The 57,671-nt window shown below is 57.7% G+C and carries 47 protein-coding genes, 1 tRNA gene and 2 pseudogenes (1 of these 50 running past the window's edge); 30 read left to right on the top strand and 20 right to left on the bottom strand.

Annotated elements, in window-relative coordinates; all coding sequences use genetic code 11:
* The 3 genes from QYH43_RS05385 to QYH43_RS05375 all read right to left on the bottom strand — a co-directional run.
* A protein-coding gene (locus QYH43_RS05385; protein ID WP_301156581.1) for a winged helix-turn-helix domain-containing protein crosses the window boundary here: on the bottom strand, window positions 1-187 show its 5' end (the start). 635 nt of this gene lie to the left of the window's left edge; 187 of the gene's 822 nt are visible here — the first part of the coding sequence; its start codon is at window positions 185-187; the stop codon falls past the left edge of the window.
* A gap of 615 nt (window positions 188-802) precedes the next feature.
* Window positions 803-1,264 carry a hypothetical protein gene (locus tag QYH43_RS05380; RefSeq protein ID WP_301156580.1) on the bottom strand — a complete coding sequence of 154 codons (462 nt, stop codon included), beginning with the start codon at window positions 1,262-1,264 and terminating at the stop codon, window positions 803-805.
* 152 nt (window positions 1,265-1,416) lie between these two features.
* A complete protein-coding gene (locus QYH43_RS05375; protein ID WP_095057746.1) occupies window positions 1,417-2,097 on the bottom strand; it encodes a DUF3313 domain-containing protein in 681 nt (226 codons plus the stop codon).
* A 209-nt stretch (window positions 2,098-2,306) separates the two neighbouring features.
* Here QYH43_RS05375 and QYH43_RS05370 point away from each other — a divergent pair, with 209 nt between their 5' ends.
* The 8 genes from QYH43_RS05370 (at window position 2,307) to QYH43_RS05335 (ending at window position 15,106) form a co-directional block, all read left to right on the top strand.
* A complete protein-coding gene (locus tag QYH43_RS05370; protein WP_095057747.1) occupies window positions 2,307-2,477 on the top strand; it encodes a DUF2986 domain-containing protein in 171 nt (56 codons plus the stop codon).
* Window positions 2,478-2,682: 205 nt separating this feature from the next.
* Entirely contained in the window at window positions 2,683-4,584 is a 1,902-nt protein-coding gene (locus QYH43_RS05365; RefSeq protein ID WP_095057834.1) for a potassium transporter Kup, read from the top strand.
* 444 nt (window positions 4,585-5,028) lie between these two features.
* The gene (locus QYH43_RS05360) at window positions 5,029-6,594 is read left to right on the top strand and encodes a PAS domain-containing methyl-accepting chemotaxis protein (protein WP_095057748.1); all 1,566 of its coding nucleotides are present in this window, start codon (window positions 5,029-5,031) and stop codon (window positions 6,592-6,594) included.
* A gap of 210 nt (window positions 6,595-6,804) precedes the next feature.
* On the top strand, window positions 6,805-10,563 hold the full coding sequence (locus QYH43_RS05355; RefSeq protein WP_301156579.1) for an ATP-binding protein: 3,759 nt from the start codon (window positions 6,805-6,807) through the stop codon (window positions 10,561-10,563).
* Between the two features lie 245 nt (window positions 10,564-10,808).
* A complete protein-coding gene (locus tag QYH43_RS05350; protein ID WP_256580317.1) occupies window positions 10,809-11,930 on the top strand; it encodes a two-component system response regulator in 1,122 nt (373 codons plus the stop codon).
* Between the two features lie 121 nt (window positions 11,931-12,051).
* A complete protein-coding gene (locus tag QYH43_RS05345; RefSeq protein ID WP_301156578.1) occupies window positions 12,052-13,692 on the top strand; it encodes a methyl-accepting chemotaxis protein in 1,641 nt (546 codons plus the stop codon).
* A 78-nt stretch (window positions 13,693-13,770) separates the two neighbouring features.
* Window positions 13,771-14,613, top strand: a complete 843-nt coding sequence (locus QYH43_RS05340; protein WP_095151319.1) for a transcriptional regulator — start codon at window positions 13,771-13,773, stop codon at window positions 14,611-14,613.
* A gap of 49 nt (window positions 14,614-14,662) precedes the next feature.
* On the top strand, window positions 14,663-15,106 hold the full coding sequence (locus QYH43_RS05335; protein WP_301156577.1) for a hypothetical protein: 444 nt from the start codon (window positions 14,663-14,665) through the stop codon (window positions 15,104-15,106).
* A 72-nt stretch (window positions 15,107-15,178) separates the two neighbouring features.
* On the opposite strand, the gene QYH43_RS05330 is transcribed toward QYH43_RS05335, so the two are convergent.
* The gene (locus QYH43_RS05330; protein WP_301156576.1) at window positions 15,179-15,628 is read right to left on the bottom strand and encodes a response regulator; all 450 of its coding nucleotides are present in this window, start codon (window positions 15,626-15,628) and stop codon (window positions 15,179-15,181) included.
* 412 nt (window positions 15,629-16,040) lie between these two features.
* Here QYH43_RS05330 and QYH43_RS05325 point away from each other — a divergent pair, with 412 nt between their 5' ends.
* Together QYH43_RS05325 and QYH43_RS05320 are read left to right on the top strand one after the other, a co-directional pair.
* Complete coding sequence (locus QYH43_RS05325) at window positions 16,041-20,552, top strand: DUF5801 repeats-in-toxin domain-containing protein (protein ID WP_301156575.1); 4,512 nt, start codon at window positions 16,041-16,043, stop codon at window positions 20,550-20,552.
* A 211-nt stretch (window positions 20,553-20,763) separates the two neighbouring features.
* A pseudogene (locus QYH43_RS05320) lies at window positions 20,764-20,850 on the top strand (DNA adenine methylase); the annotation flags it as partial.
* Between the two features lie 2 nt (window positions 20,851-20,852).
* On the opposite strand, the gene QYH43_RS05315 reads toward QYH43_RS05320, so the two are convergent.
* From QYH43_RS05315 to QYH43_RS05305, 3 genes are read right to left on the bottom strand one after another with little or no spacing between them, the layout of a single operon-like run.
* Window positions 20,853-21,215: a hypothetical protein gene (locus tag QYH43_RS05315; protein ID WP_095151315.1), complete on the bottom strand. Its 363-nt coding sequence runs from the start codon at window positions 21,213-21,215 to the stop codon at window positions 20,853-20,855.
* Entirely contained in the window at window positions 21,212-21,574 is a 363-nt protein-coding gene (locus QYH43_RS05310; RefSeq protein ID WP_095057754.1) for a P-II family nitrogen regulator, read from the bottom strand. Before QYH43_RS05310 ends, QYH43_RS05315 begins: the two co-directional genes overlap by 4 nt.
* Window positions 21,571-23,355 (bottom strand): DUF1538 domain-containing protein, encoded by a 1,785-nt coding sequence (locus QYH43_RS05305; RefSeq protein WP_301156574.1) that lies wholly within the window; start codon window positions 23,353-23,355, stop codon window positions 21,571-21,573. Before QYH43_RS05305 ends, QYH43_RS05310 begins: the two co-directional genes overlap by 4 nt.
* A gap of 368 nt (window positions 23,356-23,723) precedes the next feature.
* Here QYH43_RS05305 and QYH43_RS05300 point away from each other — a divergent pair, with 368 nt between their 5' ends.
* On the top strand, window positions 23,724-24,422 hold the full coding sequence (locus QYH43_RS05300; protein ID WP_095057756.1) for a potassium channel family protein: 699 nt from the start codon (window positions 23,724-23,726) through the stop codon (window positions 24,420-24,422).
* 168 nt (window positions 24,423-24,590) lie between these two features.
* Window positions 24,591-26,045, top strand: a complete 1,455-nt coding sequence (locus QYH43_RS05295) for a TrkH family potassium uptake protein (protein WP_301156573.1) — start codon at window positions 24,591-24,593, stop codon at window positions 26,043-26,045.
* A 434-nt stretch (window positions 26,046-26,479) separates the two neighbouring features.
* Here QYH43_RS05295 and QYH43_RS05290 read toward each other — a convergent pair whose 3' ends face one another.
* A complete protein-coding gene (locus QYH43_RS05290) occupies window positions 26,480-27,355 on the bottom strand; it encodes a LysR family transcriptional regulator (RefSeq protein WP_301156572.1) in 876 nt (291 codons plus the stop codon).
* Window positions 27,356-27,454: 99 nt separating this feature from the next.
* On the opposite strand from QYH43_RS05290, the gene QYH43_RS05285 reads away from it, so the two are divergent.
* The 4 genes and pseudogenes from QYH43_RS05285 to QYH43_RS05270 all read left to right on the top strand — a co-directional run bounded on the left by QYH43_RS05285 (window position 27,455) and on the right by QYH43_RS05270 (window position 31,587).
* Window positions 27,455-28,624, top strand: a complete 1,170-nt coding sequence (locus QYH43_RS05285) for a mandelate racemase/muconate lactonizing enzyme family protein (protein WP_095057763.1) — start codon at window positions 27,455-27,457, stop codon at window positions 28,622-28,624.
* Window positions 28,625-28,726: 102 nt separating this feature from the next.
* Window positions 28,727-30,034, top strand: coding sequence for a C4-dicarboxylate transporter DctA (gene dctA / locus QYH43_RS05280; protein ID WP_095057764.1), 1,308 nt, complete (start codon window positions 28,727-28,729; stop codon window positions 30,032-30,034).
* 121 nt (window positions 30,035-30,155) lie between these two features.
* Window positions 30,156-30,524: pseudogene (locus QYH43_RS05275) on the top strand (isocitrate lyase/phosphoenolpyruvate mutase family protein); the annotation flags it as partial.
* A gap of 88 nt (window positions 30,525-30,612) precedes the next feature.
* Window positions 30,613-31,587 (top strand): D-glycerate dehydrogenase, encoded by a 975-nt coding sequence (locus QYH43_RS05270; protein ID WP_095151313.1) that lies wholly within the window; start codon window positions 30,613-30,615, stop codon window positions 31,585-31,587.
* A gap of 192 nt (window positions 31,588-31,779) precedes the next feature.
* On the opposite strand, the gene QYH43_RS05265 is transcribed toward QYH43_RS05270, so the two are convergent.
* The 4 genes from QYH43_RS05265 to QYH43_RS05250 all read right to left on the bottom strand — a co-directional run bounded on the left by QYH43_RS05265 (window position 31,780) and on the right by QYH43_RS05250 (window position 34,228).
* The gene (locus tag QYH43_RS05265) at window positions 31,780-32,349 is read right to left on the bottom strand and encodes a YSC84-related protein (protein ID WP_095057766.1); all 570 of its coding nucleotides are present in this window, start codon (window positions 32,347-32,349) and stop codon (window positions 31,780-31,782) included.
* A 509-nt stretch (window positions 32,350-32,858) separates the two neighbouring features.
* Window positions 32,859-33,086, bottom strand: a complete 228-nt coding sequence (locus tag QYH43_RS05260; protein WP_095057767.1) for a hypothetical protein — start codon at window positions 33,084-33,086, stop codon at window positions 32,859-32,861.
* Between the two features lie 176 nt (window positions 33,087-33,262).
* A complete protein-coding gene (locus QYH43_RS05255) occupies window positions 33,263-33,457 on the bottom strand; it encodes a hypothetical protein (RefSeq protein WP_301156596.1) in 195 nt (64 codons plus the stop codon).
* A 561-nt stretch (window positions 33,458-34,018) separates the two neighbouring features.
* A complete protein-coding gene (locus tag QYH43_RS05250; protein ID WP_095057769.1) occupies window positions 34,019-34,228 on the bottom strand; it encodes a hypothetical protein in 210 nt (69 codons plus the stop codon).
* Window positions 34,229-34,732: 504 nt separating this feature from the next.
* On the opposite strand from QYH43_RS05250, the gene QYH43_RS05245 reads away from it, so the two are divergent.
* Complete coding sequence (locus QYH43_RS05245) at window positions 34,733-36,109, top strand: GGDEF domain-containing protein (RefSeq protein WP_095057770.1); 1,377 nt, start codon at window positions 34,733-34,735, stop codon at window positions 36,107-36,109.
* Window positions 36,110-36,273: 164 nt separating this feature from the next.
* Here the strand turns inward: QYH43_RS05245 and QYH43_RS05240 are convergent.
* A tRNA-Ser gene (locus tag QYH43_RS05240) sits at window positions 36,274-36,361 on the bottom strand.
* Window positions 36,362-36,484: 123 nt separating this feature from the next.
* On the opposite strand from QYH43_RS05240, the gene QYH43_RS05235 reads away from it, so the two are divergent.
* Entirely contained in the window at window positions 36,485-37,156 is a 672-nt protein-coding gene (locus QYH43_RS05235) for a Bax inhibitor-1/YccA family protein (RefSeq protein ID WP_095057771.1), read from the top strand.
* Window positions 37,157-37,216: 60 nt separating this feature from the next.
* On the opposite strand, the gene QYH43_RS05230 is transcribed toward QYH43_RS05235, so the two are convergent.
* The gene (locus QYH43_RS05230; RefSeq protein WP_095057772.1) at window positions 37,217-37,546 is read right to left on the bottom strand and encodes a YceK/YidQ family lipoprotein; all 330 of its coding nucleotides are present in this window, start codon (window positions 37,544-37,546) and stop codon (window positions 37,217-37,219) included.
* A 58-nt stretch (window positions 37,547-37,604) separates the two neighbouring features.
* Window positions 37,605-38,042 carry an Lrp/AsnC family transcriptional regulator gene (locus QYH43_RS05225; protein WP_095057773.1) on the bottom strand — a complete coding sequence of 146 codons (438 nt, stop codon included), beginning with the start codon at window positions 38,040-38,042 and terminating at the stop codon, window positions 37,605-37,607.
* Window positions 38,043-38,178: 136 nt separating this feature from the next.
* On the opposite strand from QYH43_RS05225, the gene QYH43_RS05220 reads away from it, so the two are divergent.
* Window positions 38,179-39,075 (top strand): DMT family transporter, encoded by an 897-nt coding sequence (locus QYH43_RS05220; protein WP_095057774.1) that lies wholly within the window; start codon window positions 38,179-38,181, stop codon window positions 39,073-39,075.
* On the opposite strand, the gene QYH43_RS05215 is transcribed toward QYH43_RS05220, so the two are convergent.
* Window positions 39,063-40,688, bottom strand: a complete 1,626-nt coding sequence (locus QYH43_RS05215; protein WP_301156571.1) for an NADP-dependent glyceraldehyde-3-phosphate dehydrogenase — start codon at window positions 40,686-40,688, stop codon at window positions 39,063-39,065. The genes QYH43_RS05220 and QYH43_RS05215 overlap by 13 nt on opposite strands.
* Before the next feature lie 257 nt (window positions 40,689-40,945).
* Here QYH43_RS05215 and QYH43_RS05210 point away from each other — a divergent pair, with 257 nt between their 5' ends.
* The 10 genes from QYH43_RS05210 to QYH43_RS05165 all read left to right on the top strand — a co-directional run bounded on the left by QYH43_RS05210 (window position 40,946) and on the right by QYH43_RS05165 (window position 49,959).
* Window positions 40,946-41,833 carry a Dyp-type peroxidase gene (locus QYH43_RS05210; RefSeq protein ID WP_301156570.1) on the top strand — a complete coding sequence of 296 codons (888 nt, stop codon included), beginning with the start codon at window positions 40,946-40,948 and terminating at the stop codon, window positions 41,831-41,833.
* Window positions 41,834-42,066: 233 nt separating this feature from the next.
* Window positions 42,067-42,819, top strand: a complete 753-nt coding sequence (locus QYH43_RS05205; RefSeq protein WP_095057777.1) for a GntR family transcriptional regulator — start codon at window positions 42,067-42,069, stop codon at window positions 42,817-42,819.
* Window positions 42,816-44,546 (top strand): fumarate reductase/succinate dehydrogenase flavoprotein subunit, encoded by a 1,731-nt coding sequence (locus tag QYH43_RS05200; protein ID WP_301156569.1) that lies wholly within the window; start codon window positions 42,816-42,818, stop codon window positions 44,544-44,546. Before QYH43_RS05205 ends, QYH43_RS05200 begins: the two co-directional genes overlap by 4 nt.
* 26 nt (window positions 44,547-44,572) lie before the next feature.
* Window positions 44,573-44,818 (top strand): ferredoxin family protein, encoded by a 246-nt coding sequence (locus QYH43_RS05195; RefSeq protein ID WP_008050632.1) that lies wholly within the window; start codon window positions 44,573-44,575, stop codon window positions 44,816-44,818.
* Window positions 44,819-45,035: 217 nt separating this feature from the next.
* On the top strand, window positions 45,036-46,460 hold the full coding sequence (locus QYH43_RS05190; RefSeq protein WP_301156568.1) for an ABC transporter substrate-binding protein: 1,425 nt from the start codon (window positions 45,036-45,038) through the stop codon (window positions 46,458-46,460).
* A gap of 118 nt (window positions 46,461-46,578) precedes the next feature.
* Window positions 46,579-47,361, top strand: coding sequence for an ABC transporter permease (locus QYH43_RS05185; protein ID WP_301156567.1), 783 nt, complete (start codon window positions 46,579-46,581; stop codon window positions 47,359-47,361).
* Window positions 47,361-48,209 carry an ABC transporter ATP-binding protein gene (locus QYH43_RS05180; RefSeq protein WP_301156566.1) on the top strand — a complete coding sequence of 283 codons (849 nt, stop codon included), beginning with the start codon at window positions 47,361-47,363 and terminating at the stop codon, window positions 48,207-48,209. The genes QYH43_RS05185 and QYH43_RS05180 overlap by 1 nt, the downstream gene beginning before the upstream one ends.
* Window positions 48,206-49,168 carry a HEAT repeat domain-containing protein gene (locus QYH43_RS05175; RefSeq protein ID WP_301156565.1) on the top strand — a complete coding sequence of 321 codons (963 nt, stop codon included), beginning with the start codon at window positions 48,206-48,208 and terminating at the stop codon, window positions 49,166-49,168. The genes QYH43_RS05180 and QYH43_RS05175 overlap by 4 nt, the downstream gene beginning before the upstream one ends.
* Complete coding sequence (locus QYH43_RS05170; RefSeq protein WP_301156564.1) at window positions 49,165-49,443, top strand: gamma-butyrobetaine hydroxylase-like domain-containing protein; 279 nt, start codon at window positions 49,165-49,167, stop codon at window positions 49,441-49,443. Before QYH43_RS05175 ends, QYH43_RS05170 begins: the two co-directional genes overlap by 4 nt.
* 147 nt (window positions 49,444-49,590) lie before the next feature.
* Window positions 49,591-49,959, top strand: coding sequence for a DUF427 domain-containing protein (locus QYH43_RS05165; RefSeq protein WP_095151270.1), 369 nt, complete (start codon window positions 49,591-49,593; stop codon window positions 49,957-49,959).
* Between the two features lie 143 nt (window positions 49,960-50,102).
* Here QYH43_RS05165 and QYH43_RS05160 read toward each other — a convergent pair whose 3' ends face one another.
* Both QYH43_RS05160 and QYH43_RS05155 read right to left on the bottom strand, forming a co-directional pair.
* Window positions 50,103-51,725 (bottom strand): MFS transporter, encoded by a 1,623-nt coding sequence (locus tag QYH43_RS05160; protein ID WP_095057785.1) that lies wholly within the window; start codon window positions 51,723-51,725, stop codon window positions 50,103-50,105.
* A gap of 195 nt (window positions 51,726-51,920) precedes the next feature.
* Window positions 51,921-53,567, bottom strand: a complete 1,647-nt coding sequence (locus QYH43_RS05155; protein ID WP_301156563.1) for a GMC family oxidoreductase — start codon at window positions 53,565-53,567, stop codon at window positions 51,921-51,923.
* Between the two features lie 131 nt (window positions 53,568-53,698).
* Between QYH43_RS05155 and QYH43_RS05150 the strand changes: the two genes are divergently transcribed.
* Complete coding sequence (locus QYH43_RS05150; protein ID WP_095057787.1) at window positions 53,699-54,595, top strand: LysR family transcriptional regulator; 897 nt, start codon at window positions 53,699-53,701, stop codon at window positions 54,593-54,595.
* Between the two features lie 103 nt (window positions 54,596-54,698).
* On the opposite strand, the gene QYH43_RS05145 is transcribed toward QYH43_RS05150, so the two are convergent.
* On the bottom strand, window positions 54,699-55,799 hold the full coding sequence (locus tag QYH43_RS05145) for a DNA alkylation repair protein (protein ID WP_301156562.1): 1,101 nt from the start codon (window positions 55,797-55,799) through the stop codon (window positions 54,699-54,701).
* Window positions 55,796-57,619 carry a monovalent cation:proton antiporter-2 (CPA2) family protein gene (locus tag QYH43_RS05140; RefSeq protein WP_301156561.1) on the bottom strand — a complete coding sequence of 608 codons (1,824 nt, stop codon included), beginning with the start codon at window positions 57,617-57,619 and terminating at the stop codon, window positions 55,796-55,798. Before QYH43_RS05140 ends, QYH43_RS05145 begins: the two co-directional genes overlap by 4 nt.
* Window positions 57,620-57,671 lie beyond the last annotated feature (52 nt).

The raw sequence follows: 57,671 nt of genomic DNA, 5'->3' as shown, positions 1-57,671 counted from the left end.
AGTCGATGATCTCTTCACGGTTTTTGGTCTGACCAGGTTCCATCAACAGCAGGTCCAGCAGACGCGACTCAGCTCTACCCAACGTGGAGTTTTGAACATCTCCATGGGGAGTGGTGATGGAAAGCAGGGCGGTGTCCGGGTCGAAAAGGGCCTTGGCACCATTTTTCAACTTGAAGGCGTAACGCATGGGAGTCCTCCGTTCAGTTGGTTCTGGCTGAGTATACAGATGGTTTTGATAGGCTGGATTTGACGCAATCCGCTCTTGTGGAGAGAGGAACAGCTATCCACGTGCAAGCGCAGCCGGTGCGCAGAGCGTCACGATACAAGGCTGAAATAGCCCATCAAAAATTTCACTGGAATCAAGCAAGAGCAAATCCACGGGTTTCAATCGAAGCCAATAATGATGCTGGCTGCGAGTAATTTGCGCTATCCGAAAAGTGCGAGGCGGGGTTTGGGCGGGGCAGCAATCTCAAGTCAGGCGGGCGTCTTTGCTCAACTGATTCGCATTTGCGCAGGGGTATTCAATCGTCGATTTAATGCTGAACAGTGATTGCAATGTTCATTAGCAATCAATAGTCGGTGCATCTGGATGGCCACTAATCATTATTGATCCGTATTAACTTTGCGTCCGGATCAATGCAGTTTTAAATGGATGTCGGGGATTGTGGACGCTGTCGTGGCATAAGCAATCCTCATCTCTCGTTTCAAATCCTTTGCCCCACGTCCTTCCATGGTGGACGTGGGGTTTTTTTATGCCTTGTTTATGGCCAATCGCAACGAAGAGTCCGTCTCCACCCCGGGATCAAGGCAAGACGTTGTAGCCACGCTGTTGCAGGCAACTGGTGTACACGGAGTTGTTGGCGGTGATGTTTTGTTCGGTGGTGCCAGCGTTTTGTCGGCGTTCCTGGCGTTGCCTCGATCCCCCGACCACAACACCTGCCGCCGCAGCGCTGCGCGCATTGTTCTGGCGATAGTCTTGCTGAATGTCGTCGTCAATCTGGTCGTAGACATTGTCATGTTGCTGACCCCGGACCTCCGCCGCAGCAGCTCCGGCGACCGCAGCGGTGGTGGCGCCTTTTACCCGGCCACCGGATGGCACCGTGGTTTCTATGGGGAATTGAGCATTGGCTTGTGATTGGCAAGCGCCGGTGTCTTGCTGGATGGTCTGGGAGGTTTGGCCTTTTAGTGGCACCACCGTCACCGCCAACGCACTGGAGCTGGCGAGCAATACCAAGGTCGATAGGGTAAACGTTAATTTTTTCATCAAGTCGGACTCTCGTTAAACATCGTTAAGCCGTCTAACGGTTTGCTTAGGGAGACTGGCGACTGAAACCCCATGCCCGTCAAATGCGCAGTGCAACCCAAGGTCATGGATGGCAGGCAATTGAGCGTTTGCAATGGGGTATCGCGGGGTTGTTACTGCTTGTTAAGCAGAGCCTGCATGTCGCTGGTCATGCCTTTGAGTGCAACTTTGAAGTCATTGGCGACAACTGGCTGGCTTTCGTTTTCCAGGGTCTCGCCAAATACCTTGCGCACCATCTTGGCAACCGGCATACCGGTTTTTGCGTCGATCAAGTCGGCTTCGATAAACATCTCGGCTGTCTGATCACGGTGGCCGGTGACCGCTTGTGTCGTCGCGACAATGGCAGCGATCGGCACAACCTCATACCAATGCATGCCTTCGTTGTTGGCGCTGACGTGGGTGATCGCTGCTTGCAAGATCAGGGTCCGCGAATCGGCCGGCACTTGCTGTGTGTCCGATACGACGGTGTAAGAGGGGGCGAACGCATTTCGGATGCTGTCGCTGGCCATGGCCTGAACGTCTTCCAGGGTCTGCAGGTTGACGCGCTGGGTCGGTTTCGGCGATGGGTACAGCTCTACTTGCTTGAACACGACTGTGGAGTAGGCTTTCGGATCAAACCCTGGCGCTACCCAGCGCATGACCTTCTGTTCACTCGACGTGGTCTGCTCTTCCAGCCCCTGATAATTGGGCAGGAAGCCCGAGTATTGCTCCGGCTGCGCGACCTGCGAGACACAGCCGACCTGAAATACGCAGCTCGCAGCAATACCCACAATCCATCTATTCGACATGCTCATTGGTTCTGTTCTCAGTGGTGGAAGTTTTCATACAGATTTTGATGCGGGGGCGGATGCTGCCCGCAGTGGCGGGATAATCCGAATCAAAAACCCTCAAACACGATTAAACTTCACCACCGGCGTGTTTTTGGCCGTATGTCGGGGTAGGGGGCACAGGCCCGAAGTTTTAAGCTGATATCATTCGAACACTGACAAACCGAGCAAAAAATATGAACCGTCGTAAAAAAATAAAACAGTTGTTACAGGCCCACGCCAAGAAGGCGAGTGCCAAACTGGCACCGGTCAACAAATCTAAATACATCAGCAAGGCTGACCGCTTGAAGCTGGCCGCTGAAGCCACTCCCGACACAGTCATCTCCCCGGAAAACGGATCCATCTAGCTCAAGCACCGATCCGCTGTTTCGAAGGGACAGTCTTCGTCTCGTCGATTTTTTACGCTTTCTTTACGACTGCTGTTTTCGCCCTCAAAGATACTGGCCGCGTTTTCTAGACCGTCCATGCGCCTCGTGGCTCCAGTGGCCCAGGCAAGTCGTTGTGCCCAACGACGGCATGTACGTCCTGCCCGCCATTCGAGAGACGCGAACCTTGAGCCAGACAGCAATCGGCGCACATGAAAACCTGCCATCCAAAACCTCGGGACTGGGCTTGCTCGTCGCGGCGGTCGGCGTGGTTTACGGGGACATCGGCACCAGCCCCCTCTACACGCTCAAAGAAGTGTTTTCCGGGCATTACGGCGTTCAGGCCAACCACGACGGCGTGCTGGGTATTCTGTCGTTGATTTTCTGGTCACTGATTTGGGTCGTCTCGATCAAGTACGTGCTGTTCATCCTGCGTGCCAACAACCAGGGCGAAGGCGGCATCATGGCGTTGACCGCGTTGGCCCGCCGCGCGGCCGCCCCTTATCCGCGCATGAGTAAAATACTCGTTCTGCTTGGCCTCTTCGGTGCGGCACTTTTTTACGGCGACAGCATGATCACCCCGGCTATTTCGGTGCTCTCCGCGGTTGAAGGGCTGCAGCTGGCGTTTGACGGAATCGAACACTGGGTGGTGCCTTTATCCGTGATCGTGCTGGTGGCGCTGTTCCTGATACAGAAACACGGCACGGCCCGCATCGGCATCCTGTTCGGCCCGGTGATGGTGCTGTGGTTTGTCGTGTTGGGTGCGCTGGGTGTCTATGGGATTGTCCAGCGACCGGAAGTGCTGCAAGCGCTGAACCCTTACTGGGGCGCGTATTTTTTTATCGCACATCCGGGAATCGGCGTGGCCATCCTGGGGGCCGTGGTACTCGCGCTGACCGGTGCTGAAGCACTGTATGCCGATATGGGGCACTTTGGTCGCAAGCCCATTGCCCGGGCGTGGTTCATCTTGGTGTTGCCAGGATTGGTACTCAATTATTTCGGCCAGGGTGCCTTGATCCTGGAAAACCCTGAGGCGGTGCGCAATCCATTTTATTTGCTCGCGCCGGGCTGGGCGCTGCTGCCGATGGTCGCGCTCTCCACACTGGCGACGGTCATCGCGTCTCAAGCGGTAATCTCCGGTGCTTTCTCCCTGACTAGCCAGGCTATCCAGCTGGGGTATGTCCCTCGCATGTTTATCCAGCACACCTCCAGTCAGGAGCAGGGACAGATTTACATCGGTACCGTTAACTGGGCGCTGATGGTCGGTGTTGTGTTGCTGGTACTGGGTTTCGAGTCGTCCAGTGCATTGGCCGCGGCTTATGGGGTTGCGGTGACGGGCACGATGTTGATCACCACGATCCTGTCTTCGGCGGTCGTCCTGCTGCTCTGGAAAACCCCGCGCTGGCTGGCCATCCCGATTTTGCTCGGTTTTCTGCTGGTGGACAGCCTGTACTTCGCGGCCAATGCACCAAAGATTTTTCAGGGTGGTGCATTCCCGGTGATTGCCGGCATTGCTTTGTTCATTTTGATGACCACCTGGAAGCGTGGTCGCAAGATCATTGTTGAGCGATTGGACGAAACCGCATTACCGCTACCGTTGTTCATCAGCAGCATCCGGGCGCAGCCGCCTCATCGCGTACAAGGTACGGCGGTCTTTCTGACGGCGAGGGCCGACGCCGTTCCGCATGCCCTGTTGCATAACCTGCTGCACAACCAGGTCTTGCATGAGCAAGTGGTGCTACTCACCGTCGTGTCTGAAGACAGCCCTCGTGTGAGTACTGATCGACGGTTCGAGGTTGAAGCGTACGGCGAAGGATTTTTCCGGGTGAACTTGCACTTTGGCTTTATCGAGGAGCCTGATGTCCCGTTGGCGTTGAGTCACTGTCATTTGGCTGAACTGGATTTCAGTCCGATGCGCACCACCTATTTCCTGAGCCGCGAAACAGTGATCCCGACCAAGCGCATCGGCATGGCCCGGTGGCGAGAAAGCCTGTTCGCCTTTTTGCTCAAGAACGCCAACAGCAACCTGAAGTACTTCAAGTTGCCGTTGAATCGGGTGATAGAGCTGGGCACGCAGGTTGAGATGTAAGGATCCGGTCAGGCGTCGCATGGGTGGCCGTTGATCCCGGCCGTCAAGCACAATGTTGGCTCCGATCATCCAGGCCCAGCCCCCGCGCTGGGCTTTTTTCTGCCTGGCGTCTGGTCCTGAATAAGGTCTGCAGCTTCTGGCTTCTTATCAGGAAGGCGCAATGGATACGGGCGCAAACGGGTGAGCCTCATGACTTTTCAGCGTTTTTCAGCGTTTTTCAACCGCTGGCGGGCAGGCCACTGCTCATTTCAGAGCGTTTCTTTGGATGGCATGTACTAATTGCAAAAAAACCATCCGTTCGTGACCGTTGCGCAGAAGCAGAAAATATCGAACCGGTACTTGAGGTGCACTCGCACACTTCGAGCCGTTTAAATTTAAAGTGGGCTGCGCACTATTATTCACAGGGATGGCCTCATCCAAACATGGACCTGCCAGAGATGCCTTATGCGCGTTAATTTACCTGTCACTGATTGCGAAAGAGTTTTTTCAGCTGAGCAAAAGTTAATCTCTACCACGGATTTGGATAGCCGAATCACCTATTGCAATGATGCATTTATTGCAATCAGCGGTTTCGAATCCGAAGAAATTATCGGACAGACGCATAACCTGGTGCGTCATCCCGATATGCCGCCTTCAGTGTTCGGTCACATGTGGGAAACCATCAGGCAAGGCAAACCCTGGATGGGGATCGTCAAGAACCGTTCGAAGAATGGTGATTTCTACTGGGTCAACGCCTATGTCACCGCCATCTATGAAAATGGTCGAATCAGTGGTTATGAGTCGGTGCGTTCACTGCCGACCAGTGCCCAGATCCAACGTGCAACCGCGCTCTACGCCCGACTGCGTGCCGGAAAAAGCCCCGTCGCATTAAGTGCACGCATTTGCCGTCCGGTTCAACGCGGCTGGCCATTCTTCCTGGCCGGTGCCGTTTCATTGCCGGGTGTTCTCTGGCTTGCACAACCTCAGGCGCTGGCGCTGATGACGGGGAGTCTGATGGCTGCCTGGTACGTGGTCGAGCGCCGTCAGCGCAGAACCATCGAGCGCACCCTGGCTGAACATCCGAAAGCCTTTACCAGTCAATTGGTAGCCCTCACTTACAGCGACAACCCCGGCGTTCAAGGGCAGTTGGATCTGGCCATGCTCAGTGAAGAAGCACGTCTGCAAACGGCGCTGACCCGACTGGTCGATACAGGGGTGAGTGTAAAGGCCGAGGCAGGGCTGGCCTCTGAACTTTCCGGTTCGCAGGCGAAGTCTCTGGATCGTCTGCGCAATGAAACCGATCAATCGGCCGCAGCTATCTCCCAGATGGCGGCGACGATTCAGGAAGTCACGCAAAACGTGCAGAACACCGCGAATGCGGCATCCGAGGCGGATCAGTTGGCGCGGGAGGGCGGTGATGTGGCGCAGCAAAGTCTGCGAGCCATGATGAACATGAGTGAAGCTGTGAGCGAAATTGGCCAGGCGGTCAATGCGCTGGCGAGCGAGACCCAGTCAATAGGCAGTGTGCTGGATGTGATTTCGTCGATCGCCGACCAAACCAATCTATTGGCGCTGAACGCGGCCATTGAAGCGGCTCGGGCAGGCGAGCATGGCCGGGGTTTTGCGGTTGTCGCCGACGAAGTGCGCACCTTGGCGCAACGTACGCGGACCTCGACCGAGCAGATCCATGGAATCATCGCTTCCCTGCAAACCGGCTCTGATCGGGCAGTAGTGACCGCGAGCAGGGGTGAACAGATTTCCCGTGACAGCATGCAGAGTGTCGAGGCGGTGCAGTCCGCCCTTGTCGGCATCAGCGGGGCTGTCAGCCGAATCACGGAAATGAGTCACCAGATGGCGTCGGCATCGGAAGAGCAAAGCCAGGTGGCTGAAGACATCAATCAGCAGATCACGCGTATTGCCCAGTTGTGCGATCACAGCGCCGGGCAGGCCAAGCAAGGCGTGGAAATCAGCCAGGAACTGGAACGTATGGCGGAGTATTTGCACAGCCTGGCTGAACGCTTCAATCGGTAATACCCCATCCCCTCGAACACCCACAGGGACGTGGGGGTACGCATTTGAAGCACTGGCACGGGCGTTTTTCGCCCGATTCACGGTTTTTCAACGTTATTTCATCAAACCAAATAATGGATCAGCGGATTTCACAGCGCAGCCCAAGAGGTCGCGGTTTACTGCTCGATGAGCTTTCGACGTGGGTCGGGGCAATGTCGGCAGGAGAATCTCGTGAGCCTGGAACGTCTGAGCAAACTCATCTCTATAGGATTTGGGCTGGCATTAGCTGCCTGCCTGATGACCCTGGCAGTGGATGAGTACTTCGGGAAGCAGGCAGCGCAAGCCACTGATCGACGTCACCAAAGCATTACCACCATTGCCCAGATAGGCACCCTCAACCGTGAACTGACCCAGTTGGCTCGTCTGTATGTCACTACAGGCGACGAGTTGTTTCTCACCCGATACAACCAAAAATGGCAACAAGGCCGGAAGTTTAAAGAAGTTGCACAGGATTTCCGTGCGATGGGACTGAGCGATACAGAAGAGCAATTGCTCAAAGCGGTCGAAGTCATGGATGTAAAACAGACGGATATGGAGCGTCTGGCCATGCGGGAAAGTTTCCATCGTGGGGGGCCGTCACTGCTTTCCGGTACCACTTACATTAACTCCGAGTGGGGTTTCGCGGATGCGCTGAATCAGCTGATCACGGAAACAAGCGAACGCTTCAATAACGACTTCAAGGTTGCCCGGAAGAAGGCCGAACTGGCCAGCCGAATCAATGTATTGATGCAGTTGATTACACTGGGCGCCGCACTGTTGGCATTTCTGATCATTTTGCGACGCCAACTGGTGGTCCCGCTGCTGGGGCTTTCCGAGCGCATACGCCGGCTGCAAGCCGGGGAGGCCGTTGGTGAACCGGAGCCGCGCACCGGCCTTGCCGAGGTCGTGGCACTGAATGAAGCGTTCGATGCCTATGTTGACGTCAATGAAGAGTTGCGCCGGCAGCACTGGGTGAAGGTGCGCCTTGGTGAACTGTCCCAGGCGTTACAAATGTGCGCGACCCCACAGGCCTTTGCGGCGACGCTGCAACAGCGGTTGCAGGATTGTTTGAATTGTCACGCGGTCTTGTCGTTTGATGCGGTGCCCGACGTGCAACGCAGTGGTCAAGTGCACTTCAGCTTGCCATTGCTGCAAGAGGGGCAGCAGTTGGCCAGCCTTGAACTTGATTTCACTCAGCGTCCGGATCCCGCCCAATTCAAGCTGCTCGACAGTCTGCCGGCGCGACTTGGCACGTTGCTGCACCTTGTGCAACAACGACTCCACAACCAAGAGCTGTTACAACAGGCCCGCCGACAGGCTCGGCAGCTGGAAGACCAGGCGCAGATCCTGCAGCAACGACAGGATTCACTGGAAGCCACCGAGAGCTGGTATCGCGGCATCGTGGAGTTCGCCCCTAAAGCGCTGCTCGTGTTTGACGAAAATGGTGTGATTCTGGCGAATCAGCAAAGTGAAGTGACGTTTGGTTATGCACCTGGCAGTTTGCTCGGCCAAAGCTATCAAGTCCTGCTCCCGGACAGTCAACGTGACCTGATCGTATCGATGGTTGAGCAGTTGCGCATAGACAAGGTGCTCGACCCGGTCGAAGTCATTGCGCGTCGCGCGGATGACAGTGAGTTCCCTGTGGAATTACGTCTCTGCCTGCTGCCCGCACGGCAGGATCGCGGTGAATGCCTGTGTGTTGCGATTCGCGATCTCACCCAGCGCAAAGCGGACGAGCGCCGTCTGCGTGAAGCGCACGAGCAACAACAAGCAATCGTCACGGCGGCGCCTTGTGGTATCGCGCTGGTGCAGGGTGGCGTGATTGTGCAGGCCAATTTGCGCCTGGACGAACTCTTCGGCTTTACGCCGGGCGAACAATTGCAATGTTCCCCGGTGAGTTGGCTGGATCAGGTCGTGTGGGCAGAGACGAAGGTTGCATTGGAAGCACAGGTTCGGGCGACCCTCAACAGCGGCGAAATTTATCATCAGCATCTGCAACTGTGCCGCAAGGACTCCACCAGCTTTTGGGCGAGCCTGAGCGCACGTGCCATCGCGCCCGGTGACCTGTCCCGTGGTTCGATCTGGATCGTCGAAGACATTTCCGCCCACCAGGCCGCAGCCGCCGAAATGCAGCAAGCGCAGCTACTCGCCGAGGAGAGCGCACGAATCAAGTCGGAGTTCCTGGCCAATATGAGCCACGAGATCCGCACACCGATGAACGCCATCATCGGCATGACGCATCTGACCTTGCGCACGGAGCTGAACGAACGCCAACGTGATTATCTGAGCAAGGTACAGAGCTCCAGCCGACACTTGCTGGGCGTTCTTGACGATGTCCTGGACTTTTCCAAGATCGAGGCAGGCAAGCTTCAGCTGGATGTCTGTAACTTCAGTCTGACTGCGTTGCTGGAAGAAGTGGTTGACCAGGTTCGTCCCCGCATTGCCGATAAACGCCTGGATCTGCGCCTCAACACCGGGGCGGATGTCCCTGAGCGCTTGTGTGGCGATCCGCTGCGGCTGCGTCAGGTGCTGCTGAACTTCCTCAGCAACGCGGTGAAGTTCACTGAACGGGGGCAGATCCGCATAGAGGTCAACCTGCGTCAGGCCAGCCAGGATGATGTGCTGTTGTACTTCAGCGTGACGGACACTGGCATCGGCTTATCCGCCGAGCAACTGGAAGTCCTGTTCCAGTCCTTTCAACAGGCAGATGCCTCGATCACCAGGCGCTTTGGCGGAACGGGTCTGGGGCTGGCGATTGCCAAACAATTGGCCGAGCTGATGGGCGGGCAGGTGGGTGTTCAAAGTGAACTGGGCGAGGGCAGTACATTCTGGTTTGAGGTCCGTTTGCAATTGGCCCAGGACGACGTCATCGACAACCTGTCCCACACACCGCACCGCAGTGATTGGAAGGTGGCCCAGGGCACGCGCATCTTGTTGGTGGAGGACAACGAGCTGAACCAGCAGGTTGCCGCCGAGTTGCTGCGGGCAGTGGGCTGCAGTGTCGATATTGCGTTCGATGGTCGCAAAGCGTTAGAGCGGCTGGCGGCAGAAGAATATGACCTGGTGTTCATGGACATGCAGATGCCGGTGCTCGATGGCCTGGCCGCCACCCGCCAATTGCGCCAGCGGCCCGGATTGAGCGCGTTGCCGGTCATTGCGATAACGGCCAATGCCCGGCGTAGTGACCATGACGCGTGTCTGGCCGCCGGTATGAACGACTTTGTCAGCAAGCCTTTCGAGCCGCACGCGCTTTACGCGATGTTGCGACGCTGGCTGAGTGATGCGCCGATCAGCCTCGGTGGCGCTCATACACGTAAGCCAACCCCGACTGCACACGTTACCAATGCCAAGTTCAGTCTCGACGGCGTGGATACGGAAGCGGGAATGCGGCGGGTGTTGGGCAATCACCCTTTGTATCTGGATTTATTGCGCAACTACCTGGCCGACCAGAGCCTTCTGCTGGAACAGTTGAACGTGACGCTGGCGACGGGCGATCTGGAAAGAGCGGAGCTGTTGGCACATAGCTGCAAAGGTGTATCCGCAACCATCGGCGCCGACACCGTCGCGCAAGCAGCGCATGCATTGGAGCAAGCGCTGCGCATCAGGCAGCCGGCTGAGATGTTGCAAGTATGCCTGGAGAGGTTGACCCAACCCTTGGCGGCGCTCCTGGGCCAACTGCGCGAGCAATTGCCGGCAAAGGTCGAATCACCGTCAATGCAGGTTGACTTGCCCCGGTTGAACGAAGTGTGTCGCACGCTCGATGCGCTGCTGGGTGAGTCCGATGGGGACGCTGTCCATTACTTCTCCCGACATTCCGTGTTGTTGCGGGGCGCGTTTGCAAATGGCTTTGCGCCACTTGAGGAAGCGATAAAGCGTTTCAGTTTCGAGCAAGCACAGTGCCATCTGAACGAGGCGCTACAAGCCTATGCAACAGCGGCGATGAGCGAATAGCAGGTGGGTTATGCGCGGTGTTTGCCAGCATCAGGACTCTGCTCAAAAGTTTTCAGCGTTTTTCAGCGTTGAACAGAATGCGCTCAGACCAATTCAGAGCAGAGTTGCGCAGGGCATGCGTTACTGCAAAAAAAACCTGGCAAAGATAACGGACGATTCTTGCCCCATTGTGCCTTCAGGCCAGTTGCGTCTGCCCCGGCAGATTTAACGACGCATTGGTGTGTGCCCGTTGCGAGGATGTCTTGTTGAACCAATTTCCCCGTAAACCCATCGTGCTGGTGGTTGACGACATGCCGGCCAACCTGCAGTTGATCAATGAACTGCTCCGTGAGCAGTATCAATTGCGGGTTGCTGTCAGCGGCGAGCAGGCGCTACAGATTGTCGACCGAGTCCTACCCGACCTGATCTTGCTTGATGTGCAGATGCCTGGCATGGATGGTTATGAGGTCTGTCGTCGTCTCAAAAGCAATCCGAAAACCATGGATGTCCCGGTTCTGTTTCTGAGTGCCAGAAACGAAGATGAAGATCAATGCCTGGGGCTCGAACTGGGCGCTAGCGATTACCTGAGCAAGCCGGTCAATCCGCCCATATTGCTGGCGCGGGTGCAGACACAGATGCGTCTGAAATTGGCGGCAGATCTGCTGCGTGTGCAAAACAACTTTCTCGATCAGGAAGTACTGGCGCGAACCCGCGAACTGCAAGCCACCCATGACGTGACCATCATGGCCCTCGCGTCACTGGCCGAGACACGCGATAACGAGACAGGCAACCATCTGCGACGCACGCAGCATTATGTGCGCGCGTTGGCCGAGGCACTGCGTCATCACCCACGATTCAGCGCGTTTCTGGATGATGAAAGCATTGAACTGATGTTTAAGTCAGCGCCGCTGCACGACATCGGAAAGGTCGGGATCGCGGATCATATCCTGCTCAAGCCTGGCCGTTTCGAGCCCGCCGAGTTCGAGATCATGAAGACCCATGCCCAGTTGGGTTATCAGGCACTGGTCCATGCGGAGGAGCTGTTGGGGCAGCCCGTTCCCTTCCTCAGCATCGCCAAGGAAATTGCCCTGTGTCATCACGAAAAATGGGACGGCAGCGGTTATCCGAACGGGCTGGCCGGTGATGCCATTCCGGTGAGCGCCCGACTGATGGCCGTGGCGGATGTCTACGATGCGGTCATCAGCCGGCGCGTATACAAGTCGCAGATGAGCCATCAGACGGCTGCAACCATCATTTATGACGGTGCCGGCCGGCATTTTGATCCGGATGTGGTGCTGGCCTTCAGGGCTCTGGAGGACGAGTTCGATCAAATTGCCCAGCGCTTTTCCGATAGCGAGCCCGCTGAGCCACTGACAATGGCCGGATAGCGGCGTTTCACCAATACCTTTCTTGTCAGCGAGACCTTCAGGTTCCTGAATGGACCTGAGCACGCCTGAATTCGACGTTCAACCCAGAGATGCACCCCCACACGACGGTAGGTTTTTCTGTATGAAATGGTTCTACGACGCCAAGATATCGTTCAAGCTTTTTTTGGCCTTTGCGCTCTGCGCAGGTATTACGCTGGTCGTAGGTCTGCTGGGGAGCCAAGGTGTCGGCTCGCTGTCGTCGAGCCTGCAATTGGTGTTCGCGAACAACCTGATCTCTGTGGCTAAAACAGCGGAAGCCAAAACCGCGGCCGCAGATCAAAACCGTGACCTGTATCGTCTTTTATCAGCAACGGCTGCGGGCGCACCGCAATCAGAAAAAGACAATATTCTTGAGAGCTTGAAAAAAAGCCGTGAAATCAGCGAAACGGCTTTTGCTGTGTATCGGGCAACGCCGCTGGCAGACGACGAACGTGCCGCCGGTGACAAAATGGAAAAGGACTGGCCTGTTTATCAGGCACTTGTCGAGCGTGCCATCGCACTGATAGCAGAGGGCAACTTGGCTGCTGCGCGAGTATTTATCGGCGCTGATGTACAGCACGCCTTCCGTACCGTGCTCGATGAGCTGAGCATCATGGTTGAGTCCAACAATCGCCAGATAGGGGAAGGCGCTGTCGATGCGGCCCAGCGCGACCGTACGGCGAAGTTCAATTTGTACGTGGGTATTGCGCTGGCTTTCATCGCAGCCTTCGGTTTAGGGCTGTTCATCAGTCGAGCAATCAGTGGCCCCCTTGCCATTGCACTGGCAAGTGCTCAGCGCGTCGCAGCGGGCGACCTCACTCAAGCCATTTCATGCACTCGACGCGATGAAACGGGCCAACTGTTGTCGGCGTTAAGCGACATGCAGAACAACCTCAAAAACACGATCCAGCAAATTTCGAGTGCTGCGGACCAACTGAGTTGCGCGGCGGAAGAGCTTAATGCGGTGACGGAAGAAAGCGGGCGCGGGCTGATACGCCAGAGCGACGAAATTCAACTGGCTGCAACCGCCGTCACTGAAATGAGCGCAGCTTCAGAGGAAGTCGCACGCAACGCGGTCTCGACTTCTGAGGCGTCCAAACTCACCAGCGAAGAAGCCGCAAATGGTCGAGATCAGGCGCGTGAGGCCGTGGACGCGATTAACACCGTCGGTTCCGAAATCAGCGGCTCTACCACCATGGTTGAAGAACTTGCTGGCAGTGTCCGCGACATTGCCAAGTTACTCAGTGTTATTCGCAGCATTGCAGAGCAGACCAACTTGCTTGCACTCAATGCCGCCATTGAAGCCGCACGCGCTGGCGAGCAAGGTCGTGGATTTGCCGTGGTTGCCGACGAAGTCAGAGCGCTGGCGGCGCGCACTCAAGGGTCCACGGCTGAAATTGAGGCGATGATATCGCTGGTACAGAACCGAGCGGATGATGCGGTACACGCAATGGGCAAAAGCAGCGCCTTGGCCAGCAATGCTCAATTGCTGGCAGATGCCACGGGGCAGGCGCTTGAGCGTGTTGCTCAAAACATTGCGCAGATCAACGATCGCAACACGATGATAGCCACCGCATCGGAAGAGCAGGCCTATGTGGCGCGCGAGGTCGATCGCAACCTTGTAAACATCCGTGACCTGTCTACACAAACCGCTGCCGGTGCTAATCAGACTAACGCGTCGAGTCAGGAGCTCTCTCGTTTGGCGGTGTCATTCACCAATCTGGTGCGCACATTCAAGCTTTAACAGCTGTAAACAGTGCGACTCAATGGCCTTTGTACTTATAGCGTCTGAATTCGAGTCTGCATTTATGGAAATGCCGCTATGGGCCTGCTGATTGATAAACAACTGGTGTTCGACGAAGACAACTTCCTCTTGTTTCGGCTGGATACCACCGGTGAAGAGCCCTTGCGGGTGGGTGCAATCGCCAGCCGATGCCTGGCGATGTTGCTCAGGTCCGATGGCTCCGTGGTTCGCAAGCGCGATCTGATGTCCGGGGCATGGGGCCAATACGGTTTGGAAGTGACCGACAACAGCCTGGCCCAGGTGGTCCGACAGTTACGGTTGGCGTTGGAGAAACTGCAACCTGATCGGGACTTCATTCAGACCTTACCCCGCATCGGTTACAAGCTCTCGGATGGTGTGCGTGTCGAGGAGTGGTTGGCCCTGCCAGCCTCAGGTGCAGATGCAGCTGAAAACGCGGCGTCCATTGATGACGCGCCGCTGTCGAACCCGGTCGATCGAGTGGAGGAGGGTGTGCGTGCGCCGATGGCACCGACACACGCGGCGGCGTCAGCGTGTCCAGTGCCATCGCAACGGCGTTGGGGCCTATGGCTGGCTTTACCCGTGTGGGGCGCGTTGGCATTCCTGCTGGGCACCCAGGGATGGGGACTGCCCGATGATGCGCCACCGCCCGAATTCACCGCGCCCGTGACTGTGGAGGACGTGCACGTGCATCGTTCCGCTCAAGACGCTCAAACGCTGACGGCGCCCCATCTGCAACGAATGGTCGGGCACAGTCGAAAACTGGCAGGGCTGCTGGAACTCTCGGCGCAAAACATCCATCTCTACCTGTTACCGTCGCGTCGAGGTGCGGATCAGATTCTCTGTGATGGCGAACTGGAGAGCACCGTCAGCCGCTGCATAGGCGTTCAACAACATGACTAGACGCGCGGAAAATGCTGCATGGTGCCTGGCTTTCGGCGTTCTGGGGCTGTTGAGTGTGGCGCTGGGCCGGCTGATGACAGAGCGCGACGAACGCCTGGACCTTTGGTGCACGGGGGAGAGCGCGCATGAAGTGTCTTCCGGCATGCATCCGGCCTGGTTGATGACGCGTTTTCGACTGGATTTGAGCCTCGAGGGGCTCAGCCATATGCGCATGATTGCTCAATTGATCGATGCCGAAACCGGGGATGAAATCGGCACGATCCACCGCAACAGTGCCTTTGAAGTCAATCAGCAGAAGCAACGCCTGCAGGTCAATGTAATGCGGGGCGCCAAGGGTGAAACAGATAAAAGTCTTCCTGAACTGACCGGCACGCTGAGCATGTTTATTTTCCGCCCGGACAGCAGCCTGAGTTACTGGGTGCGGTCGTTGTCCGGGATGCGTTACTTGTTCGATGATGGCAATGACATGTTCATTTTATGCAGCAGAAGGTAACGCGCAGACGTCACTCATCCGAGTGACTGGCCACGCGCAGTGTTGGTTTTCGGTGCCGGTTTCCCGGTAAGTCTAGGTTTTGATGCCGAGCTCCCGGTAAACCAATGGGAGGAGCTGGTCGGGCTCTATCGGCTTGAGCAGAAAATCAACAATGCCCAGATGCATTGCGGCAATGGGGTCTCTGACTTCCGCATCGCCGGAAATGACCAGGACAGGAAGATCGGCCCACACGGACTTTCGGATCTTGCGAATAAAATCCAGACCATCGGTCGGTGACATCCGCAAGTCTGTAATGATCAACTCGATTGCATCGTCAGCGACCAGTAACTTCATGGCGTCGTCAGCGCTTGCTGCTAAAAGGCTCTGGATGCCTTTAAGTTGGAGAATCCCGGCGATCATCTCACGCAAAGCGCGGTCGTCATCAACGATCAGCACCTTTTGAGGTCTTTTTTCTGCCTCATGGAGGTTGGCAGCGTTGATCGCCTCGTGTTCAGCGCCACTCAAAATATCGTCGTCGTTCATAGTCCCTCATTCAGTCAATACTGCTGCCGATTGGCCTTTTTCCTTTGATTCAAGGATCAATCAAAACTTCGTCGGTTGCGCCTGCATTTGCGGGTAGCGAAGCGTACCTGAACGCCAAATGCGGACTGTTCAGTATCAAGGTATAGCCGAAATTACGGCCATTCGCGCCGAGCGAAAAAAATATTGAGTGGCTGTTCAACGCGCCTTCGGCCGAAGGCTGCGGTGCCCGCCACCCTGGCGCTGAACACCGCAGCAGGCTCCCGTCTCCCGCTCTCCAGTAGTCTGAAACTCCCAGCCCGTCTGGGAGTTTCAGACGATGTGCAAACTTTGGAGCTTGTTCATAGTTGTGGCCTATAGAACAGACAAAGGTCTACGGTCGGTCTCGATGACTTGACCTGCTCAGGAGAAAGTCATGACTATGCGCAAGAAAACCTCATCGCCAACGAATGACCTGACCGTCACCACCGACCAGCAAGACTACGCACCGGGCAGCACTGCCACTATCACGGCCGGCGGGCTCGCCCCCGGCAGCACCGTAACGTTCGAAGTGGACCACGCCGTCGGTGCTGGCGCGGATAGCGTGTGGGGCACGCCCGACGATGTGCTCGATACCAACACCGGCGATGGGCACGAGCCCTGGTCCGTGACCGATGGCGGTGCCGGCGATCTCGATGGCCAAGTCAATGGCAGCGTTACCACCTCGTGGTACGTGAACCCCGACGACTCGGCCGGCGCGACGTTTCTGCTCACCGCGGCCTCGGCTGGTGCCGATGGTGCGTCCGGCACGGCTGACGATGCGGTGGCCACAGCGTCCTTTACGGACAGTGCTTTTGGCGTCGAGCTGACCGGCGAGGACGTTACGCTGGACGAAACGGCCGGGTTGCAGAACGCCACGGCCACTCCAGCCCCTGGGGGAGACGCGGACGACAACGACACGTCATTGGCCTTGCCGGGGGCGTTTTCCACGCGACTGGGCACTCTTGGGGCCGGTACCGCAACGGGTGTGGCCCTGAGTGGTTACAACGGGGAAGTGGGCAATACGGGCAGCACGGCATTCACCATCACCTCTGCGCCCGGAGGCAGCATTACCGATGTCAGCTTCGTTGACAGCGCTGGCGCTGCGCTCGATGGCGATGACAGTGGACTGTTTACCCTCGATGGCACCAGCATCCTTCTCTATACGGATTCAGATGACAACATCGTTCTGGGCCGGGCCGGTGGGCCGAACGGCGCGATTGTGTTCGCAGCTTACATAGAAGAAACCGGAACACCGGTCTCTGGCGGCAAGATCTGGATCGTGGAGTACCAACCGATTCAGCATCCAGGCACGGCGAACCCTGATGACTCGGTCAATTTGATGGATAAGGTTTTCATCGGTGCCAGCCAGGACCTGGCGTTCAGTCTGCTCAATGCACCCTCCGGTCAGAACCTCTTCCTGATGTTTACGAAGCTGAACCCGGAAACTGAAATTGTAGACACTGTCACGCGGATCACGGACCCCACCATCATCGCCACCGGCAAGAACCCCGCAAACCAGTCAACCGGAGTCAATATAACCACTGGCGACACGATCAATACCAGCCAGGCGGGTGGCCCGACCACCTTCGGCACCAACAATCAGATGATTGTGGAGCAAGAGGGCATCCGCTTCTCGTTCGTCACGGGAGCCAGGCAAAATGTGACTGTTCCCTTCCTCGATCAGAACGAAGCAGATCTTGAAGCCAACGTCGACTTCACCGACGTCTTCAATGCGAAATCGGCGAGTTTCGACGTCGTACAGTTGCAGAGCGGCAAGAGTGCTGTCGTAAGAGTCAGCGCCTTCAGCACCGAGGTTGAATCTAAAGAGGATTTCATCGACGGATATGCGGATGATACGTCGATTTCAATCACCAGCGTTCGCGTCACCAACATTAGTACCGGGGTCGTCGCGGACTCCACCGCACCGTCGAATACCCTGGGCATTGTCTTCAGCTTTGCCGGTGGGGTTGTGACCATCAGCGGCGTCAAGGCTGGCTACGAGATTGAATACACCACAACGGCGGATCACAACCGCGTGCTCATCGAGAACGGCGCGGCCGTCGACGCCAAGGGCAACAACCACGCCGATTTTGACATCGGTGGCTTCAGGCTGCTCCAGGCCTCTATCCAGACCGTCGAAATCGGCTCCAAAATGATTTTCGACGACGACGGACCGAGCATCAGCACCACCGGCACGGAACCCACGCTGACGGTAGACGAGACGACACTGACAACCGACGCTACTCAGAGCTTTGCGGCCAACTTCATCTCGGCGTTTGGCGCTGATGGGGCGGGCACACTGACCTATGCGCTGAGCATGGTGGCCGGTGCCTCCGGGCTGACGGACACGGCCACGGGCCAGGCGGTAATCCTGTCGCTCAACGGCGCGGTGGTCGAAGGCCGCACGGAAACGAGCGACGATCTGGTGTTCACGGTCAGTGTGGCCGCCAATGGCAGCGTTACGCTCAACCAGATTCGGGCAGTGGTGCATACCAACACAGGCGATCACGATGACTCGACGACTCTAACCTCGGATGACTTGGTGAAGCTGACAGCGACCAAGACCGATGGGGACGGCGACAGTGCCCAGGCGACCCTTAACATCGGACAGAACCTGGTGTTCAAGGACGATGGGCCAAGCATCAATACCACCGGCACGGAACCCACGCTGACGGTGGACGAATCGGACCTGTTAAGCGACGCAACCCAGAGCTTTGCGGCCAACTTCAACTCGGCGTTTGGCGCTGATGGGGCCGGCACGCTGACCTATGCGCTGGGCATAGGGGTTGGCGCCACCGGGCTGACGGACACGGCCACGGGCCATGCGGTGGTCCTGTCACTCAACGGCACGGTGATCGAAGGCCGCACGGTCACGAGCGACCAGCTGGTATTCACGGTCAGCGTCGACGCCAATGGCAGCGTTACGCTCAATCAGATCCGGGCCGTGGTGCATTCCAACACAGGCAATCCCGATGATTCGAAGAGCCTGGCCTCGGACAACCTGGTGACCCTGACGGCGACCAAAACCGACAAGGAAGGCGACAGCGCCCAGGCGACCCTCAACATCGGGCAGAACCTGGTGTTCAAGGACGATGGGCCGAGCGTCAACACTTCCGGCACGGAACCCACAATGACGGTGGACGATTCGGCCCTGGGGGGCGATGCCACCCAGAGCTTTACCGCCAACTTCAGCTCTGGTCCTGGCGCCGATGGGGCAGGGCCACTGACCTATTCGCTGGGCATAGGCGTCGGCGCCACCGGGCTGACGGATACGGCCACGGGTCAAGTCGTGATCCTGTCGCTTAACGGTACGGTGGTCGAAGGCCGCACAGCCGTGAGCGACGATCTGGTGTTCACGGTCAGCGTGGCCGCCGATGGCAGCGTTACGCTCGATCAGCTCCGGGCGGTGGTGCATCCCAATATCAACGATCCCGATGACTCGACGACTCTGGCCTCGGACAATCTGGTGACGCTGATAGCGACCAGAACCGATGGGGACGGCGACAGTGCCCAGGCGACCCTAAACATCGGGCAGAACCTGGTGTTCAAGGATGACGGGCCATCACTCGCGTTCGGCAACCTGATCGGGACCGGTAGTCTCCTTCCACAATACGGGTACTGGAACAGCGCGGCGGGAGCCGACGGGCTGGGCGCGACCGGCTTGAACATTTCGTTGGTGAACAACCAGTTCACCCTCGTCAGGCCGGACAACTCGACCCTGCTCGGAGTCGGCTCGCTGACCGAGCAGGGGAGCTCACCGGATATCAACGGCGCGTACCATTTTGCGGGTACGTTGACCGGTGATTTCGACAATAACGCCGCAACGGCCAATACCAGCGTCGACTACACGCTGACAGCCTTTGCCGATGGCACTTATGCACTCGATCTGGTGCAAGGCTTCCATTCGACGATCGTGCTCAGCAGTGCCGACGGATCGCTTGCGGCCGGCGGCCCGGATCCAGTGCGCACCTTGCTGATTCCGCAGACGAACAACCCGGCCATTCCTTCGACTTCCGAGGAAATTGTGTTCTTTTCCGCAGAGTCGCTTGCGACGACTGATCAGATCCTGATCGGCATCGGGCTCGGAGCCTCCGACCCTACCGAAGCCACGCTACAGACCAACCCGCTGCCGGCGTACATCGACGCCGCCTCCATGAACGTCAGCACGTCCGGCATCGGCGTCGGCAACAACGTGTTCCAGGGAGACAACCAGGTGGCAATCAGCGCCGCCGATGAAAGTTTTGTGATCAATCCGGAAACCCTGCTGGCGGGCATGAAGGTCTTTATCGACAACTCCGTAGGGGGTTACAACACCGCGACCGAGGATTTGTATTACAGGATTTTCTACGAGAATGGCACGTACTCGAATCGCATCGAGGTAAACACAGTGACATCGGAGGCGGGTGGGCAGGTGTCCTTCCTCATTCAGAAGGAGGGCGCACTGCTGATTGACGCGGTTCAACTGACGATGGGTCGGGGCGATATCAAGATTCCGGTGATTCAGTTCATCTCGGAGAGCGAGAGCCTGGCCAACGATGTGAAACTGGCGTTCAGCGCGACACTGACCGACAAGGATGGCGATTCGGCGACGAGTACGTTTGACGCCAACCTGTTCGCCAATGACGCGGCCAATGCACAGTTCGACTACACGCTAGTGGGCACGATCGGCGAGCAAGATGCGTTCAACATCGACCTGTCGATCAATGACAACCTGTACCAGGTGACCGGCTTCGATGTAGGCCCGGACGTGCACGACAAACTGGTGATCAACGGTGTGCAGAACACCTTCCAGATCGACAATACCGGCTTTGACAGCATCGTGACGGTGACCGAGCCAGGACAGGTAACGACCATCACCGTGGTCGGGGTCGACCTTCAGGATAGCGACCTCTTCTTTAGCGCCTGAGGCGTCGCGCGCGTGAACGAATGCGAGGGTGGTGCAGGAAACCACCCTCGCATTTTTTTGCGGCACCCATACAAGATCGTCAGTTGAAATCAAACAGGTTGTTAAGGGTTCGATTTATTGACTGATGAACAGCCTCTGCTTCTGTGATGTTGCCATTGAGCGCCGCATACTGGAGATTGATGGAAATCAAAAATCATCAAGACGTGGGTTTTTTTTGTTTGAGAACTACGAGCGCATGGCCGACTTCAGGCGCAATTGCAAGGGCAGTGTGATGGTCCGTATCAGCGACCACCCGGACTCTTACGCGACGCCAGCAGGCATAGCCATGGGCGTCGCGAAATTTAACGCAATCATGTACACCGAACCCCGGCCTGGCTCGGTCAGCCCGGCGTGGGCGCAGATGAATTCGAATACCGCTTCGGCCTCGGCCTCATCCACCACCACATTGATTAGTCGGGACAGTACCGCCTCGGGCACTTCATGACGGGGAGCTTGAGCCGCCTGCAGCACGGGCACACCGCGGCAGCTAACGCTGTCCGCGCGCGTAATGCCATGTGTATCGCGCAACAACTGCAATAGCCTGCGCTCCGTACCATCGTCCGGCAACACGCAGGTGATAAGTTTCGCAGCCCCACCCGGTATACACGCCGTCACCACGCTCACGAGATATTCCCCTGTTCAAGCATTTCGCGGGGAATGTAGGTGGCCACTTTTTCCACCGGTGTCGCATAGATCATTCCCGCTCCGGGAACATTCAGGTTGGCGGCGTGGTAGATGGCTTCGAGTACCGCGTCCTGGTAGTCGACCGCCACCAGCAGGCTGACCACTTCTTTTTCCGCATCGATAGCAACGCTGAGCAAACCGAGCCGCTCGCGGGGGCCTACACCGTGGGCGTGGTAGACAATGGCGCCTGGCGCGCCCATACCCTGGGCCGCACGGATCACCTGGTCGGCGCGACCGACGGGAACAATGCAGGTGATCAGTGCCACATCAGTCAGGTAGGTAATCCCGTCAGCTTTCATCCCGCTTCTCCCGTGCTCAATAATGTATTTGCCGGCTGTTGCGCGGCAGCCTTTGTCTGTTTCCACGACTGAAAGCGCGCCCACTGTCCCAGGAGCATGACGCTGATGATGGGACCAACGGATGCCATGCAGAGAATGCCGAAACCTTCGACTGCGTGGGTGGCATTGCCCAGTCCCAACCCCATGGCAAGAACAAGCGGAACGGTGATCGGCCCAGTGGTGACTCCCGCACTGTCCCAAGCCACATTGACAAACTCTTCCGTCGAAAAAAACGTCAGTACCACGGCAAACAGGTAGGGCGGCACCACCAGCCAGACCAAAGGCAGGTCGAATACCAATTTGGCCACGCCCACCGCAATACCGCAGGCGACGCCTATTGAAACTGCGCGGATCAGGCTGCGCTTGCGGATAAAACCATTGGTCAGGGACTCTGCTGTGACGCCGAGCGCATTGAGCGCGGGTTCGGCAATGGTCGCCCCATACCCGAGCACCCAGGCGAAACCCAAGGCCAGTACCAGTCCCACCTGATACATATAAAGCGGAGAGTCTTCTGTGCCAGGGGTTTTCATGAAGGCCGCCGGAATCAGCGAACCCGCACTCCCACCCAGTTTCGACAGGCCGTACGTCAACCCGAGATTGAACACACACATGCCGGCTACGGTCAGTGCAATGCCGAGGAAAATCTCGCCACGTCGTGGCAGGCGCTGGCCCAGCAGAAGTTTCAGCACGATCAGTAAAAATATCACCAGAGGCACAATGGCTCGCAGCCCCGAAACAACCTCCAGTCCGGGGCTGACCGTGTGCCAGGGTGCAGCCAGTTGTCCGGCGCCGGTCATGGCCTGCGCTGCGACGATTATTTCCGCTGGCGAGGAGAGCGCCGCCACGTACAGGCCGAGCAGCATGACGCCCATGACGGGAAACAGCGAGGCCAGGGTGACAATGCCGAACCCGGACAGACCGGAGCCGCCCTTGCCAGCGGCAGCCGCAATGCCGATACCCAACGCCAGCACCAGCGGTACGGTGACCGGCCCGGTGGTGACCGCGCCAGCGTCCCAGGCCAGGCCAATAATCTTCGCAAGCTCAGGGTCCCGGGTCATGTAAACCGTCAACAGCAGCACAGGTGCCAGCGCTAAATAGATCAGCGGCTTCAGGCTCCAGCCATAGAGAAACCGAAGCGTACCGGTTACAGCGGCCAGGCCGACGCTGGCCCCCACAACCAGGACGAGTTCGCCGGTCCACTGGTTGAGTAACGCCCAGAGGTAGGGCGCACGCTCTGCAGAAACGTTCTGCCCCGCAGCGCGCAGCGCCCCGATAGCGGGTTCAGCGAAAGTCACCCCGATGCCCAGCAACAGGGTAATCAGCAACACCACAGGCAGGGATAACTTACGCGGAAGGTTACTGCCAATTATTTCGCCCAACGGCATCAGGCCGAGTTTCAGCCCTTCCATGAACAGCATCAGTCCGACGATCACAGCGAACAGGCCGCCCGCGACAATCAGCGAGTCCTCCACCACTTGGCGCAGGATGATGATCTGAAACAGTACGAGGTACATCGCTAACGGCGCCACGGCGCGAAGCTGCTCTTTCAGCCGGACATTGAGGTAGGGCCTGAGGATGGCGGCGACCTCGACTCCGCGCAATTTTGCAGCTTTGTGAGGAGCGGCCTGCCAGTGGCCATCGGCATTGCGAACCGGTGCGGATACCATTTCTCGCATGGGTATTTCGCGGCGACCGGCGCCGATCATCTGCATGTAGTCGGCGTAGCGAATGGAGTCTTTCATAGGGTCATCTGTTTAAGTAGATCTACGGGTAGGGGACCAATAGCCCGTCGCATTGGCGCCGATTCGGGCTTAACCCAATTTTCCTGCGGCGTACAACTTTGCCTGCCCTCGGTGAGTAGGGTGTTGACTTCAATCATGAAGTTGATCGCAAAGAAGGCAGCAGAACTGCACTTTCTACCGTGAATTCTCCGTAGAGACTTCAGCGTAGCAGAGGGCGTTTTTTGCTGGGTGTGAAGCTGCCAGTCAGGTCGAAAACTCTTACAGGTATACGCGACTAGCGCTTCACTCCCAACTATTCTGAAGCAAGATCAGAATTCACCCGTGTAACATCAGGTATCGAGCGTTGCTTCGGCATTAGGGAAAACGGTATGACACATCTGCAAGATAAAGCCGATTCCGACGCGGATTTAGCTCAGATGGTGATAGGGCTGGGGCCCTGCACTTATCTGTTGTTGCTCTTGCTCGGGTTGATCCTTCTGTTTCCCTTTCTGGAGGAGGGGTTGATTGCTCGCACGTTGCTCGGCATTCTGTTTTCGGCCGTGCTGCTCGTGGGTGCGTTTGCCACCAGGCAGACCCGGTCGGGGTTCATCTTCAAACTGTGCCTGGCGTTGTTTGGGATTGGCCTTCAATGGGCGGCCTTGTGGACGGAGAGCATCGCGACGCTTGAACTTGCCGGGATAACCTATGCGGCGTCTCTTGCGGTTTCGTTCAGCGGAGTGCTTCGCTACCTTCTCAAGCGCGGGCCAATTACAGCCGACAAACTGCATGGCGCGCTTGCTGGCTACATCATGCTGGCCTTTGTCTGGTCCTTCATCTATGCCCTGGTCGAGATTTCCGCCACTGGCTCCTTCGGACCTGGCAACTTCGATTTCAGACAACCCGGCACTTTCTTTAAGCTGATCTATTTCAGCTTCACAACGCTTACTACCACCGGTTACGGCGATGTTATTCCGTTGACCAACCACGCTCGCTCACTGGTGATGGTGGAGGAATTTTCAGGCGTCTTTTATGTGGGGGTCGTGATAGCGCGGCTTGCCGGTATTTATCCGTCGCGTCAGGCCAGGTGACGCCCGATTTGCCTGTGCCATCTACGGGCATTTGTAAGCAACCAGCATCGGACAGTTTGCTGTCGTCGTATGGGGCGAGTACTGCCTATCACGGTTTTACGAAAAATTTACGGGGCCTGCAGGTTGGGCATCCGATACTGCGTGGTGCTCATTTGGAACGCTACGGTTATGTCCCTTGCCGCAATTCGGCTTATCGGCTTCATCTTAGGCATTTTTCTGATCACGCTGGCCATAAGCATGGCTATTCCCATGATCACACTGGTGGCCTATGAGCGTAGCGACGATCTGTCGGCCTTTCTCTGGTCGAGTTTGATTACCTTCATCTGTGGCTTCGTGTTGATTGTGCGGGGGCGCCCGGATACGGGTCAGCTTCGGCCGAGGGATATGTATCTGCTGACGACTGGCAGTTGGGTCGTTGTGTGCAGCTTCGCAGCGTTGCCGATGGTGTTCATCAGCGATATCAGCTACACCGACGCCTTCTTTGAAACGATGTCCGGCATCACAACCACTGGCTCGACCGTACTCACCGGCCTGGATACCGCATCTCCCGGCTTGTTGATATGGCGCTCCATGCTGCATTGGTTGGGAGGCATCGGTTTTATCGGCATGGCTGTGGCGATCCTTCCGCTGTTGCGAGTAGGCGGCATGCGTCTGTTCCAGACAGAGTCCTCAGACTGGTCGGAGAAAGTGACACCGCGTTCCCATGTCGCAGCCAAGTACATTCTTTTGCTCTATCTGGGGCTAACTGGCATTGGAGCGCTGGCGCTCTGGCTCACTGGAATGACGCCATTTGAAGCGGTCAACCACGCAATGTCGTTGATCTCCACCGGGGGATTTTCAACGTCGGACGCTTCACTTGGGCATTGGGCGCAACCAGCGATTCACTGGGTGGCAGTGGCCATCATGATTCTGGGTAGCCTGCCGTTCACGTTGTACGTCGCGACATTGCGAGGCGATCGGCGTGCGCTGGTTCAAGATCACCAGGTACGCGGGTTTCTTGGTTTCTTGATTGTTACCTCGCTGGCGGTGGGAACCTGGCTGTGTTTTCACAGCGATTACGGATGGTGGGATGCGTTTCGTATCGTGGCGGTCAACGTGACCTCGATCGTTACAACCACCGGAATTGCGGTTGGCGATTACACGTTATGGGGCAGTTTCGCTGTCTTGCTCTTTTTCTATCTGACCTTCGTCGGTGGATGTTCCGGCTCCACCGCAGGCGGTCTCAAGATCTTCCGTTTTCAGGTGGCTGCCGCGCTACTGGTAAGCAGTTTGAAGCAGTTGATCCATCCTCGAGCCGTGATTCAGAAGAGGTACAACGGTCATCCCATTGACGAGGAGATCGTGCGCTCACTGTTAACCTTCTCGTTTTTCTTCACCATTACCATTGCCGCCATTGCCTTGGGTTTAGCGCTCATTGGGCTTGATTGGACAACGGCGTTGAGCGGTGCTGCTACTGCTGTGTGTAACGTCGGGCCAGGGCTTGGCACGATCATTGGGCCGGCAGGTAATTTCTCAACCTTGCCGGATGCCGCCAAATGGCTACTGACCGTCGGAATGCTTCTAGGGCGACTGGAAATCCTGACGGTGTTGGTGCTCGTAACGCCGGTTTTCTGGAGATACTGACCCACCTTTTCGGGGTTGAGTCCAAAAGGTACATGGGGGGCGACAATCAATTTTCGATACGCGCCCTATGAGGCAGCAAGTATTTCCAAAGAGAGATCAGTGGTCTTTTTGGTTGCGGGCGTTGGCCGAGTACTGCCTTTCACGAAGGGCTGGGATTGACCCTTACCACTCCAACGATTCCCGCCTTCAACGCCATTGCCCGCATGATTCCCCCAAAGACGGCGCGCGTCAGGTCTGCACTACCGTCAATGACGATGAAACATCGCCAGGCCGCACTAGCTGTTGTTGGAAAAATCGCGGCCCCGAGCGTAATTAGATGACTAGCCTCAAACAATGGCGATTGAGTGATCAAACACTTCACGAATCGTGGCGTATTGGATTTTTTGGCACCAGAACGCCTTTGGCGAATGAAGACTGGCTGCGGCCCAATGTGTCTAGTCGCCTAGCTTGGCCCAGAACTCTTCGGCAGAGGGACTGATTGGGGCTGTGGGACGAGTGAGGTGAATTTCCAAGGGAATATCCCAGCTTTCGTCGAGTGCCCTGACCAGCCGACCGTCAGCCATTTCCTGTTCTGTCAGGCTTTTCGGTAACCATGCGACACCCTTGCTCTCCAAGGCCATGGACATCAGCACTGCCGCAAGGTGGCTGCTGAAAAGTGGTTTGAGGTGAAGGTAATCTTCCTTGCCATGCAGTCGGTGAGCGACGATACGCCCCAGTCCGGACTCATGGGTGTAAGCGAGGTAGGGCAATGCCGCCGGGGAATTGCCGAAGTTGAGGGAAGCACTCGCCAGAGGAACGAGAACGTCCTCTCCAACCTTCTTGCCAATGAACTGATCAGGGGCCAGTAATGGTGGAACGTCGGGGTGGCGGTGGCAGAGCAGAAACTGAACCTGGCCATGTATCAGCATCTGCTCACAGACAGCCATGCTATCGGAGTGCAGTTGCACAGCCTCGATTGGAGCACCGTTTTCTGTGCTGCGAAGCCACCGTGGAAAAAATGTAAACGACAGGGAGTGAGTTGCAGCGAAGTGCAGGGATTTAGCGGCCATTCCCGCCACCTCTTGAGCTTCGTTGCGCATCCTGTACAAGCGCCTGGCTGCCTCCTGAGCACTTGGCAAAATTTGCCTCCCGGCTTCGGTCAGGGTCGCCCCTTGAGGGGTGCGAACGAACAGCTGTACGCCCATCCAATTCTCCAGTGAACGGACTCTGCGGCTGAATGCCGGCTGAGTAACGTGCCGCGCTTCTGCGGCACGAACAAAGCTGCCGTATTCCGCAAGCGCTGAAAAATCTTCGAGCCAGACGAGTTCCAAGGGCAATGCCTCCTGTGCATAGGGCGCGGCATTAATAGCATTGGGCGAGTCCCATCGCAAAGCATAACGTTGGGCCACCAACAACAAGAGGAACCCGTCATGCGTATCGTAGACATCCGTGAAAAAACAGTTTCGATTGCTTCTCCAATCGCCAATGCCTACATCGATTTTTCCAAAATGACCTGTTCGGTCGTCGCTGTTGTCACGGATGTGATTCGCGATGGTAAACCAGTCATCGGTTACGGCTTCAACTCCAACGGTCGCTATGGTCAAGGCGCTTTGATGCGTGATCGCTTCCTGGCGCGAATCATGGAAGCTGATCCGGATACTCTTATCGACCATGAGAACAACAACCTGGATCCGTTCGCCATCTGGAAGGCCCTGATGACCAACGAAAAGCCAGGTGGCCATGGCGAACGTTCAGTTGCCGTTGGCACCATTGATATGGCCGTGTGGGATGCCGTTGCAAAGATCGAAGGTAAACCACTGTACCGCCTGCTGGCCGACCGTTACCGCGACGGCGTGGCAGATGACAAGGTTTGGGTTTACGCGGCGGGTGGTTATTACTATCCGGGCAAAGACCAGACCAAGCTCAAGGCAGAGATGCAGAGCTATCTGGATCGTGGCTACGACGTCGTCAAAATGAAGATTGGCGCGGTGCCACTGGACGAAGATATCCGTCGTATCGAAGCAGTACTTGAAGTGGTGGGTGACGGTCGTCGACTGGCTGTCGATGCCAATGGTCGCTTCGATCTGAAAACAGGTATTGCGTACGCAGAGGCCATCAAGAAGTACAACCTCTTCTGGTACGAAGAAATTGGCGATCCGCTGGACTACGCATTGCAGGCTGAACTTGCAAATCACTATGAACTACCAATGGCTACTGGTGAAAACCTGTTCTCCCACCAGGATGCTCGTAACCTGCTGCGCCACGGTGGTATGCGCCCTGATCGCGACTACCTACAGTTCGACTGTGCATTGTCCTACGGCCTCGTGGAGTACATGCGCACCCTGAAGGTGATGGAAGAAATGGGTTGGTCTTCTCGCCGCGTAGTGCCGCACGGTGGTCACCAGATGTCCCTGAACATCGCTGCAGGCCTGCATCTGGGCGGTAACGAATCTTATCCAGACGTATTCCAGCCATTCGGTGGGTTCGCTGACGGCATACAGGTTGAAAACGGCTACGTAGGCCTTCCTGACATCCCAGGTGTTGGCTTCGAAGCCAAGTCAGCTCTGTACGCAGTTATGCGCGAGCTGGGCGAGGGCTGATAGCCCCGAACTGTGGCCTCTGCCCTTGAGGCCACAGTTATCCGGCGTCATCCGCTGACGCCACGCCACACGCCCATCACAAAAATAAAATGAGGTGCTTCCGTGGAAATCTCCAAGTCCCGCTGGTACAGCCAGCTCTATGTGCAGGTGCTGATCGGCATTGTGATCGGTGCCGCAATCGGTTACTTCGTCCCCGATATCGGAGCCAAGCTCCAGCCTTTTGCTGATGGCTTTATCAAACTGATCAAGATGCTGTTGGCGCCCATTATTTTCGGTACCGTCGTCGTTGGTATTGCCAAGATGGGCAGCATCAAAGAAGTTGGGCGGATTGGCGTCAAAGCGCTGCTCTACTTTGAAATCCTTTCAACCATTGCGCTGGTCATTGGCCTCATCGTGGTCAATATCGCAAAGCCAGGCGTTGGAATGAATATCAACGCTACCACGCTGGACGCCAGTGCAATCAACAAGTACAGCCAGGCCGCGAGTGAGCAGGGCGGCACCGTTGAGTTCTTTCTTAACATCATCCCGCACACCTTCATCGGCGCGTTTTCGAATGGCGTCATGCTTCAGGTCATCTTGCTGTCGGTCTTGATGGGTGTTGCTCTGGTTCAAATGGGTGAAACCAGCAAGCCGCTGATCAATACCATCGATCTGTTTCTGCAAGGGCTGTTCAAGATCGTGGCAATGGTAATGCGTCTGGCCCCGATTGGTGCCGGTGCCGGCATGGCTTTTACCATTGGCAAATACGGGATTGGTACGTTGCTGTCACTGGGCCAGTTGCTGGTCGCGCTCTACATCACGACCTTGATTTTCATCGTGGTAGTGCTGGGCACGGTTGCTAGATGGTCGGGCATGCCGCTCATGCAATTTCTTCGTTATTTCAAAGATGAAATTCTCATCACGCTTGGCACCTGCTCAACCGAAGCCGTACTTCCGCGAATGATGGTGAAACTTGAAAAGCTGGGCTGCAAGAAGTCAGTGGTGGGCATGGTGCTACCAACTGGATATGCCTTCAATGCGGATGGCACCTGCATTTACCTCACCATGGCGGCGATTTTCATCGCGCAGGCAACCAATACACCGCTGACATTTGTGGATCAGATGATCCTGTTGGGCGTCTTTTTGCTGACCTCGAAAGGTTCTGCGGGGGTAGCGGGTGCCGGATTCATCACCTTGGCGGCAACGCTCACAACCATCCACTCAATTCCGCTGGTAGGCCTTGTCCTGCTTTTGGGCATTGACCGATTCCTCAACGAAGCGCGAGCCGTGACCAACCTGATCGGCAACGGTATCGGCACCATCGCGATTGCCAAGTGGGACAACTCGTTCGATGTCGAGGCCTGCGAGCGTGAAATTACTGCAATGAAAAACGAAAAGGCAGAGCGTAAAGCCCTGGTAGCGCAAAAGTAGTCGGCATCGCTTGCCGGTCATTCCTCTTCGAATAGGGCGCAATGACCGGTAGCCAATTTATGTCTCGTTCTCGCAGGACGATTCAGCGATGTACTCAGTTGAAATGTGATGGAGCAGAAAAATGATTGAGCGATCTCATCATGAACTAAGACAGGCGTTCAGTGATTTGCTTCATGGCGCCGTCTGTAAATTTGCGGCATCGGTGTTCGATCCGATCTCTGTTCGAATGGCTTCTGACCTTGGCTTTGAAGTCGCTATCCAGGGTGGATCGGTCGCCTCGTTCCAGGTGCTTGGTGCCCCGGACATCTCGTTACTCACGCTCGATGAGTATGCAGAGCAGGTTTCCAGGGTCGGACGCGCCAGTCAAATCCCAATCATTGGGGATGCCGACCATGGATTCGGAAACGCGCTCAATGTGATGCGAACAGTCACGGAGTTACAGAAGGCCGGCGTTGCCGCCCTGACGCTGAGCTGCTTTCAAAATACACACTTTCGGACAACTACCGCGAATGGGCAAAAACCTATTTGAAGTCAGATAACGGCGCCAATTGAACTTGAGGCAGGTGGAATAAAGCGTCATGAAAAAGACAATCCTGGCCTTCAGCCGAGTCTCACCCAGCATGCTAGAGCCTTACGCAGATAAGTACGACATCGTCATCATGAGCCCAGAGATTGGTGACATGGATGCTCAGTTTGAAGCAGCCCTTCCCAACGCTCATGGACTGATCGGTGGGAATCGTCGTCTGGGTGAAGTTGAGCTGGCGTCGGCTAAAAACCTTGAAATCATCTCCAGCATTTCGGTGGGTTACGACAACTATGATCTCAGCTATCTCAATAGCAAAGGGATCATGTTGACCAATACACCAGATGTGCTGAACGAAACCACTGCCGATCTCGCTTTTGCCCTGATCCTCGCCACAGCGAGACGTATCCCAGAGCTTGATGCTTGGACAAAAGATGGGAATTGGTCAAAAACAATCGACGCCTCCCATTTTGGATGTGATGTGCATGGAAAGACCTTGGGCATTATCGGCCTGGGCAAAATCGGAGAGGCCATCGCTCGCAGAGGACGTTTCGGCTTCGGCATGAATATCTTGTACAGCGGCAAAACTCGTAAACCACAGCTGGAGCAAGAGCTCGGCGCAAGATTTGTCCCGCAGGAACAGCTGTTAAGCGAGTCTGATTTTGTCTGTCCGGTCGTGCCATTGACCGCAGAGACGAGAAACCTCATCGGCCAAAAAGAGCTGGCGCTGATCGGGGCAGAGGGCATTTTGATCAACGTTTCTCGTGGTCCGGTGGTTGATCAGGACGCGCTCATCCAAGCGCTTGAGGAAAAGACGATTCGGGGCGCTGGCCTGGATGTCTACGTGAAAGAGCCACTAACAGATTCCAGGCTTTTTAAGCTGAAAAACGTCGTTACGGTCCCTCACATTGGCTCGGCAACAAATGACACCCGCGACGCAATGGCCAAGCGTGCCTTGGACAACTTGCTGGTGGGGCTCGAAGGTCAGTGGCCTCGGGATCTCGTTAATTCGCAAGCGTTACGTCAGTGATAACCGAGTCGCTGACTTCTTGTGGATCGTCGGGCCCACAGCGCTAACCACTCTGTTGAATTGAAGGAAACCAATATGCCGCAAGTCATCGTCTATGCCGCCGCTGACCTCCGCTAAGGGCAGCCAGGGATTGTGAATTCAGCAGGTCGATACAACACAACTGAATTCTGTGTAAGCGACATGCAGACGGCGTCAGCGATTGAGCCTGGTAATCTTTGAACCCTGCAATCCCAGCCCGGCCATTAAGCCCTTTTGATCAAAGATGAACGCATAGACATCGGAATGAGCCGTTGAAGTGGTCAACGACTTGGCGATGCCTGAATCCACGACCACGATGCTTGGGCCCACGCCGACCTCGAATCCATTAACATTTTTCAGATCGTTCATCGCTGAATAGGTCATGAAGAACATCACGTATCCAAACCGCTGCACGCCCGCCTGAAGGCCGTATGAGGCTGCTGTGGTCGCGTAGTATCCCGTGACTTTTCCGTTCTCAATCAATTCGCCTTCGCCATGCTGTGCGCCGGCGATGAGGCCCGCTTTCAGCACATCAGGGAAAACGAGGATACCCTTGGCTCGCCGCGCGAGGTCTCGCGCTTGCGGCGTTTTGGCATACAAACTCTGTAACGCCGCGTTCGCGTCGCGGTTCATTTGCGCGTTAGCAGCCTTCACATCTGAGGCGGAACTTGATTGACCCATTTGGCAGCCCGCCGTGATCGCGAGTATTGAAATCATTGCCATCATTCGAAGGTATTTGGTCATGAGCAATACTCCGTTTCACTTGCCATTGAGGAAACTGCGTGGCGCTAGCCGTTGCGGATCAAAGACTGACGGGGTCGATCTTTCCCTTAGACTTTAATCCTAATAAGCCGTTGGTCAAATGCTATGCACATGCACATGCACATGCACATGCACATGCACATGCACATGCACATGCACATGCACATGCATGTGCCTCAGACGAAATCGACAGTCAACTTCTGGCCGTTTTTTGCCTGTCACGATGGGCAGAAATCGACCCAAAACTGACGCTCGATTCTGTCTAGGTGAATCGCCCCGGATTTTCTAGACACCCATGAAACCTATTCCCATCGCCACCCAGCCACGCAACCACGCAGTGATAATGGCTCAACTCCGTAAAGTGTGGAGAAAAGCGCTATGAAAAGGGGAGTCGTGTAGATTGCCAGGGCAGCCACTGATAACGGTATCAACGGTAATGCCGAGTAGTACGTTACCCACATTAACAACAGCAGAATGCTCCTGGTTGTCACCTAAAACACCGAAGCAATTGCGTGTCGACCCGATTTGATGTCCCTGCCTAGCCAGGCTCCAAGAGTGGGAACCGACAGACAGGAAACGATGAGGAACAACTGCCAGAGCGGTAGTCTGGCGCTAAAATATTTGACCGCTGCATCGGCCAGAGAAAGGAGAAATACAGCAGCGCTGATTAGCAATATGCCCTTGGGAACGCTGTCGACGCTTGAACTGTACTTGCTCACGAACCGCACTCCTGTTCCGTTAGTGAGCTGAGATCCTAACGGACGGTGGCGAACTCCTAGAGCACATATCCAGCACCTCAGGTGCCAATTTTCACTGTAGGCCGTTTTGACCATCGCCCCCACTTGATCTGTGCCGTGAAGAGCCCGTATGCGAATGGCTGCTTTGCCGATTACTGTCACACCGGCGCCATCATCACCGTGAGCGTCATCTTGATGAATGCTTCTTTCTTGTCGATGGCTTCCAGGGCGCCGCGCACGTTGTCGGCGACGGCCGTCGATCCGTGCTGCTCGACCCAGTTCGAAAGTTCCATGATGGCGGCTTCGAGGGCGAGCTGGTTTTCATTGAGTTTGAACAGTCGGGCAGGGAGCAGGGCAGAATTTGGCTATTTTCGCCCGCACCCCTTAATGCCTGGCGAACGTGGCGGCGAGAATACCAGCGTTGAATCGGTGACTCACTACTGCGATGGACGGATTGTGTTGAATTACGCGGCATCCCAAGCTTTGATACTGCAAAATCAATCCGGCGTCATCATTGTAGGATGTGAGAAACGCGTCAGTTTGCGCCCAATTTAAACTTTATGTTGTTTGAGGGCCACCAAGACCACGATGGTGGTGGCGTGTAGCAACCTGGCTGATTGGCCGGCGTTGCATCACAACGGACGGTGTAGCCCTTGTTGGTTATTTCTCTTCCGCCTTCACCGGTACCGCGCTCACTGTACGAGGAGCATCCACCTAGTAAAGCGGTAGCCAGAAAAATTGTTGTGTACTTCATAAATGCTCTCCATGCGTGAAGCGTATAGCTTAACCAAAGAGTCCCGCCTGGCGCCGGATTTTTTGTCAGGAGAAAGTCACGGTTACATTGGAGGCGCGGGGCCACGGTAGGTCGCTATTGGACATCTGATGCCTGTGCGAAGGGCTGCAATCGATAGTAATCACTCCGGCGCCATCATCACGGCGAGCGTCATTTTGATGAACTCTTCATTCCTATCGATGACTTCCAGGGCGTCACGCACGTTGTCAGCAACGTCGGCCGATCCGCTCTGCTCGACCCAATTCGAAAGCTCCATGATGGCGGCTTCCAGGGCGAGCTGGTTTTCGTTGAGCTTGTAGAGCAGGGAAGGGAGCAGGTCAGAGTTTGGCAAAGCGAAATCCTCCGTGGAGATTTTAGCGTAGCAGCGGGTGTTGATCGGGGCGGGTAGGGGAAGGGGCAAAAAGTTGGCAGGGAGAGAGGATTGTTGTGCGCAAAACCTCCGCTGGAAGCCGCGGATTATCGTTTGCGAAATCACAAAAAAATGTATTTTTTGCCACCATCAATAGTGATGGTATTTCTTTTAAAGCAATGGATTAGGTCTTTTCAGTCCCCAATATGGGGTGCAAGGGACGAGCGTGGCGCTATTGGCTGTTGTTGCCTTCGCGAAGCGCTGCAGTCGACCCAAAGTTACCCTGTCGCATCAGGTTGAATTCTACCGTCCACAAACGGTCGGTCGCTGGTCGTCAGTACAGCCAAAGGACAATAATTTGAAGTGAGAACCCTGCGCCGTGCCTATGCTGCAACCAATGAGCCCATTGGCGAGAGCAGGAGGTCAGATGCTTGGTAACAGGAGCGCAAGACAGGTTTCCCCAAATGCCATTTTGGAGAGGCAATCATGAGGTGGGTGATCGAGTCTGCGCGCGCCGTCAAGGTTGGCAGCTGGATTATAGGGACAATCTTGATCGTTATCGCCGTTATCGGGGTGGCCGACCGCTATCACCGTCAGCGCGCTCTGCTATTGGAGGGGCAGCAAGCATTGCTGGCTCATCGAAGCAGCTGGGGCTATGACACTTTGGTACGCCAACTGGCGACCCATGAACTGCAACTTTCACTGCTTCGGGCCAATCCCCTACCGACCGGGTGTCTGCCAGACCACTCTATTGCCGAGCAGCGGCGCGCTACAAAGACCCTGACTGAAGGTATCGAAGAGCTGACTCAGTACACATCGCGAGTACCCATAAATCACGTAGCGGATTTGCCCAGTCCGCTGGCACCACAAATGCGCCTGACGAATGGCGGCATTCAGATGACCAGTCGACAACTTCTAGGCTACAGCTGCAGCGGGCGTAACGCGGTGATCCGGGAAACACAGACCCGGTTACAGCCGTTACCACTGCCGCCGCGCTCGGCGATCGGACCGGCGTTTGTCGATGCGCTTATCGTGCATGTCGCTGTGAGCCACGGCCATGAACCCCCCTTGTATGTCGACATTCATTTCACCGGCGACAAGGCAGATCTGATTCCTGTCACAGCCGCCAACTGGCCCACGACACACATTTCCGAGGAGCAAGGCCAGGAGCGTTTTGTCCGAGACATAGAGGACCCACAACATGCCCTGCATCTGCAGTTCTATAGTGAAATCCTGACACCGAGTTTCCTGTCACTGTTCCTGAGCTGGAATGGTCTCGGGTTGTCAATGCTGGTTGGCATGCTTGCCAGTGTGCTGTTGATCATTTGGCTGTCGGGGAAATTGATTGACGCCTACGGGATACAGCATCGAGCGGCGACCCGCGACTTTCTTACCGGGTTGTACAACCGACGGGAGGCGATGGCACTGGCAGAGGCGGAGTTGGCCAGGGTAATCCGCACCCCCGGTTCGTTGTGCATATTGATGCTGGATATCGACCACTTCAAACGGGTCAATGATACCTACGGCCATGACGGGGGAGATGAGGTGCTGAAATTTTTTGCCCAGCTACTTAACCAGGTTGTGCGTCAACATGACCTGGTCGCCCGCATCGGCGGGGAAGAGTTCCTCATCCTGCTCCCAAATACCGACTTGACGGGCGCACATACGATGGCCGAGCGCTTGTTGCAGATCCTGCGCGACTCGACGCTGGACTATGCCGGAACACGTATTGGCGTCACCTGTAGCATAGGTGTCACCGCTTGGCGTGGGCCTGAAGACAACATTCAGGCCATGCTTATCCGTGCCGATCAACTGCTTTACCAAGCCAAACAGCAAGGCCGTGACCGCTATGTGAGTGACTAACGCTAATACGTTTTCGACGACATCTGCGGCTCCCCGCTTCGAGAGCGAATTGGTTTTCGGAAATAGCCAGAAAGATACGGAAACGATCGCTCTGATGGCACACCGGATTGCCCGATCCCAGAAACGACAAAGCCCTGAATAATCAGGGCTTTGTCGTATAAAGATGGCGGAGGCGATGGGATTCGAACTCATGGACCTGTTACAGTCGACGGTTTTCAAGACCGTTGCCTTAAACCACTCGGCCACACCTCCGTTTGTGTTGCGGGCGCCATAATACCTGAATGAAACACACTGTCAAACTCTCTGCATAGCTTGTTACAGGGTGTCTGTTATGATCTTTGCGACTGAACGTTTCAAACCAACAGGAGTGTCGCCATGCGCGAACAGGATTACGCAGTGAATAACAGCGTGCAGGCTGAGCAGCTAGAGGTTAGCCGCGTCCTGCGCAACACATATGGCTTGCTCGCCCTGACCCTGGCTTTCAGCGGTGTGATGGCCTACGTTGCCCAGCAGATGCGTGTTGGCTACCCGAATATTTTCGTGGTGCTGATCGGCTTCTACGGTCTTTTCTTCCTTACCAACAAACTCCGCGATTCCGCTTGGGGCCTGGTGTCGGCATTTGCCCTGACCGGTTTCATGGGTTTCCTGCTCGGCCCGATCCTCAACCGTTACCTGGGTATGCAGGGCGGCGCTGAAGTCGTCAGCTCGGCGTTCGCGATGACCGCTCTGGTATTCGGCGGCCTGTCGGCCTATGTGCTGATTTCCCGCAAGGACATGAGTTTCCTCAGCGGTTTTATCACTGCAGGTTTCTTCGTGTTGCTGGGTGCAGTGGTTGCCAGCTTCTTCTTCCAGATCAGCGGCCTGCAACTGGCGATCAGCGCAGGTTTCGTGCTGTTCTCCTCGGTCTGCATTCTGTTCCAGACCAGCGCCATCATTCATGGCGGCGAGCGTAACTACATCATGGCGACCATCAGCCTGTATGTATCGATCTACAACCTGTTCGTCAGCTTGTTGCAGCTGTTCGGCATCATGGGTCGCGATGATTGATCGTCAGCCCTGAATGAAAAAACCCGCTTCGGCGGGTTTTTTCTTGCCTGAGAATCAGGGTTACTCGTTGATGATAATGCTGCCATCGGCCTGCTGGCGGTAGATGGTGTAGGGCAGCAACAAGGTGTCGAACGCAGCGGAAACAACGACGTCGATCAGCACAATGGCCGGAGCAAAATCATGTTTCTGGTCGTCCCTTCCATCCTGCAGCGGAGCGTTCAACGCGCAAAAGTCGTACGTCACACCGCTGTAAATTCGTGGAACCGCACCGCAGTAACTCTTCTGCTCCTTGAGGCTTTTCACTGCCACATCGTCACCGCGCACGACTGTCTGGACCGTGCCGCACCCAGTGAGCATCAATGCTGCCACCAGGAGAACCTGAACTTTCATACCGTCATTCCTTCGTCGAGATGATCGCCAATCTGCATGATGCAAGGTCAAAGATCATTTATTCCATCGGCGGTAACCGGCGTTTAACCGAGGTTTTCTTGATGATAGCGGTGTTGGTTTCGGCGTGGGTATTGAGGCGGTCGAGAAGTGTGTCCAGTTGTTCCATCGAGCGCACATGCAGGCGCGCAATGAAGCAGTCGTCACCGGTGACCTTGTCGCACTCGGTGAACTCGGGAATGGCCATGATCTGCCGTTCGACTTCCTGCAACTGACCTGGCAACGGGCGTATGCGCACGATGGCCTGCAGTTGATAACCGAAACATTTCGGGTCGATTTCCACGGTGTAGCCCTTGAGCACGCCACGCTCCTCCAGGCGGCGCAGGCGTTCGGCAACACTGGGTGAAGACAAGCCACTGATCTGCGCCAGGGCCTTGAGTGAGCGTCGCGAGTCTTCCATCAGGGCCGTGATCAGCACCTGGTCGATATCATCGGTCATGGCGAAAACCTCTATTAGGCAATTATCGACAATCGCCTTCGTAAAAAAGGCAGATTCAGAGTTTAACCTGCTTTATACGCTGGAGATGCCCCTCAGACCATTGGCATACTTTGCCCACAAACACAGGAGTCTGATGATGGACAACACAATACGTCGCGGTTCATTCGAAATGACGGCCGCCATGCTGATCTCCGGAACCATCGGCTGGTTCGTGCTGGTCTCCGGGCAACCGGTGCTGGATGTGGTGTTCTGGCGTTGCCTGTTCGGCGCCGGCACGTTGCTGCTGATTTGCGCGGCGTTCGGCTTTCTGCGCCCCGGCATTCTGACCCGCACGACGTTTCTGCTGGCGGTGCTCAGCGGTGTGGCGATTGTCGGCAACTGGGTGTTGTTGTTCGCGTCCTATTCACGTGCATCAATTGCCATCGGGACTGCGGTGTATAACGTGCAGCCGTTCATGCTGGTCGGGCTGGCGGCACTGTTCCTCAACGAAAAGATCACCGCGCAGAAACTGACCTGGCTGGGTGTTTCGTTCCTCGGCATGCTGGCGATTGTCAGTGCCCATGGCGGGCAAGGGGAGAGTGGCGGCGAATACTTGCTGGGTATCGTTCTGGCGCTGGGTGCTGCGTTCCTTTACGCGATTGCCGCGTTGATCATCAAACGCCTGACCGGTACGCCGCCGCACCTGATCGCACTGATCCAGGTCAGCACCGGCGTGTTGTTGCTCGCACCGTTCGCGCATTTTTCCGCGCTGCCGCAAGCCCCCGGTGCGTGGGCCAGCCTGGTGACGCTGGGCATCGTGCACACCGGCGTGATGTATGTGCTGCTGTACGGTGCGATTCAAAAACTGCCGACCGCGTTGACCGGCGCACTGTCGTTCATCTATCCGATTGCAGCGATTTTCGTCGATTGGTTCGCCTTCGGTCACCGCCTCGAACCGCTGCAATGGGTAGGGGTTGCAGCGATTCTGTTGGCGGCCGCCGGTATGCAACAGGGCTGGAGCCTGAAGTTTCAATCAGTGCCTCAGAAAATGTAATCCGTGGTCAGGAAACTCGAACTACGGCCGCTGATGATTTCGCTGATCAAGTCTTTGTTGGTCTCCTGGAACTTGGTCGCAACCAAGGTGCGGATTGAAAACACTCGCAATGCGTCATGTACCGATAATGTGCCCTCGGCGGAGTTTTTGCGGCCGTTGAATGGGTAGGTGTCCGGGCCGCGCTGGCATTGGGCGTTGAGGTTGATCCGACCGACCTGGTTGGCGAAGGTGTCGACCAGTCGCCCAACCGCCACCGGGTTGGTGCCGAAAATGCTCAATTGCTGGCCGAAGTCCGATTCCAGGACGTAATCGATCACGGTGTCCAGATGGCGATAGGGCACGATGGGCACCACCGGGCCGAACTGTTCTTCCTGATAGACGCGCATCTGTGGCGTGACCGGGTAAAGCACCGCCGGGTAGAAGAACGAAGCACGGGTTTCGCCACCATGGGGGTTGACCACTTTGGCGCCTTTGGCCTCAGCATCCGCCACCAATGAATGCAGGTAATCGACCTTGCCCGACTCCGGCAGCGGTGTCAGTGCCACGCCGCTTTCCCACGGCATACCGGGTTTTAGCGAGGCGAGTTTGGTGTTGAATTTGTCGATGAAGGCCTCGACCACGTCTTCGTGGACGAAAAGGATTTTCAACGCGGTGCAGCGCTGACCGTTGAACGACAACGAGCCGGTGACCGCTTCACTGACCGCGTTGTCCAGATCCACCTCCGGCAGGACGATTCCGGGGTTTTTCGCGTCCAGGCCCAACGCCGCACGCAAACGATGGGGTTTGGGGTGCAGTTTCTTCAGGTCGCTGGCGGCTTTGTTGGTGCCGATGAACGCGAAGATATCGATCTTGCCACTGGCCATCAGCGCGCTGACGGTTTCGCGGCCGCTGCCATAGATGACGTTGATCACCCCGGCCGGAAAACTGTCGCGGAAGGCTTCCAGCAACGGACGGATCAGCAACACGCCCAGCTTGGCCGGTTTGAACACCACGGTGTTGCCCATGATCAATGCCGGGATCAACGTGGTAAACGTTTCGTTCAGCGGATAGTTGTAAGGGCCCATGCACAAGGCTACGCCGAGGGGCACGCGACGGATCTGGCCGAGGGTGTCCTGTTCCAGTTCGAATCGGCTGGAGCGGCGGTCGAGTTCCTTCAACGCGTTGATGGTGTCGACGATGTAGTCGCAGGTGCGGTCGAACTCTTTTTCCGAGTCCTTGAGGTTCTTGCCGATTTCCCACATCAGCAACTTGACCACGGCTTCACGCTGTTCGCGCATGCGGGCGAGGAAGGTCTCGACGTGCTGGATGCGTTCGGCTACACGCATTGTTGGCCAGAGGCCCTGACCCCGGTCGTAGGCGCGGACAGCGGCATCGAGCGCGGTCAGTGCGGTGTCGGCATCCAGCAGAGGCGTGCTGCCGAGGATGGCTTGTTCATCGCCGTTCGGACCGCTCAGATAAACCGGGCTGCGGACCTGGGCGAGCGGGCCGGGCCAGGTTCTCAGCGTGCCATCGACCAGATATTCACGCTGTTCGGTCGGGCCGTCGAGGCGGTATTTTTCCGGGATGCTGCCGGCGTCGGGAAACAGGTTGCCAAGAATCGGTGCTGTGGTCATGTCGCTACCCCGTAGGTGGTGTCAGCCATGCGCTGGCGGCTGCCGTTCAAATTCACTTCAAAGGTTATACGCCTCAATGCCGGTTTTTTTTAACCGTTATTGAGCGCTGATGGGCAGAGTAGAGGGGTTGAGGGTCTGGATCTTGTGTCTGAAGCGTAGACCGCAATCGGCAGGGGGTGATGCCTGTTCTTTTGACCTGAGCGCACACAAGTGACTGTGTGGGAGGTAAACTTCGGACTCTTTCAAAAGGAGTTCATATGAGTTATTACCAGCCGGGCATCCTCGCCACCCCCGTTCCGCCTCAAGCCCGTCATATGTTCTTCGCCCTGGAATCGGCGGCTGCACTGCCGGCTGCGCTCGACAAACTGCAAGCTCTGGTGAACGGCAAGTCGGCGGTGACCGGCTTTGGCGAATCCCTGGTCAAGTCCCTGGACCGCCACATCGACGGCCTGCGCACGTTCCCGGCATTGACCGGCGTCGGCGTCGACAACCCGTCGACTCAACATGCGCTCTGGTGCTGGTTGCACGGTGATGACCGAGGCGAGTTGCTCAACCGCAGCAACGCCATCGAAGCGGCATTGGCACCGGCCCTGCGTCTGGTGCAGATGAACGAAACCTTCCGCCACATGAGCGGCTATGACCTGACTGGCTACGAAGACGGCACCGAGAACCCGCACGACGAAGCCGCCGTGGCTGCGGCGCTGGTGGGTGAGGGCGCGGACGGCACGGTCGGCGGCAGCTTCGCCGCGATCCAGCAATGGCAGCATGACCTGAAGGGCTTTCACGCGATGTCGTCCGAGGACAAGGACAACATCATGGGTCGCCGCTTGAGCGACAACGAAGAGATCGATGACGCGCCGGTTTCCGCTCACGTCAAACGCACCGCCCAGGAAAGCTTCGCCCCCGAGGCGTTCGTGGTGCGCCGTTCGATGCCGTGGATCGAAGGTGACCGCGCAGGCCTGATGTTCCTGGCCTTCGGTTTCTCCCTCGACGCCTTCGAAGCCCAACTGCGACGTATGAGCGGTCTGGAAGACGGGATTACTGACGGCTTGTATCGCATCAGCCGGCCGATCACGGGTGGCTACTACTGGTGCCCGCCGATCAAGGATGGCCGTCTCGATTTGCGTGCCCTGCGCATCGGCTGAGTAAAAGCCAAAGATCGCAGGCCTCCGCAGCTCCTACAGGTGGGCGATCACTGTAGGAGCTGGCTTGCCGGCGAAGGCGGTGTGTCAGATTTAGCGCGTTGCCGGTTTTCGCCAGCAAGCCGGCTCTTACAGGGCTAGTCGCTAGAATCTAACCTTATGCTCATTCGGTATTTCTCAAGCTTGTCATAACGTCTCTAAGATCACGTCATAACTCGTTATAACAAGTGATCTTCATGACCGATAACGTTCTATCCCTCAGCAGTGTTCCGCTGCACACCCAACTGCGCGACGTGCTGCGTGCCCGCATCCTCGACGGCCAATATCCGCAAGACAGCCAGATGCCTTCCGAGAGCGAACTCGGCGCGTTGTTCAAAGTCAGCCGCATCACCGTGCGCCAGGCGTTGGGCGATCTGCAAAAGGAAGGGCTGATCTTCAAGATCCACGGCAAGGGCACCTTCGTCGCCAAGCCGAAAACCTTCCAGAACGTCAGCACCCTGCAAGGCCTGGCCGAGTCCATGACCGGGCGCGGCTACGAGGTGATCAACCGCCTGCGCAGCTTCAAATTCATTGCTGCCGACAAACTGGTCGCCGAGCGTTTGCAGGTGGCCGAAGGCGAAACCGTGGCGCAGATCAAACGGGTGCGCCTGATCAACCGCGAACCGATCTCGCTGGAAATCACCTACCTGCCAAAAGCCATTGGCGAACGCCTGGAGAAAGCCGACCTGGTCACCCGCGACATTTTCCTGATCCTGGAAAACGACTGCGGCCTGGCCCTCGGTCATGCCGACCTGGCCATCGACGCGGTACTGGCCGACAGCGACCTGACCCAGGCGCTGAACGTCGAACCCGGCTCGCCGATCATGCGCATCGAACGCCTGACCCACGACGCCAATGGCCAGCCAGTGGATTTCGAACACCTTTACTACCGTGGCGATGCGTTCCAGTACCGCTTGCGGATTGATAGGCAAAAAGGGGATCAGGCATGACTCGAAACACGCTTGAGCAGGAATACGACATCGTCGTGATCGGCGGTGGCACCGCCGGGCCGATGGCGGCGATCAAGGCCAAGGAACGTAACCGCGATCTGCGGGTGCTGTTGATCGACAAGGCCAACGTCAAGCGCAGTGGCGCGATCAGCATGGGCATGGACGGCTTGAACAACGCCATCATTCCCGGCCACTCGACACCGGAGCAATACACCAAGGAAATCACCATTGCCAACGACGGCATCGTCAATCAGGCAGCGGTGTACGCCTACGCGACCCACAGCTTCGAAACCATCGAGCAACTGGACCGCTGGGGCGTGAAGTTCGAGAAGGACGAGACCGGCGACTACGCGGTGAAAAAGGTCCACCACATGGGCGCCTACGTGTTGCCGATGCCGGAAGGGCATGACATCAAGAAAGTCCTGTATCGCCAGTTGAAACGGGCACGGGTCAGCATCACCAATCGCGTCGTGTGCACCCGTTTGCTGAAGGATGAAGAGGGCACGGTCAACGGCGTGATGGGCTTCGATTGCCGCACGGCTGACTTCCATGTGATCAAGGCCAAGGCCGTGATCCTCGCCTGCGGTGCGGCCGGGCGTCTGGGCTTGCCGTCTTCGGGTTACCTGATGGGCACCTACGAAAACCCGACCAATGCCGGCGACGGTTACGCCATGGCCTATCACGCCGGGGCGGAACTGGCGAACCTGGAGTGCTTCCAGATCAACCCGCTGATCAAGGATTACAACGGCCCGGCCTGCGCCTACGTCACCGGCCCACTGGGCGGCTACACCGCCAACAACAAGGGCGAACGCTTCATCGAGTGCGACTACTGGAGCGGGCAGATGATGTGGGAGTTCCACCAGGAGCTCGAAAGCGGCAACGGCCCGGTGTTCCTCAAACTCGATCACCTGGCCGAGGAAACCATCCAGAACATCGAAGAGATTTTGCACAGCAACGAACGCCCGAGTCGCGGCCAGTTCCACGCCAATCGCGGCACCGACTACCGCACGCAGATGGTCGAGATGCACATTTCCGAGATCGGTTTTTGCAGCGGTCACTCGGCCTCCGGTGTGTGGGTCAACGAGAAGGCCGAGACCTCGGTCAAGGGTTTGTACTCGGCAGGCGACATGGCCGCGGTGCCGCACAACTACATGCTGGGTGCCTTTACCTACGGCTGGTTTGCCGGCAACAACGCGGCGGACTTTGTCGCAGGCCGCGAGTTTTCTGCGCTGGATGCCGAACAGATCGAAACCGAAAAACAACGCGTCTACGCACCGCTGGACCGCGAACACGGCCTGCCACCGGCCCAGGTCGAGTACAAACTGCGGCGCTTCGTCAACGACTACCTGCAACCGCCGAAAGTGACCAAGAAAATGCAGATCGGTCTGCAACGCTTCAGCGATATCCAGCGTGACCTCGATCAGATCAAGGCGCACAACGCCCACGAACTGATGCGTGCGATGGAAGTCAGCATGATCCGCGACTGCGCCGAAATGGCTGCCCGCGCTTCATTGTTCCGCGCTGAAAGCCGTTGGGGGCTCTATCACTATCGGGTCGATCACCCGCAACGCGACGACAGCGACTGGTTCTGCCATTGCCATCTGAAGAAGGATGAAAACGGCCTGATGACCAGTTTCAAGAAAGCCGTGGAGCCTTACATCATTGCGCTGGACGCCGAAGAAATGCAGATCTACGACCGACTGCGAGTCCGCGCCGATGCCGCCTGAGCATCACCCAAGAGAGAGACCGTGAAATGGCCTATCAAGCCCAGGAAATCTTCTTCCGTTCCAACGCCCCCGTCACCGTCGACGAGGACAAATGCATCGCCCACAAAGGCTGCACCGTGTGCGTCGACGTCTGCCCGATGGACCTGCTGGCGATCAACCCGGCCACGCAAAAGGCCTACATGGCGTTTGATGAATGCTGGTACTGCATGCCCTGTGAAAAAGACTGCCCGACGGGCGCTGTGAAAGTCGAAATTCCGTACCTCTTGCGCTGAAACAAGAAACTTGTAGGAGCCGGCTTGCTGGCGATGGCGTGCCAGTCACCATCGATTCAGTTGACACTCCATCGCCAGCAAGCCGGCTCCTACAGGGGGATGGAGGCCAGCCCAGACAACGAAAAAACCGCCATCCGGCCACCACCGGACGCCTGATTCAAAAACACCCCTCGTTTCCCACCGCGCCCTGATCGTGGCGGAGACGAACATCCTATAAATGATTCGAGGGGAAACACTCATGTTGCGTGCAGCTTTTGCCGGTCTGGTACTGGCGTCATTCACCTTGTCGGCCTCGGCCGAAACCATCCGCATTGCCATCGGCACCCAGGACACCACGATCAACTGCGCCGCTGGCGGTCTGTTGATTCGCGAGCTGGGCCTGCTGGACAAATACCTGCCCCACGACGGCCCATACAAAGATGCGAAGTACGAGGTGCAGTGGAAGAACTTCACCAGCGGCGCACCCCTGACCAATGAAATGGTGGCCGGCAAACTCGACTTCGGCGCCATGGCCGATTTCCCCGGTGCTTTCAACGGCGTGGCGTTTGAAACGGCCGGCAAGCACAGCCTGTTTATCAGCGTGCTGTCGGGCAGCACACAAGGCAGCGGCAACGGCATCGTGGTGCCGAGTGCGTCGGGCGTGCAATCGCTGGCAGAGCTCAAAGGCAAGACCATTTCCGTGCCGTTCGCGTCCACCGCCCATGGCATGTTGCTGCGTGCCGTGGCGGCTCAAGGCTGGGATCCGTTGAAAGATGTGAACATCATCGCCCAGCCACCGGAAGTCGCAGGCTCCGCATTGCAGGCCGGCAAGATCGACGCTCACGCAGACTTCGTGCCGTTTGCCGAGCTGTTCCCGAGCCGTGGTTTCGCCCGCAAGATCTACGACGGTTCGCAGGCCGCAGCGCCGACATTCCACGGCGCGCTGGTCGACCAGGCCTACGCGAAAAAGTACCCGGAAATCGTCGTCGCTTACTTGCGGGCAAGCATCGAGGCCAATCAGCTGTTGGCCGCGGAACCGGAGAAGTACAGCGAACTGATCGCCAAGGTCACCGGCGTCGATGCCGAGGTCAACTACCTGTTCCACGGCCCGCTGGGTGTGCAAACCCGCGACCTGAGCTGGAAACCGGAATACCGCCAGGCCGTGGGCACGGCTATCGATACGCTCAAGCTGTTGAAGAAAGCCGATCGCGGACTCGATCTGAACAGCTTCATCGACGACCAATACATCCGCACCGCCTTCAAAGCCTCAAACCTGGACTACACCGCGCAATTGGCCAACTACGCACAAACGCCACTGAAGGCGAGCGATGCGGCGAGCGGAAAAGCCATCACCGACTTCAGCCGTGTGGCCGAAATCTGGGTGCGTGGCGAGCCGAAAGTCCGCCAGTACGCCTCGGCGGAATCAGCGTTCGCCGCACTGGCCAGCCTCAAGCAAGAAGGCAAAAACATCCGCGCGGTGTATGCCCAGGCCAGCGACAGCGGGATCAAATTGCTGGCGGATCAGGCGTGGTTTGCCAGTGATGCGAAAGGGCGTTTGAGCGCGTTCCTGCTCAAGGGCCAGGCCCAGCAGTACGCCACGGCGCAGGGCGGCAAGGTCTTTGACTTTACCGATGCCACAACGCAGGCCGTCGCCACCCGCTAACCCTGTAGGAGCCGGCTTGCCGGCGATTGCTGACGGACATTCAACATTGATGTCGACTTAACTACCGCTATCGCCGGCAAGCCAGCTCCTACGGGTTTTTTGGTTGAGAGGAATAACTGTGTACCGATCCTATTCACGCTGGATACCCAGAGCCGCTTCACTGCTGCTCTGCCTTTTGTTCTGGCAACTCGCCGCCAGCCACCACTGGAACCTCGGCCTGGTGACCTTCGCCAACGTCCCGACCCCGCTGGCCGTGATCGAGGCCGCACTGGGGCTGGGCGACTCCGGCAAGCTCGGCCGACACCTGAGCAGCAGCCTCGGCCGGGTGTTCGCCGGTTACCTCGCTGCGCTGATCATCGGTATCGCTCTGGGCCTGGCCATCGGGCGCTCGAAATGGGCCGAAGACGTTTTGCTGCCGCCGCTGGAAGTGCTGCGCCCGATCCCGGCGGTGGCTTGGATTCCCCTGGCGATCCTGATGTTCCCGTCATCCGAGCTGTCGATGGTGTTCATCACCTTCACCGGCGCGTTGTTCCCGATTCTGCTCAACACCGTGCACGGCGTCGAAGGCGTCGATCCACGGCTGATCGCCTCGGCGAAAAGCCTCGGGGCAGGGCGCCGGGCAATCCTGCTGGAAGTGATCTTGCCCGGTGCTGCGCCCAGCATCATCACTGGCCTCGCCATCGGCATGGGCACGTCGTGGTTCTGCCTGGTGACGGCAGAAATGATCTCTGGCCAGTACGGCATCGGTTACTACACCTGGGAGTCGTACACCATCCAGAACTACGCCGACATTGTCGTCGGCATGTTGCTGATCGGGGTGTTGGGGATGGGCAGCAGCCTGTTGATCAAACGCCTGGGCGGGCTGTTCACGCCTTGGCACCGTCCACGAGGGAAAAGCTGATGAGCGCGTTTCAACACCCTGAAGGGCGAATAGATATTCGCGGCTTGTCGATCAGCCTGGGCGAAGGCCACGCGGCGTTCGAAGCCGTACAGGGCCTCGATTGCCAGATCGAACCGGGGCAGTTCGTGTGCATTCTCGGGCCGTCCGGTTGCGGCAAATCCACGTTGCTCGGCGCGCTGGCCGGTCACTTGCAGCCGCGTGCCGGAACGCTCACGGTGGATGGCGCGGCGGTGTCCGGCCCCTCGCCGCAGCGCGGCATGGTGTTTCAGCAACACACGCTGTTCCCGTGGCGCACGGTGCGCGACAACGTCGCTTTCGGGCTGAAAATGCGCGGTATCGGCAAAGTCGAACGGCATAAAGCCGCCGACGAAATCCTCGCGCTGGTGGGCCTTGAAGGCTTTGCCGAGCGATGGCCGGATCAGCTTTCCGGCGGCATGCAACAACGGGTGGAAATCGCCCGGGTGCTGGTCAATCGTCCGCGGCTGTTGCTGATGGACGAACCGTTCGGTGCCCTCGACGCCTTGACCCGCTTGAATATGCAAGAACTGCTGCTGGATATCTGGACGCGCATCCGCACCACCGTGGTGTTTGTCACCCATGACATCGACGAAGCGCTGTTCCTTGCCGACCGGCTGTTGGTCATGAGCTCACGACCGGGCCGCATCATCGAAGACCTGCGCCTCGATTTCCCCCGGCCTCGCACCACCGAATTGGTGACGAGCCACGAATTTTCACGCTTGAAGCGCCATTGCCTCGAACTCCTGCGTCACGAAGACGGTCGGCAGCTGCCACGCCTGAACCCTCTCGGACTGCCTCCTGAAAACAAACTGCCGCGGTTTGCCCTATGACCTCACTTTTTGCTGTAACCGACAACGCCGACATTCTCGCCCTGCAACCACGTCTGACCGATGAGGACCCCGGCGTGCGCCGGATTGCCCTGATCGAACTGGCTGACCTTGAAGAACCGGACGGCCTGCTGTGGCTGGTGGATCGACTCTCTCAGGACCCGACCGAAGAGGTCCGCGCCGAGGCCGCGCGCTTGCTCGAAGCCTGGGAGGATGAACCGGTGGTTCAGGCGTTGTGTCAGGCGCTGACCGATCCGAGCGAAGCGGTGCAGGCCGCCGCGGCACAAAGCCTCAGCCTGCTGAAAAGTGCAGCGGCGGGGCGGGTGATTCTGCCGTGGACCGGGCATGCCGACCTCCGTGTGCGCATTGCCGCGTTCCGGGCATTGCGCGAGCTGCGTTGCGCCGATGCCGCTACGGCGGCTGCCAACGCGCTGAACGATGAGGACGCTGGCGTACGCCGCGAAGCCGTCGGCGTGCTGGGCTGGCTCAAGCAACTCGAAGCCTTGCCGGCATTGGCGCAATTGGCCAGCGATGATCCGGACACGGAAGTGCGCCGCGCCGCTACCGGTGCCCTCGGTCTGGCATCTGACGCTCAGGTGCTGCCGGCACTGCGCCAGGCATTGCAGGATCAGGCCTGGCAAGTGCGCGAAGAAGCCGCCACCACTTTGGGCAAGGTCGGACACATCGACGCCGGCCCGGCCCTGGTCCAGGCCTTGGGCGACGATTATTGGCAAGTGCGTTTGCGCGCCACCCGCAGTCTCGGTCGTTTGCGCTATGCCCCCGCGCTCGATGCGCTGATCGAAACCCTCGGCCACCGCATCAGCAACCTGCGCAAGGAAGCGGCGTTGGCCTTGGGCGAATTGAGCGATCAACGGGCCATCGCCGCGTTGCAAGCCGCGCAGGACGATGGTGATCCTGAGGTGCGCAAAGCGGTGCGCATCGCCTTGAGTCAACTTCAATGAGTCCGCTGTCAGTGGGAAATTCGACAAGCGCTCGGCAATTGCGCCTGAACTGGCCGGACGGTCGCGAACAACGGCTCGACCACGCCGAGCTGCGCCGCCAGTGCCCGTGCTCGCAATGCCGAGCCTTTCGTTTGCAGGGCCTGACGCCGATGGTCGATGCACGGGTTCGGGTCATCGAATTGAACCCGCAAGGCTATGGCGTGCAGTTGGTGTTCAGCGATGGCCACGAGCGGGGCATCTATCCCTGGACTTATCTGGCGCAATTGAATGCTTGAAGCGCAGGGCTCCCGTTCGGCTGTGAAGCCGTCGAAATGGCGGAACTTGGGTTATACCTGATAGGTCGGCATTCATAGGTTTCGGCGCTGCCACCGTCACCGGCAGCCTTGCCTACAGGTCCATCACCGTCATGAGGAACGTTTTCCATGAAAAGCTCCGGTCCTAGCCCTGTCATCACCATCGCCGAGCAGCCTGGCTGTTTGTTGGTGAAGTTTCACGGTATCCAGGTGGCCGCTTCGGCGCGGGCATTGGTACTGCTGGAGGCCAATTACCCGCCGGTGTACTACGTGCCGCGCGAGGACATCGACGAGAAGTATTTCGCCCGCACCGATCACACCAGCTATTGCCCCTTCAAGGGCGATGCCAGCTATTTCAGCTTGCAGGTGCCGGGGCATGAAGGTGCGAATGCGGTGTGGAGTTATGAGAACCCCAAGGTGTCTGTCGATCAGATTAAAGGATATGTGGCGTTCTACCCGGATCAAGTGAAGTTCGAGTTGCTCGACGCCGAGGTTTAAACGCGATTTTTTTCATTGGCACTGCCCGTGTAGGAGCGAGCCTGCTCGCGATGGACTCGAGAACGCCGTGTTTATCCAGACAACACGCGTTTTCGTTTACGACCATCGCGAGCAGGCTCGCTCCTACAGGATTCGGGTCGATCTCAGTTCTTGTCCAGATCGACGTTACGCGTCTCTCGCAAACAGATCATCCCCACCACCAGACTCACCCCGGTGATCACCACCGGGTACCAAAGCCCGTAGAAAATATCCCCGGTGTACACCACCAGCGCGAACGACACGGTCGGCAGGAAACCGCCGAACCAGCCGTTGCCGATGTGGTAGGGCAGGGACATCGAGGTGTAGCGGATGCGGGTCGGGAACAGCTCGACCATCAGCGCCGCCAGTGGGCCGTAGCACATGGCGGAAATGATGATCAGCGCCACGATCAGCGCGACGATCATCGGTTTGTTGATCTGCTGCAGGTCCGCCTGCTGCGGGTAACCGGCGAGGGTCACGGCGCCGCGCAGGGCCGCTTCGTCGAAGCCGTCGATCTTCACGTCACCAATACTGATCTGCACGTCGCTGCCGGCCGGGGCCGCTGCGCTTTGGTACGGCAGGCCTTGCTTGACCAGGAAGGTCTTGACCTTGTCGCACGGGCTATCAAATTTCGCCTTGCCCACCGGGTCGAACTGGAATGTGCAGGTCGCCGGGTCGGCCATCACGGTTATCGGCGCCTGACGGCTGGCCTGGTCGATGGCCGGGTTGGCGTAGTGGGCCAGGGTCTTGAAGATCGGGAAGTACAAAGCGGTGGCGAGTAACAGCCCCAGCATTAATACCGGTTTACGCCCGACCTTGTCCGACAGCCAGCCGAAGAAGATGAAGAACGGCGCACCGATGGTCACGCTGATGATCAGCAAGCCATTGGCCACCGCCGGGTCCATCCTCAGGAACTGGGTGAGGAAGAACAGCACGTAAAATTGCGCAGCGTAAAAGGTCACCGCTTGTCCGGCGTTGATGCTGAACAGGGCAATCAAGACGACTTTGAGGTTTTCCCATTTGCCGAACGACTCACGAATCGGCTGTTTGCACAGCTTGCCTTCTTCTTTCATTTTCACGAAGGCCGGCGATTCGTGCAGGCTCATGCGGATCCAGGTCGAGATGCCCAGCAGCACGATGGAAAACAGGAACGGAATGCGCCAGCCCCAGACTTCGAACTGGTCGCCCGTGAAGTAACGGCAGCCCAGTACCACCAGCAGCGACAGCAGCAAGCCGAGGGTCGCGGTCGACTGAATCCAGCTGGTGTGGAAACCACGCTTGCCGATGGGCGCGTGCTCTGCGACATAAGTGGCAGCGCCGCCGTATTCACCGCCCAAGGCCAGGCCCTGAAGCATGCGCAGCACCACCAGAATGATCGGCGCGGCGATGCCGATGCTGGCGTAAGTCGGCAGCAACCCGACGCAGAACGTCGCCAGGCCCATGAGGACGATGGTGGCGAGGAAGGTGTATTTGCGTCCGATCATGTCTCCCAACCGACCGAACACCAGCGCACCGAATGGTCGCACGACGAAACCGGCGGCGAACGCCATCAGGGCAAAAATGAACGCCGTGGTGTCGTTGACCCCGGCGAAAAACTGTTTGCTGATCACCGCCGCGAGGGCGCCGTAGAGGAAAAAGTCATACCACTCGAAGACCGTCCCGAGGGAGGAGGCAAAGATGACTTTCTGGGTTTCCTGACTGGTGCCCGCGCTGCGCACGGCTTCCAGGGTTTGAACGTTCTCTGACATACCGGTATCCCTCACAGTGATTGTTTTTGTTGTTCCACTGTCGGCACCTGCCTTGTGGGCGGGTGCCGCTGTCGATGCATCGGACATCCCTGTAGGCGCCGGCTTGCCGGCGAAGGCGACCGTGAGTCGACATCAACGTTGACTGATGCGCCGCTTTCGCCAGCAAGCCGGCTCCTACATGTTTGTGTACCGAGTTCAGGCGTTTGCTGACAGTTCCATTGACTGCTTCACGCTCCTTGTGTCTGGGTTAAGGATCATCTGTGCCGCTTTCTCGGCAATCATCAACGTCGGTGAGCAGGTGTTGCCCGAGGTGATGCGCGGCATGATCGAGGCATCGGCGATGCGCAGGCCGGGGATGCCGTGCACGCGCAGTTGGGCATCGACCACCGCAGCGGCGTCGTTGCCCATGCGGCAGGTGCCCACCGGATGGAAAATCGTCGTACCGATTCGGGCGGCGGCTTCGTGCAGTTGTTCTTCGCTTTGCAGGCTGTCACCGGGCAGGTACTCGACCGGTTTGAATGCCTTCAGGGCCGGGGCGGCCACGATGCGTCGGGTCAGCCGGATCGCGTCGGCGGCGACGCGCAAATCCTCCGGATGACTCAGGTAATTGGGTTGAATCAGCGGCGCTTCCTGCGGATCGGCGGAGCGGATTTCCACCCGGCCACGGCTTTGCGGACGCAGGTCGCAGACCGACGCCGTAAACGCCGGGAACGCATGCAGCGGTTCGCCAAAGCGCTCCAGCGACAGCGGTTGCACGTGGTACTCAAGGTTCGCTGAAGTCTGTTCCGGGCCGGAACGGGCGAATGCACCGAGCTGACTCGGCGCCATGGACAGCGGGCCGCTGCGGTCATAGAGGTAGCGCAGGCCCATGCCCATCTTGCCCCACAGGCTGCCCGCGATTTGATTCAGGGTGCGGGCGTTTTCCAGTTTGTAGATCAGCCGCAACTGCAGGTGATCCTGCAGATTGGCGCCCACGCCGGACAGCTCATGGGCGATGCCGATCCCCAGTCGCTCCAGCAACGGACGCGGTCCGATACCGGAACGTTGCAGGATGCTCGGCGACCCGACGGAGCCCGCGCACAGGATGATTTCCTTGCGCGCCTTGAAGGTCCTGGCCTGATCTTGCCAGCGGGCACTAACTGCCGCCGCCCGGCCGTTTTCCAGCAGTACGCGGTCGACTTCAACGCCGGTCAGCACGGTGAGATTGGGTCGATGCCGAGCCGGTTTGAGAAACGCCTTGGCCGCATTCCAGCGAATACCGGCCTTCTGATTGACCTGAAAGTAGCCGCAACCTTCGTTGTCGCCCTGGTTGAAGTCATCGATGCTGGCAATGCCGCTTTGTTCGGCGGCGTTACGAAAGGCATCGAGGATCGGCCAGGACAGACGCTGGCGCTCGACCCGCCAGTCGCCGCTGGCGCCGTGAAACTCAGAATCACCGGCAAAGTGGTTTTCGCTTTTCTTGAACAGCGGCAGCACGTCCTGCCAGGCCCATCCCGGATTGCCGTCGGCCGCCCAGCCGTCGTAGTCCCCGGCCTGGCCACGCATGTAGATCATGCCGTTGATCGAAGAGCAGCCGCCCAGTACTTTGCCGCGCGGATAGCTCAGGGCGCGGCCTTGCAGGCCCGGTTGCGCCTCGGTCTTGAAGCACCAGTCGGTGCGCGGGTTGCCGATGCAGAACAGGTAACCCACGGGGATGTGAATCCACGCATAGTTGTCGCGGCCCCCGGCTTCGAGCAACAGCACGCGGTGCTGCGGATCGCCCGACAGTCGATTGGCCAGCAAACACCCGGCCGGCCCGGCCCCGACCACGATGAAGTCGTATTCATCAAGGGAAGTCTGCATCCCTGACCTCGTTTGTTGTTCTTGTTGCCTGTCATCCTAGTTGTTAGCTTTCGTCAAAAGAATGTTAGTTTTTGCGCAGCGGCTGTGCGTTTTTAAACAGCCCATCCACAGCGAACAACCAGGGACGAATCATGTTTGACTGGAACGACTTGCGGTTTTTCCTCGAATTGCAGCGCAGCGGGCGTTTGCTTACGGCGGCACGCCGGTTGAACACGACGCACGCCACCGTGGCGCGGCACATCGAAGCCATCGAAAAGAGCCTCGGCACGGCGTTGTTTGTTCAACACGCCCAAGGCTATGAACTGACCCCGGCCGGCGAAGCGTTGCTTAAACACGCCGAGGCCATGGAAAACGTCGCGTTGCTGGCGCAGGAAGAAATCACCCAGTCCACGGCGCCACTGGGCAAGATCCGTGTCGGGGTGACGGAAGGGCTGGGCATCATGTTCCTGGCCAGTCGCATGAACGGCTTGTTCGAGCGCTACCCGGGGCTGGAAGTGGAGTTGGTGGCGGTGCCGCGCTTTGTCAGCATCCTCAACCGTGAGGCGGAGATCAGCATCCACCTCGAACGCCCGTCCGCCGACATGCTGGTCACCCGCAAGCTCACGGACTATCGCCTGGCGCTCTATGCCAGCCAGGCTTATCTCGACCGTTCGCCACCGCTGCGCAGCCGCGAAGACCTTGGGCGCCACGCGTGGATCGGTTATGTCGATGATTTGCTGTTCAGCCAGGAATTGATGTTCCTCAACAGCTTCTGCCGTAACCCGCAGGTGGTGTTCCACAGCACCAGCGTGATCGCCCAACAACAAGCGGCGCGGTCGGGGTTGGGGATCGCGGTGCTGCCGTGTTACATGGCCAGCGACGATCCGGGACTGGTACCGCTGCTGCCGGACGAAAGCATCCAGCGCAGCTACTGGATCAGCACCCGCCGCGAGCTGCACAAGTCTGTGCGGCTAAGGGTGCTGTGGGATTATGTGGTGGAGTTGTGTGAGCGGGAGCAAGCCCTGCTACTGCCCCCCAATCCCCTGTAGGAGCCGGCTTGCCGGCGAAGAGGTCTCAAGGTTTTCATCATGTTCAAGGCCCATTCGCCGGCAAGCCAGCTCCTACAGGTCCGGTTCTAACGAAGAAATGCAGTCAAACGATCTCGAATTGTGTACTGGCCAACCGTTCCCCATTCACCATGATGTGCACGGCGTGAACGCCCGCATAATGCCGGCGCGTCGTGAGTTCCTTGATCTGTTGCCCCCGGCTGACGGTTTCGCTGGCCATGCCGGGCAGTGTCAGCGTCTTGAGCTTGAACACCTTCGCCGACGTGCTGCCGTTGGCTTTGACGTAATCGATGGCGTAATCGATCACCAGACGCTGACTGTCCTCAACCGTGGATTTGACGACAAAGGACAGGGTGATCTTTTCCCCCAGACCCATCACCGGCGGATTGATCTGTAACTCGCTGATGTCCACTTCTGGCTTGCCACCCGCACCAATAATCGCCAACGCACGCGGGTTGCCCTGTTTGATCAGGCTGCGCAAGGCATGTTTGGCGATCCACGCGGTGTGTTTGTTATCCAGCGACCAGCCTTCGATCAACTCCAGCACCCACTCGGGATGGTCCTTAGTGATGTCGTTGAGGTGATTGGCCACGGATTTGCGTACGTAAAGGCTGGTGTCGGCCTTCAGATTGTCGAGGATTTTTACGGCGAGGCGCGGGTCAGCCTGGACCTGTTCCAGACGAAACGACCAAGGCAGGCGCGGTCGGCAGCCTTCGCTGGCCAGACGTCGTACGTGTTCGTTGTCATCCAGCGACCAGTCATGCATCAGCTTGAGCGAACGCTCGAAGTCGCTGCGCAGAAAGTAGCGGATCGCAAACTCCGAGGAGCCGAAGCAGGTGAAATATTTGAGCGCATCCATCGACTGCTCGAACGCATGGCCGCCGTAGCGGGCGACGTAGTGCGGCAGGCACATGCTGACGAAGCCGCTGTTCAGGCGCGGGGCGAGGGCGCGCAGGACCTCCAGCGATGCTGTGTAATCTAGCGGCAACACCGCGTGCAGGCATTCGCTGACCCGGGCCATGCGCTGCATCACGCTCAGGTCCGCCAGGCCGGACTGGGTCAGTGTCAGGAACGCCTTGGCGTCGAACCCGGGATAGACCGCCGTCATCTCGGTGGCGATGTGCTCGAGGCGCTTGACGTTGAAGATTTCCTTGAGCGCGGGCGAAGACGAGTCAGCGTCACTCATTGAGGTGTCCTTGTTTTGCTTCCCGCTCGCTCTTCGAGCTCATCGGACTCAAACAAGCGCGCCAGTTCCGCCCGCGCTTCCTGTGCCGTTTGCAGAACCTTCGCCGCGTCGTCATACACGGCATGCTGGGCTTCGAGCACCTGTTCATCGTGATGCTTGAAACGCTTGATCCGTGCATCGGCCTGGGCCTGGGTCAACCCGAGGCCGATCAGGGTTTGCCGGCTCATTTCCAGGCTCGAGTAAAAGGTCTCGCGCACCGCGTGTGCACCGACGTCCATCAAGCGGTGCACGTGTTGGCGGTTGCGGGCGCGGGCGATGATTTTCATGTGCGGATAGAGTTTGCGCACCAGTTCAGCCGTTTTGATGTTGGTGTCCGGATCATCGGTAGCAATCACGAAAAACTCGGCTTCCCCCACTTTGGCCGCGTTGAGGATCTCCGGGCGCATCGGGTCGCCGTAGAACACCGGCACACCACCAAAGCTGCGCGACAGCTCGATGGTTTCCACCGAGGTGTCGAGGGCGACGAACTTGATGTTCTGCGCCCGCAGGATCCGCGCAACGATCTGCCCCATGCGGCCCATACCGGCGATGACCACCCGCGGGGCGTCGGTATCGATTTCACGGAATTTCTCCGGCACTTCGACCGGTTGCACTTTCGGGCTGACCAGCCGCGCGCACACCAGCAGTAACAGAGGTGTCACGGCCATCGACAGGGTGATCGTCAACACCAGCAGGTCGTACATCTGCGGCACGAACAGCTCATGGTCGCGACCGATCTTGAACACCACGAAGGCAAATTCACCGCCGGCCGCCAGCACGATCCCCAGACGAATCGCGCTGACCTTGTTCAAACCACCGGCCAGGTGACCGACGATAAACAGCAACGGCAGCTTGATTGCAATCAACAGCAGGGTCAGGCCCAGCACCGTGATCGGCGCACTCAGCAACAGGTTCAGGTTGGCGCCCATGCCGACGCTGATGAAAAACAGCCCCAACAACAGGCCCTTGAAGGGTTCGATCTGCGATTCCAGTTCGTGACGGTATTCGGAGTCCGCCAACAGCAGGCCGGCCAAAAAGGCCCCCAGGGCCATGGAAATACCGGCCAATTCCATGAGCCACGCGGTGCCGATCACTACCAGCAACGCCGTGGCGGTGAACACTTCAGGCAGCGCGGCTTTGCTCACCACGCGAAAGATCGGGCGCAGCAGATAACGTCCGCCGACCACCACTACCGCGATGCTGGCCAACACCTGCAAGCCGTGGTTCAGGTTTTCGGCGGCACTGGCGCTGTGACTGCCCCCGGCGAGCAACGGCACCATGGCGATCAGCGGGATCGCAGCAATGTCCTGGAACAGCAGAATCGCAAACGCCAGCCGCCCGTGGGGGCTGGTCAACTCCTTGCGCTCGGCCAGGCTTTGCAGGCCGAATGCGGTGGACGACAACGCCAGGCCAAGGCCCAGAACGATCGCACTGTTCAACGGTTGACCGAAGACAAACAGCGCTACGACGCCAATCGTCGAACCGGTCAGCAACACCTGCGCCAAACCCACACCGAACACCGACTTGCGCATCACCCACAAGCGTCGCGGTGACAGTTCCAGGCCAATGATGAACAGCAGCAGCACCACACCGAGTTCGGAGATATTGGCGACGCTCTGCGGATTGTCGATAAGCCCCAGCACCGAAGGGCCAATGATCACCCCGGCAAACAGATAACCCAGCACCGCTCCCAGTTGCAGGCGCTTGGCCAGGGGCACGATCAGCACGGCCGCGCACAGAAACACGACAGCGGCTTGCAGCAGATTGCCTTCATGGGGCATGAACAGAAACTCCATCAACTTGGTACGGCGGGGCGTCAAGGATAAGGGTTCG

It is taken from the genome of Pseudomonas sp. C32 (assembly GCF_030417915.1).
Classification (GTDB): domain Bacteria; phylum Pseudomonadota; class Gammaproteobacteria; order Pseudomonadales; family Pseudomonadaceae; genus Aquipseudomonas.
Note: the sequence above shows the minus strand (reverse complement) of the source record. Positions and strands in the feature narration are given on the sequence as shown.

Bases quoted from the DNA above. Each gene is read 5' to 3' on its own strand.
- QYH43_RS05180 (WP_301156566.1), top strand. From the start codon at position 47,361: ATGAGCGCGTTTCAACACCCTGAAGGGCGAATAGATATTCGCGGCTTG.
- QYH43_RS05205 (WP_095057777.1), top strand. From the start codon at position 42,067: ATGACCGATAACGTTCTATCCCTCAGCAGTGTTCCGCTGCACACCCAA.
- QYH43_RS05375 (WP_095057746.1), bottom strand. From the start codon at position 2,097: ATGAGCATGTCGAATAGATGGATTGTGGGTATTGCTGCGAGCTGCGTA.
- QYH43_RS05265 (WP_095057766.1), bottom strand. From the start codon at position 32,349: ATGACCAAATACCTTCGAATGATGGCAATGATTTCAATACTCGCGATC.
- QYH43_RS05160 (WP_095057785.1), bottom strand. From the start codon at position 51,725: ATGTCAGAGAACGTTCAAACCCTGGAAGCCGTGCGCAGCGCGGGCACC.
- QYH43_RS05235 (WP_095057771.1), top strand. From the start codon at position 36,485: ATGCGCGAACAGGATTACGCAGTGAATAACAGCGTGCAGGCTGAGCAG.
- QYH43_RS05295 (WP_301156573.1), top strand. From the start codon at position 24,591: ATGTCCCTTGCCGCAATTCGGCTTATCGGCTTCATCTTAGGCATTTTT.
- QYH43_RS05325 (WP_301156575.1), top strand. From the start codon at position 16,041: ATGACTATGCGCAAGAAAACCTCATCGCCAACGAATGACCTGACCGTC.
- QYH43_RS05175 (WP_301156565.1), top strand. From the start codon at position 48,206: ATGACCTCACTTTTTGCTGTAACCGACAACGCCGACATTCTCGCCCTG.
- QYH43_RS05300 (WP_095057756.1), top strand. From the start codon at position 23,724: ATGACACATCTGCAAGATAAAGCCGATTCCGACGCGGATTTAGCTCAG.
- QYH43_RS05370 (WP_095057747.1), top strand. From the start codon at position 2,307: ATGAACCGTCGTAAAAAAATAAAACAGTTGTTACAGGCCCACGCCAAG.
- QYH43_RS05150 (WP_095057787.1), top strand. From the start codon at position 53,699: ATGTTTGACTGGAACGACTTGCGGTTTTTCCTCGAATTGCAGCGCAGC.
- QYH43_RS05230 (WP_095057772.1), bottom strand. From the start codon at position 37,546: ATGAAAGTTCAGGTTCTCCTGGTGGCAGCATTGATGCTCACTGGGTGC.
- QYH43_RS05190 (WP_301156568.1), top strand. From the start codon at position 45,036: ATGATTCGAGGGGAAACACTCATGTTGCGTGCAGCTTTTGCCGGTCTG.
- QYH43_RS05200 (WP_301156569.1), top strand. From the start codon at position 42,816: ATGACTCGAAACACGCTTGAGCAGGAATACGACATCGTCGTGATCGGC.
- QYH43_RS05155 (WP_301156563.1), bottom strand. From the start codon at position 53,567: ATGCAGACTTCCCTTGATGAATACGACTTCATCGTGGTCGGGGCCGGG.
- QYH43_RS05380 (WP_301156580.1), bottom strand. From the start codon at position 1,264: ATGAAAAAATTAACGTTTACCCTATCGACCTTGGTATTGCTCGCCAGC.
- QYH43_RS05245 (WP_095057770.1), top strand. From the start codon at position 34,733: ATGAGGTGGGTGATCGAGTCTGCGCGCGCCGTCAAGGTTGGCAGCTGG.
- QYH43_RS05270 (WP_095151313.1), top strand. From the start codon at position 30,613: ATGAAAAAGACAATCCTGGCCTTCAGCCGAGTCTCACCCAGCATGCTA.
- QYH43_RS05145 (WP_301156562.1), bottom strand. From the start codon at position 55,799: ATGAGTGACGCTGACTCGTCTTCGCCCGCGCTCAAGGAAATCTTCAAC.
- QYH43_RS05225 (WP_095057773.1), bottom strand. From the start codon at position 38,042: ATGACCGATGATATCGACCAGGTGCTGATCACGGCCCTGATGGAAGAC.
- QYH43_RS05285 (WP_095057763.1), top strand. From the start codon at position 27,455: ATGCGTATCGTAGACATCCGTGAAAAAACAGTTTCGATTGCTTCTCCA.
- QYH43_RS05165 (WP_095151270.1), top strand. From the start codon at position 49,591: ATGAAAAGCTCCGGTCCTAGCCCTGTCATCACCATCGCCGAGCAGCCT.
- QYH43_RS05340 (WP_095151319.1), top strand. From the start codon at position 13,771: ATGGGCCTGCTGATTGATAAACAACTGGTGTTCGACGAAGACAACTTC.
- QYH43_RS05215 (WP_301156571.1), bottom strand. From the start codon at position 40,688: ATGACCACAGCACCGATTCTTGGCAACCTGTTTCCCGACGCCGGCAGC.
- QYH43_RS05170 (WP_301156564.1), top strand. From the start codon at position 49,165: ATGAGTCCGCTGTCAGTGGGAAATTCGACAAGCGCTCGGCAATTGCGC.
- QYH43_RS05330 (WP_301156576.1), bottom strand. From the start codon at position 15,628: ATGAACGACGACGATATTTTGAGTGGCGCTGAACACGAGGCGATCAAC.
- QYH43_RS05220 (WP_095057774.1), top strand. From the start codon at position 38,179: ATGGACAACACAATACGTCGCGGTTCATTCGAAATGACGGCCGCCATG.
- QYH43_RS05345 (WP_301156578.1), top strand. From the start codon at position 12,052: ATGAAATGGTTCTACGACGCCAAGATATCGTTCAAGCTTTTTTTGGCC.
- QYH43_RS05360 (WP_095057748.1), top strand. From the start codon at position 5,029: ATGCGCGTTAATTTACCTGTCACTGATTGCGAAAGAGTTTTTTCAGCT.
- QYH43_RS05310 (WP_095057754.1), bottom strand. From the start codon at position 21,574: ATGAAAGCTGACGGGATTACCTACCTGACTGATGTGGCACTGATCACC.
- QYH43_RS05305 (WP_301156574.1), bottom strand. From the start codon at position 23,355: ATGAAAGACTCCATTCGCTACGCCGACTACATGCAGATGATCGGCGCC.
- QYH43_RS05210 (WP_301156570.1), top strand. From the start codon at position 40,946: ATGAGTTATTACCAGCCGGGCATCCTCGCCACCCCCGTTCCGCCTCAA.
- QYH43_RS05140 (WP_301156561.1), bottom strand. From the start codon at position 57,619: ATGCCCCATGAAGGCAATCTGCTGCAAGCCGCTGTCGTGTTTCTGTGC.
- QYH43_RS05195 (WP_008050632.1), top strand. From the start codon at position 44,573: ATGGCCTATCAAGCCCAGGAAATCTTCTTCCGTTCCAACGCCCCCGTC.